The organism is Clostridium sp. AF19-22AC (assembly GCF_003479085.1).
GTDB lineage: Bacteria > Bacillota > Clostridia > Lachnospirales > Lachnospiraceae > Faecalicatena_A > Faecalicatena_A orotica.
Genome location: NZ_QUGN01000012.1, coordinates 1 through 57,671 on the forward strand (window position 1 = coordinate 1; position 57,671 = coordinate 57,671).

51 protein-coding genes, 1 tRNA gene and 2 riboswitches (1 of these 54 running past the window's edge) are annotated in these 57,671 nt (G+C 46.7%); of the genes, 5 read left to right on the top strand and 47 right to left on the bottom strand.

The annotated features are described in order from the left end of the window. Positions 1-48 precede the first annotated feature (48 nt). Positions 49-1,209, bottom strand: a complete 1,161-nt coding sequence (locus DWX43_RS14355; protein WP_118620768.1) for an ArsA family ATPase — start codon at positions 1,207-1,209, stop codon at positions 49-51. A gap of 91 nt (positions 1,210-1,300) precedes the next feature. Beyond that, positions 1,301-1,786, bottom strand: a complete 486-nt coding sequence (locus tag DWX43_RS14360) for a MarR family transcriptional regulator (protein ID WP_147356306.1) — start codon at positions 1,784-1,786, stop codon at positions 1,301-1,303. A 245-nt stretch (positions 1,787-2,031) separates the two neighbouring features. Here DWX43_RS14360 and DWX43_RS14365 point away from each other — a divergent pair. Next, a tRNA-Gly gene (locus DWX43_RS14365) sits at positions 2,032-2,102 on the top strand. Between the two features lie 11 nt (positions 2,103-2,113). On the opposite strand, the gene DWX43_RS14370 is transcribed toward DWX43_RS14365, so the two are convergent. The 31 genes from DWX43_RS14370 to DWX43_RS14520 form a co-directional block, all read right to left on the bottom strand. Next, positions 2,114-3,295: a C45 family peptidase gene (locus tag DWX43_RS14370; RefSeq protein WP_118620769.1), complete on the bottom strand. Its 1,182-nt coding sequence runs from the start codon at positions 3,293-3,295 to the stop codon at positions 2,114-2,116. Beyond that, entirely contained in the window at positions 3,283-4,164 is an 882-nt protein-coding gene (locus DWX43_RS14375) for an AraC family transcriptional regulator (RefSeq protein WP_118620770.1), read from the bottom strand. Before DWX43_RS14375 ends, DWX43_RS14370 begins: the two co-directional genes overlap by 13 nt. Positions 4,165-4,591: 427 nt before the next feature. Then, complete coding sequence (locus tag DWX43_RS26990) at positions 4,592-5,047, bottom strand: hypothetical protein (RefSeq protein ID WP_182440708.1); 456 nt, start codon at positions 5,045-5,047, stop codon at positions 4,592-4,594. A gap of 84 nt (positions 5,048-5,131) precedes the next feature. Next, positions 5,132-5,617, bottom strand: a complete 486-nt coding sequence (locus DWX43_RS14390) for a bifunctional precorrin-2 dehydrogenase/sirohydrochlorin ferrochelatase (protein WP_118620773.1) — start codon at positions 5,615-5,617, stop codon at positions 5,132-5,134. 59 nt (positions 5,618-5,676) lie between these two features. Further along, complete coding sequence (locus tag DWX43_RS14395; RefSeq protein WP_118620774.1) at positions 5,677-6,312, bottom strand: precorrin-8X methylmutase; 636 nt, start codon at positions 6,310-6,312, stop codon at positions 5,677-5,679. Between the two features lie 58 nt (positions 6,313-6,370). Then, entirely contained in the window at positions 6,371-7,369 is a 999-nt protein-coding gene (locus DWX43_RS27630) for a bifunctional adenosylcobinamide kinase/adenosylcobinamide-phosphate guanylyltransferase (protein WP_118620775.1), read from the bottom strand. Between the two features lie 17 nt (positions 7,370-7,386). Then, positions 7,387-9,021 (bottom strand): peptide ABC transporter substrate-binding protein, encoded by a 1,635-nt coding sequence (locus tag DWX43_RS14405; RefSeq protein WP_118620776.1) that lies wholly within the window; start codon positions 9,019-9,021, stop codon positions 7,387-7,389. A 10-nt stretch (positions 9,022-9,031) separates the two neighbouring features. After that, positions 9,032-10,858 (bottom strand): ABC transporter ATP-binding protein, encoded by a 1,827-nt coding sequence (locus DWX43_RS14410; protein ID WP_118620777.1) that lies wholly within the window; start codon positions 10,856-10,858, stop codon positions 9,032-9,034. Positions 10,859-10,865: 7 nt separating this feature from the next. Beyond that, a complete protein-coding gene (locus tag DWX43_RS14415; protein ID WP_242996127.1) occupies positions 10,866-11,684 on the bottom strand; it encodes an ABC transporter permease in 819 nt (272 codons plus the stop codon). Beyond that, the gene (locus tag DWX43_RS14420) at positions 11,681-12,601 is read right to left on the bottom strand and encodes an ABC transporter permease (RefSeq protein WP_109732162.1); all 921 of its coding nucleotides are present in this window, start codon (positions 12,599-12,601) and stop codon (positions 11,681-11,683) included. The genes DWX43_RS14415 and DWX43_RS14420 overlap by 4 nt, the downstream gene beginning before the upstream one ends. A gap of 37 nt (positions 12,602-12,638) precedes the next feature. Next, the gene (gene cobA / locus DWX43_RS14425; protein ID WP_118620778.1) at positions 12,639-14,195 is read right to left on the bottom strand and encodes a uroporphyrinogen-III C-methyltransferase; all 1,557 of its coding nucleotides are present in this window, start codon (positions 14,193-14,195) and stop codon (positions 12,639-12,641) included. Next, positions 14,192-15,082 carry a hydroxymethylbilane synthase gene (gene hemC / locus DWX43_RS14430; protein WP_330582257.1) on the bottom strand — a complete coding sequence of 297 codons (891 nt, stop codon included), beginning with the start codon at positions 15,080-15,082 and terminating at the stop codon, positions 14,192-14,194. The genes cobA and hemC overlap by 4 nt, the downstream gene beginning before the upstream one ends. Before the next feature lie 2 nt (positions 15,083-15,084). Continuing rightward, the gene (locus DWX43_RS14435) at positions 15,085-16,593 is read right to left on the bottom strand and encodes a cobyric acid synthase (protein ID WP_118620779.1); all 1,509 of its coding nucleotides are present in this window, start codon (positions 16,591-16,593) and stop codon (positions 15,085-15,087) included. Positions 16,594-16,610: 17 nt separating this feature from the next. Then, the gene (locus DWX43_RS14440) at positions 16,611-17,669 is read right to left on the bottom strand and encodes a histidinol-phosphate transaminase (protein WP_118620872.1); all 1,059 of its coding nucleotides are present in this window, start codon (positions 17,667-17,669) and stop codon (positions 16,611-16,613) included. A 57-nt stretch (positions 17,670-17,726) separates the two neighbouring features. Then, positions 17,727-18,686: an adenosylcobinamide-phosphate synthase CbiB gene (gene cbiB, locus DWX43_RS14445; RefSeq protein WP_118620780.1), complete on the bottom strand. Its 960-nt coding sequence runs from the start codon at positions 18,684-18,686 to the stop codon at positions 17,727-17,729. After that, a complete protein-coding gene (locus DWX43_RS14450; protein ID WP_109732157.1) occupies positions 18,683-19,291 on the bottom strand; it encodes a histidine phosphatase family protein in 609 nt (202 codons plus the stop codon). The genes cbiB and DWX43_RS14450 overlap by 4 nt, the downstream gene beginning before the upstream one ends. Then, on the bottom strand, positions 19,288-20,049 hold the full coding sequence (locus DWX43_RS14455; RefSeq protein ID WP_118620781.1) for an adenosylcobinamide-GDP ribazoletransferase: 762 nt from the start codon (positions 20,047-20,049) through the stop codon (positions 19,288-19,290). Before DWX43_RS14455 ends, DWX43_RS14450 begins: the two co-directional genes overlap by 4 nt. Positions 20,050-20,072: 23 nt before the next feature. After that, on the bottom strand, positions 20,073-21,110 hold the full coding sequence (gene cobT / locus DWX43_RS14460) for a nicotinate-nucleotide--dimethylbenzimidazole phosphoribosyltransferase (protein ID WP_347559305.1): 1,038 nt from the start codon (positions 21,108-21,110) through the stop codon (positions 20,073-20,075). Positions 21,111-21,177: 67 nt separating this feature from the next. Beyond that, the gene (locus tag DWX43_RS14465) at positions 21,178-22,563 is read right to left on the bottom strand and encodes a cobyrinate a,c-diamide synthase (RefSeq protein WP_118620782.1); all 1,386 of its coding nucleotides are present in this window, start codon (positions 22,561-22,563) and stop codon (positions 21,178-21,180) included. Positions 22,564-22,565: 2 nt separating this feature from the next. Continuing rightward, a complete protein-coding gene (cbiT, locus tag DWX43_RS14470) occupies positions 22,566-23,777 on the bottom strand; it encodes a precorrin-6Y C5,15-methyltransferase (decarboxylating) subunit CbiT (RefSeq protein ID WP_118620783.1) in 1,212 nt (403 codons plus the stop codon). Further along, positions 23,770-24,501, bottom strand: a complete 732-nt coding sequence (gene cobJ / locus DWX43_RS14475) for a precorrin-3B C(17)-methyltransferase (RefSeq protein WP_118620784.1) — start codon at positions 24,499-24,501, stop codon at positions 23,770-23,772. The genes cbiT and cobJ overlap by 8 nt, the downstream gene beginning before the upstream one ends. Further along, complete coding sequence (gene cobM, locus DWX43_RS14480) at positions 24,494-25,267, bottom strand: precorrin-4 C(11)-methyltransferase (protein ID WP_109732152.1); 774 nt, start codon at positions 25,265-25,267, stop codon at positions 24,494-24,496. Before cobM ends, cobJ begins: the two co-directional genes overlap by 8 nt. Then, entirely contained in the window at positions 25,264-26,019 is a 756-nt protein-coding gene (locus DWX43_RS14485) for a precorrin-2 C(20)-methyltransferase (RefSeq protein WP_118620785.1), read from the bottom strand. Before DWX43_RS14485 ends, cobM begins: the two co-directional genes overlap by 4 nt. Positions 26,020-26,057: 38 nt before the next feature. Further along, positions 26,058-27,236, bottom strand: a complete 1,179-nt coding sequence (cbiD, locus tag DWX43_RS14490; protein ID WP_118620786.1) for a cobalt-precorrin-5B (C(1))-methyltransferase CbiD — start codon at positions 27,234-27,236, stop codon at positions 26,058-26,060. A gap of 12 nt (positions 27,237-27,248) precedes the next feature. Next, the gene (locus tag DWX43_RS27365) at positions 27,249-28,034 is read right to left on the bottom strand and encodes a sirohydrochlorin cobaltochelatase (RefSeq protein WP_243099317.1); all 786 of its coding nucleotides are present in this window, start codon (positions 28,032-28,034) and stop codon (positions 27,249-27,251) included. A 30-nt stretch (positions 28,035-28,064) separates the two neighbouring features. Further along, positions 28,065-28,919, bottom strand: a complete 855-nt coding sequence (locus DWX43_RS27370; RefSeq protein ID WP_243099318.1) for an ATP-binding cassette domain-containing protein — start codon at positions 28,917-28,919, stop codon at positions 28,065-28,067. Next, entirely contained in the window at positions 28,916-29,689 is a 774-nt protein-coding gene (gene cbiQ, locus DWX43_RS14500) for a cobalt ECF transporter T component CbiQ (protein WP_118620787.1), read from the bottom strand. The genes DWX43_RS27370 and cbiQ overlap by 4 nt, the downstream gene beginning before the upstream one ends. A gap of 37 nt (positions 29,690-29,726) precedes the next feature. Further along, the gene (locus DWX43_RS14505) at positions 29,727-30,041 is read right to left on the bottom strand and encodes an energy-coupling factor ABC transporter substrate-binding protein (RefSeq protein ID WP_118620788.1); all 315 of its coding nucleotides are present in this window, start codon (positions 30,039-30,041) and stop codon (positions 29,727-29,729) included. A 1-nt stretch (position 30,042) separates the two neighbouring features. Further along, entirely contained in the window at positions 30,043-30,792 is a 750-nt protein-coding gene (locus tag DWX43_RS14510; RefSeq protein WP_118620789.1) for an energy-coupling factor ABC transporter permease, read from the bottom strand. 100 nt (positions 30,793-30,892) lie between these two features. Next, positions 30,893-31,081: riboswitch (cobalamin riboswitch) on the bottom strand. Positions 31,082-31,444: 363 nt separating this feature from the next. Beyond that, complete coding sequence (locus DWX43_RS14515) at positions 31,445-33,688, bottom strand: ASKHA domain-containing protein (RefSeq protein ID WP_118620790.1); 2,244 nt, start codon at positions 33,686-33,688, stop codon at positions 31,445-31,447. Positions 33,689-33,846: 158 nt separating this feature from the next. Next, a riboswitch (cobalamin riboswitch) is annotated at positions 33,847-34,022 on the bottom strand. A 6-nt stretch (positions 34,023-34,028) separates the two neighbouring features. Then, complete coding sequence (locus DWX43_RS14520; RefSeq protein ID WP_109732144.1) at positions 34,029-34,670, bottom strand: corrinoid protein; 642 nt, start codon at positions 34,668-34,670, stop codon at positions 34,029-34,031. A 208-nt stretch (positions 34,671-34,878) separates the two neighbouring features. Between DWX43_RS14520 and DWX43_RS14525 the strand changes: the two genes are divergently transcribed. Next, positions 34,879-36,129: a PocR ligand-binding domain-containing protein gene (locus DWX43_RS14525; RefSeq protein WP_243099319.1), complete on the top strand. Its 1,251-nt coding sequence runs from the start codon at positions 34,879-34,881 to the stop codon at positions 36,127-36,129. Between the two features lie 28 nt (positions 36,130-36,157). Here the strand turns inward: DWX43_RS14525 and cobK are convergent, their stop codons facing one another. After that, positions 36,158-36,985: a precorrin-6A reductase gene (gene cobK, locus DWX43_RS14530; RefSeq protein ID WP_118620791.1), complete on the bottom strand. Its 828-nt coding sequence runs from the start codon at positions 36,983-36,985 to the stop codon at positions 36,158-36,160. 27 nt (positions 36,986-37,012) lie between these two features. Next, the gene (locus tag DWX43_RS14535; RefSeq protein WP_118620792.1) at positions 37,013-38,161 is read right to left on the bottom strand and encodes a cobalamin biosynthesis protein; all 1,149 of its coding nucleotides are present in this window, start codon (positions 38,159-38,161) and stop codon (positions 37,013-37,015) included. A 135-nt stretch (positions 38,162-38,296) separates the two neighbouring features. On the opposite strand from DWX43_RS14535, the gene DWX43_RS14540 reads away from it, so the two are divergent. Continuing rightward, a complete protein-coding gene (locus DWX43_RS14540) occupies positions 38,297-39,436 on the top strand; it encodes a GGDEF domain-containing protein (protein ID WP_118620793.1) in 1,140 nt (379 codons plus the stop codon). A gap of 26 nt (positions 39,437-39,462) precedes the next feature. Here DWX43_RS14540 and DWX43_RS14545 read toward each other — a convergent pair whose 3' ends face one another. The 10 genes from DWX43_RS14545 to DWX43_RS14590 form a co-directional block, all read right to left on the bottom strand. Further along, positions 39,463-39,951 carry a superoxide dismutase family protein gene (locus tag DWX43_RS14545; protein ID WP_109732140.1) on the bottom strand — a complete coding sequence of 163 codons (489 nt, stop codon included), beginning with the start codon at positions 39,949-39,951 and terminating at the stop codon, positions 39,463-39,465. Between the two features lie 88 nt (positions 39,952-40,039). Then, complete coding sequence (locus tag DWX43_RS14550) at positions 40,040-41,170, bottom strand: glycosyl hydrolase family 18 protein (RefSeq protein WP_182440709.1); 1,131 nt, start codon at positions 41,168-41,170, stop codon at positions 40,040-40,042. 44 nt (positions 41,171-41,214) lie between these two features. Further along, positions 41,215-45,102, bottom strand: coding sequence for a PAS domain-containing protein (locus DWX43_RS14555; protein ID WP_330582258.1), 3,888 nt, complete (start codon positions 45,100-45,102; stop codon positions 41,215-41,217). Positions 45,103-45,104: 2 nt separating this feature from the next. Further along, positions 45,105-45,470: an Hpt domain-containing protein gene (locus DWX43_RS14560; protein ID WP_118620794.1), complete on the bottom strand. Its 366-nt coding sequence runs from the start codon at positions 45,468-45,470 to the stop codon at positions 45,105-45,107. 3 nt (positions 45,471-45,473) lie between these two features. Next, positions 45,474-49,058 carry a response regulator gene (locus DWX43_RS14565; protein ID WP_118620795.1) on the bottom strand — a complete coding sequence of 1,195 codons (3,585 nt, stop codon included), beginning with the start codon at positions 49,056-49,058 and terminating at the stop codon, positions 45,474-45,476. A 27-nt stretch (positions 49,059-49,085) separates the two neighbouring features. Beyond that, positions 49,086-50,804: an EAL domain-containing response regulator gene (locus DWX43_RS14570; protein WP_118620796.1), complete on the bottom strand. Its 1,719-nt coding sequence runs from the start codon at positions 50,802-50,804 to the stop codon at positions 49,086-49,088. 200 nt (positions 50,805-51,004) lie between these two features. Beyond that, on the bottom strand, positions 51,005-51,679 hold the full coding sequence (locus tag DWX43_RS14575) for a hypothetical protein (RefSeq protein ID WP_118620797.1): 675 nt from the start codon (positions 51,677-51,679) through the stop codon (positions 51,005-51,007). Between the two features lie 31 nt (positions 51,680-51,710). After that, a complete protein-coding gene (locus DWX43_RS14580; RefSeq protein ID WP_118620798.1) occupies positions 51,711-52,415 on the bottom strand; it encodes a DUF5058 family protein in 705 nt (234 codons plus the stop codon). A gap of 33 nt (positions 52,416-52,448) precedes the next feature. After that, positions 52,449-53,639 (bottom strand): M20 family metallopeptidase, encoded by a 1,191-nt coding sequence (locus DWX43_RS14585; RefSeq protein WP_118620799.1) that lies wholly within the window; start codon positions 53,637-53,639, stop codon positions 52,449-52,451. A gap of 49 nt (positions 53,640-53,688) precedes the next feature. Next, on the bottom strand, positions 53,689-54,693 hold the full coding sequence (locus DWX43_RS14590; protein WP_118620800.1) for an asparaginase: 1,005 nt from the start codon (positions 54,691-54,693) through the stop codon (positions 53,689-53,691). A 195-nt stretch (positions 54,694-54,888) separates the two neighbouring features. Here DWX43_RS14590 and DWX43_RS14595 point away from each other — a divergent pair, with 195 nt between their 5' ends. Next, a complete protein-coding gene (locus DWX43_RS14595) occupies positions 54,889-55,734 on the top strand; it encodes a LysR family transcriptional regulator (protein WP_279220795.1) in 846 nt (281 codons plus the stop codon). A 153-nt stretch (positions 55,735-55,887) separates the two neighbouring features. Beyond that, the gene (locus tag DWX43_RS26995; RefSeq protein ID WP_182440710.1) at positions 55,888-56,031 is read left to right on the top strand and encodes a hypothetical protein; all 144 of its coding nucleotides are present in this window, start codon (positions 55,888-55,890) and stop codon (positions 56,029-56,031) included. A gap of 280 nt (positions 56,032-56,311) precedes the next feature. Here DWX43_RS26995 and dltD read toward each other — a convergent pair whose 3' ends face one another. Together dltD and dltC are read right to left on the bottom strand one after the other, a co-directional pair. Next, on the bottom strand, positions 56,312-57,457 hold the full coding sequence (gene dltD / locus DWX43_RS14610) for a D-alanyl-lipoteichoic acid biosynthesis protein DltD (protein WP_118620802.1): 1,146 nt from the start codon (positions 57,455-57,457) through the stop codon (positions 56,312-56,314). A 1-nt stretch (position 57,458) separates the two neighbouring features. Further along, a protein-coding gene (gene dltC / locus DWX43_RS14615) for a D-alanine--poly(phosphoribitol) ligase subunit DltC (protein WP_118620803.1) crosses the window boundary here: on the bottom strand, positions 57,459-57,671 show its 3' portion. The gene runs 24 nt beyond the window's last position; the window shows 213 of its 237 coding nt (coding positions 25-237); the start codon falls outside the window, past its right edge; it ends in the stop codon at positions 57,459-57,461.

Below are 57,671 nucleotides of genomic sequence, written 5' to 3' on the forward strand. Positions count from 1 at the left end.
TCTTTTACGCAAGTTTTAGGAATGTGTTTCGCAATTACCTAAAAATCATTATTTGAGTTCAAACTGCATGTTTAAATATTCTTTTTCCAGTTTTGCAGAAGTAATTTCGTAAGTCCTTATCGAATCCGGTAACGGGATATTACGTTTAAAATTACCCAGCTTTATTACAACGTCCGATTCCGACTGATACACATCCAGTTCATCCTTCTCCACATACGGAATAGGAACCCGGAGAAGATATCCCTGTTCATTTTCGCGGAATTCTTCTCTGGGACCATCCATCCTTGAAGCAAATACATCTTCCGTAAGCACATCCCGGCAAATTCGCCCTACTGCGTCCAGCCCCTTAAGTTCTTCATCGTACCACCGTATATACCAGATTGGCAGCCCTGTAAAACATTCTTCAAGCTGGATTACATATCTTCCCTGAATTTCCAGCCATTTTTCAAAAAACTTATTATCAATATCTTTGGGGAGAATTCTGTTAATATAAATTCCATCCACATTAAAATTATAAAGATTCATGTACATATAATTACGCTTCGTCTCTTCTACAGCCATCTTTTCAGGTACAGCCACCAGCCGTATACTCGTAATCTCCCTGTCCTTCAATAGCTCCTGCAATTCTACAAGCTTCAGATACATCCTCTCAATATCGTTAATCGCTTCCCTGTTTGGCAGTTCAACTTTCAATAATTTCTTAGACACTGGCGCCAGAACCCTGATTGCAACCTTTCCGACCGGAAGAAATTTCTCCACATACCATGATAAAAGCTCTGGAAACTTCAATAAAGAAAGTGTCTCCCCGGTCGGTGCACAGTCTACAATAATCCGCCCGTAGATTCCTTCCTTGTAAACCTCTGCGATTTTCAAAAGCGAAACCAGTTCTTCCATGCCCGGAATCATTCCAAAATCATCCATTCCCACATCACTGTCCAGAGAAATCATCTTCCGCAGACTCTCTGACATCTCGTGAAAATCATGTTCCAACACGTATTCGGGATCGATCTCATACACATCCAGATTCGGAATAATCTCAACCGGCTCCCTGCCAAGTTCCTTCTCGAACAGATCCCCCAGATTGTGTGCCATATCGGTGCTTACGAGTAACGTTTTTACACCCTCATTTGCGCTTTTCACAGCATGTGCTGCCGCGGTACTTGTTTTACCAACTCCACCCTTACCCGTAAAAATATAAATCCTGCTCATTCTCATTCCTCCATTTTTATTCATCAGATGAATATTTCGATGTTCGAAGTATTTGCTTTAAATTTTGCCACTGCCATTCGGCAGCAGCAAGTCATTCAATTATTATTTTTCTCACCTTAGGCTTTTCCTGCTTCTTACTATGTTCCTCTTTTAGAATTTCCATAAAACGGTTCAACATACGAAAAAATATATTCAATTCCTCCTCAGTGAACCCTTCCATCACTTTCTGACCATAGTACATGAACTCCTTTAACAGAAGCTGAATCTGCTGTGTCCCACACTCTCCAAGCCGAATCGTAACAATTCTCTTGTCCTCCTCGCTCCTCTGCCTGACCACCAGCTTCCTCTTCTCCATCCTGCTGACAATCCCCGTCGCCGTGTTAAGTGGTACATTGATATACTCCGCAATCCGCGTCATATTCACTTCCTTCTCTACGTACAAAAGCCACAAGACAAATATTTCATTCTTAGAGCAGTCCATCAACAGATTCTGCCAGATCTCCGGGGCCAGAAACTCCTTCACCTGATCCACATACCGGAAAATACAATCCTCAAATCTCTCATCATCATAATTCATACCATTCACCACTTATTTCATCCTTCGAAGTAATTTAATTCTACACCCGAAGTATTAATTAGTCAAGCGAATTGGGGACGTAATCTTTTTTAATTATACTACGTCCCTAATTGAGTTTTACCCTGTACCTTTTTGCAAACTGCCCTGTACCTTTTTGAACATGTTCTTCATAATCATCAAATTTTGAAAAAGTCCTACAAAAAACACTTGATTTTATTAGAGAGAAGCTTTATAATAAATTTCATGCAGATATAGTTCATTGGTAGAATGCCAGCTTCCCAAGCTGGAGAGGCGGGTTCGATTCCCGTTATCTGCTTTTTTTAGTTCTCATAAACGCTGAGATGGGAAATCACAGAAAGAGCCGATAGCCGCGTTATTTGTCTGCGTGTTATCGGCTCTGGTTTTATTTTGTTTCTTGCCCTTGCTGACAGAACCATTCTCCATCGATAAACTTTTAAAGTTATGTTTTCCCTGTACAATATCATGTAATCTGCTGTCTGTAAGAAATTTCTTTTTTCGCGGGTCGCCCTCTGCCCGATATATCATTAGACGTTTTAAGTCAAAAACTGAACTCCAGACCGTTTCAAAATCTGGTTCATCATCATATTGACACATGAAACCATATTTCCCTTTCAAAAGCTGTTCTGTTGCCTCAATGAGATTTCCTTTTATGTGGGTAGAGAAACTATTTATGACGGTATGATACCGTTTATTAGAATGATAGTCGCTTCCGTTTGCTGCGTCATACGATTTTAATTCATCGGAAATAAAGCTATTAACAGTACATACTATTTTGCCATTCTCCAAATTTTCAGCTTTCCTTATTTTCTTTGCCGAAGGGGTGCATTCAACAACCATCATTTTCCCACTCTTATCGGCAATGAGAATATTGCAGTTAGAAGCTATTGGCAATTCCATGAGCAAAGAAAGCGCATTTTCTGTATTACCCGCTTTTTCCAGCAGATACCTGACAATGAAGCAGGAAGTAAATCCCGCCTGTATCTTCTTCAGACAGGTCATAACAAAAGTCATTGCTATAACTAAACCATGCTCATTTATTCCCTCTTCTCCGTTAATGAAAGAAGAGGTCGTTATGTTAAATCTGTTTCCGTTTGAAGGGGAATATATTTCACTTTTACTTCCCTTTTTCAAGTATGGCGGCAAATCGTTGTTTCGTCCATAGATAATATTCCCATCCTTAGAGTAGGCGAAAGCGGTACACCCTCTGATTTCAATCGGGATATTATCTTCCAGATTATACATACAACAGCCCATACATAGCAGCCATGAAGCTAAGATATAATAGTCAATACCTATGGTATCACTGATACCACGGATTTCTTCACAGACCTCTGGGAAAATTTTTCTCAATATCTGTTCGCTCTTTTTTCCATATACAAGCTGAAACTCATCAAGGTGAAGCGGAAATCTCACATTGCTTTTTTGAAATATTTTTCCCCGCTTAACACCCATTTGATAATGGTCACCTTTTAATCTTAAATGATACATATTTCGTCCTCCTTGTCCCTTCTTACAGCAATCCATACTTCAGAATGTCCGTTCTCAGGCGCTTTTTCACAAGCAGGATATACTTCTATATCTGGCAGTCCGGCGTAATCAAATCCCGAAAATGGCAGCCATTCCGTATAAAATCTGCTAAAAATACTCTGTACATTCTCTTTGAAGCAACCGTTGTTTTCAAAGACAGCCCATGTGGCCGCCGGAATTTCAAACTCAAACATATCAGGCGGTGCGGGTTTGTCTGTAACGACAGCGATATAGTAAAATATCCTTTTTGGATTTTCATATACACTTACACCTAATATCCTTTCGGAAAATTGATTGGATAAGTTGCATATCTCTGAAAACAGATTTCCACACAAAACAGACTTCCAAAATTCTGGTATAGTCTTATAATTATCTTCCATATCTGTAGATAATGGAATACGAACCCCTACCATGCGCATGGAATTCTTCTCTGTTAGATGATACGCCATAGCATTTTCTCCCGTAACCTGAACAGAAAAACGAATTGCCGGATATGCGTTCAGTGTACTTCCCATATTTCGGGCAGCAGTCGGAGTAATGTTGTGAACAGTTTGAAAGGCCCGATTAAATGAAGTCGGGGATGTGTATCCATATTTCAAAGCAATATCAATCACTTTTTTATCCGTTCTCTGTAATTCAAACCCTGCCTGCGTCATTCTCCTGCGCCGGATATATTCTGATAAGGAAATCCCAGACACATATGAGAATAAACGTTGAAAGTAAAAAGTGGAACAACAGGCAATCCGCGCAGCTTCATCATATGAAATTTGGCCATCCAGATTATTTTCTATATAGTCTATGGCGCCACTTAACTTTTTCAGCCATTCCATTTGTAACCCTCCTTTAAACAATCATACATTTATCGCACCCATTTTTTCCTCTCTTTTAATGCACTCTTTTGTAAACTTACTAATAGTGTAAGGGAATAAAAAATTAGTTGCAAATAAAAAACCGGCGAAAGTAACTAGCAGCTCAGATTTATTAATCTGAAATACAAATGTAAAAAGAGTGTAACGCCCCTGTTAACTTAACAGACTTTACACTCTTTGTTTATAGTATATGTAGTTGTTAGCTATAATACTTGCTATAAATGCTCCATTCTCTCCAAACAATTTGATAAATCTTGTTTGGTAACCATGTTGGATCTAATATGATCTAACTTAGTATCCAGCAATTTACTGATTGCTAATAAATCATCATTTATTAATGACATATGCATCACTCCCTAATCTCCACAGCTCTTACAATTATCATCCCCTATGAAACCTTCTCCTTCACTTTGGCAAGTTCTCTCTCAAATATTGCTAATTTTGCCCGGATGTCTTCCGCATCTCTGGTCCTCATATCGATGTATACTTTTCTAACCTCTTCCTTTAACTCCGCGTAATGGGCATTGGATTTCTCCTGTACTCTGTCAACTTCTACCAGCACATTATTCTCTAACTCATGCAGACGCTCATCCAGATAATCTTTTGTTACCATCTTCGACCGGATATCTATAACATCCGCTTTCAGACCTGTAACGTCAGTTTTTAGACCTGAGATATCTGTTTTCATGTTTCCCACATCGGTTTTTAGACCTGAGATATCCGTTTTCATATTCCCTACATCGGTTTTTAGACCTGAGATATCTGTTTTCATATCCACGATGTCGTCCCTTATTGGCTGAAGCAGCTGCCCTATCGCCTTCAGATCTTCGTTTGTTAATGGCATATATATTCACCTCGCTTTTATATGATATAGAAATCATATCATATAAATAAATATGGCGTCTATATACTGAAAACATAATATCGGTTACATCATGTCTCCCCGTCCCATCACATCTTCCAGTTTCCGGCGTACCTGCCTTACTTTCCCCGGGTCTTGTCCCCCCGAATTAATTCCGATTACGACTTCATCCCTGACGATGACGGACGGAAAATAGAAATCGCACTTCGAGCGGTCATCTGCTATACTTATAAGGATCTTCCGGCCTGTTGCATACTCTCTTTTTTTGCAGTCTTCTGCAACCTGGTTGTTGACCTTACTGCTGTCCGCAGCTGAAAGGACCATGTCCGCCTCTGCAATATCGGCCTCCTGATAGGTACGGCAGATATGCCTGATCTTCCCCGCAGCCTCCAGCTTTTTCAGCTGATCCGTTATTTCTGGTGAGATCACGGTAATATCCGATGCAAACTGCAGAAGTGTTTTGATTCTCCTGGTCGCGATTGTTCCGCCGCCTACTACAATAATCTTCATTTGTGATATATCTACAAACATGGGAAAATATGCCTTTGCCATATGATATCCTCTCCTATTTTTTGCACTTTGCAGTTTAAAAATATGCGTTATTCCCTGCATCAGTCCATCATATACAGCAGTGCATTGCAGATGCATGCCGCAATATTACTTCCGCCTTTTCTTCCACGCGCTGTGATTGACGGTATGTCTTTCAGCGCCATAATGAGTTCCTTGGATTGTACCACGTTTACAAAGCCTACGGGAACCGCAATGATCAGTTCCGGTTTTAATCTGCCTTCCTGTATCAGTTCATACAGCCTGACCAGTGCTGTAGGTGCATTTCCTATGGCAAAGATCAGTTTCTTGTTCAGTCCTGCCGCCTTGTCCATACTTGCAGTGGCCCGGGTAGTGCCCTGTTCTTTTGCAATCTTTGCAACGTCCTCATCGGACATGAAGCAAAAGACCTCGCCGCCATATTTTGCAAGTTTTTTCTTGTTAATCCCGGCTTTTCCCATTTGTGTATCTGTAACAATGCAGGCCCCGTTTCTTAAAGCATCAATTGCATGCTCCACGACGCCTTCCGTGAATACAAGATTCTGTGCGTAATCAAAGTCTGCGCTCGTATGAATGCACCGTTTTACAATCGGCTCCGTCCCGGGTACAAGCAGTGTATCCCCCAGTTCCTCCGTAATGATTTCAAAACTTCTTGCCTCTATTTCAGCAGGCAGTACTTTTTCCAGTTCTATCTGATGCATGATTACAATTCCCCTTTCAATCTAGTACTTTCAATCTCGTACTTTCAATCTAGCACTTTCAATCTAGTACTTTCAATGTCGTACCTATCCCGCACACTACTCTGTCAACTCTTTCTGCAAGTGCCGCAAGCTCTGTACAGATTCGCCCGGCCTGCTCGCGGTACTCTCGTTCGAATGCATCCACAGGTACCAGTCCATACCCTATTTCTGTGCTGACAACAACAAGGTCCGGATTTTTGCCGGCAATGGAAGATGCCAAATTCTTCAAGTCTTTCCCTGCTGCCATCATACGCCGGATGTAGCTTTCAAAATGCCAGATGCCCTGGCAGGTATAAATATCCTCGAAAGGGCATGAGGCCCCGTCAATCCATGAATGGTCCGCTGCCAAAAACTCTTTCTTCGCATATGCCAGTTTACCCTGATATGCTCCACCGATCACCAGTTTCATGTGCGGTTCTCCTTCCCATTTCCCGTCCTTTTTTGTTTTACATAGCTGAAGCACACCTTTTAGTTTCACCGGAATACCATACACCACTTCTGCCACACCGTCTGCCATGCGGGCAAGTTCTGTATTGATCTCTCCCATGAATCGTTTGTACATCTGCATCTCTTCTGAGTCTGAAGAACATTCCGAGCACACTTCATTCGTCACAACAACAAGATGACGGCATTTCCGGTTTAATGCCCTCACACCCCGGATAACAGCCCTGACAGTATTCTTTTTGGCCCCATCCGGCTGGTACATCTCGTTTGCAGCCAAATTGGAGATGCACTCCAAAAGAACACAGCGGGAGGAAGCTTCTTCCCACTCTGTACACACTCCCATACCATGCTCCGCCTTTTCTTCAAGTCCGGTATAACATTCTACAGTTTCAAAGCCTTTATCCTGACGCATCACACGGTGGCGGAGGATTTTTCTTTTCGTCTCTTCCCCGTATGGGAGCATCGTCGCCACATAAAACAGGCTCTCCCCGGATTCACGGGCAAGACTGCACACAATATCCTCAGCAAATGCCGACTTGCCGCTCCCGCTGCCCCCTGTCACTAGGTAAAACATATCTTACGCCTCCTGTTTTATTCTTCCAGTTCCGCGTACCGGTACTCCAGGGCACCCGTAGCCGGAATCTGCGTGATTCCCTTGATCTCAGGACGGATCAGGTTACAGCTTTTCATCGAATAAAGCGGGATAATATAAAACTCTTCTCCTACTGCCAGTTGTTCTGCCTGATGCATTAATTCTGCCCGCTTTACAGGATCTTTTTCTGTGTCAGACTGTTCTACGAGTGCATCATATTTCTCATCGCGGATACCGCTGCAATTATAAGTCCCATTGCTGAGCAGCATGGATAAATACGTATACGGGTCCGCAAAGTCAGCGGTCCAGTTCATGCGGCACAGATCGAAGTTTCCGGCTTTTCTCTCGGTATAATTGACCTGAAGCTCCTGGGCATTTAGTTCGATATCTATATTCAGGTTCTTCTTTAACTGTTCCTGAAGTACTTGCGCAGTATCGGAATCCATCTCAAGGGAAGGATAATTATAAGTCAATTTTGGAAATCCCTTTCCGTCCGGGTATCCGGCCTCGGCAAGCAGTTTCTTTGCCTCTTCCAGATTCTCCTCAAACGGCGGTTCGGCCCCGTCCACAAAATATCCGCCGGACTGCTTGTCCTTCATATATTTTGCAATGAAGTTTACAGTAGGCTCTGTATCCGCTCCTACCATACTGCACAATTCTTCCCTGTTGATTCCAAGGTTGATGGCCTTTCTTACCCTCACATCATCCAGCGGTTTTACATTCAGGTTCGGATAAATATATCTTGTTGCGATTGTATCTGTTATCACAAGGTCATCTTTTCCTTCATACAGTTCCATTACGGAAGACTGAAGGGCCGGTGCGACATCGACCTCGCCTGTTTCATAGGCACTGGCCATCGACTGCTGGTCATCAAAGAAACGATAAGTGATTTTATCGAGTTTTACCTTGTCTGCATTCCAGTACTTCTCATTTTTCTTCAAAACGAAATACTGCTCCGGAACATACTCATCCAGATAAAACGGTCCGTTTGCAACGCTTGTCTTTGGATCTTTGTCCCATCCACTGCCTACTTCATCCGCATACTTGATACATGACGGAGTATAGACCGGAAGTCTTAACAGATCCAGAAAGTATACACACGGCTTTTCCAGTGTAAATTCCAGTGTATTGTCATCTACTGCCTTCACTCCCAGACTGTCCGCGTCAGCCTCCCCGTTATAGATTGCCTCTGCATTCTTGATCGGATACAAATAATTTGCATAACCATTGCCGCTCTTCGGATCCAGTGAACGCACCATCGTATTGATAAAATCGTCTGCTGTCACTGGTGTCCCGTCGGACCACTCGGCATCTTTCCTAAGATGGAAGGTCCACACCGTAGAATCATCATTCACCTCATAGGATTCGGCCGCCCGGTACTCAATCTCACCGGCCTCATTATAAGTCAGGAGTTCATCCAGCGCAGAGACAGAATAAGCCAGATAAGTCAGTGCGATCATTCCTGCCGGATCCAGTCCCCCGGTTTCACTGTTCGTCGCCACAACAATCTCTTTCTCGTTTTCCTTTTTATCCGCAGTCCCATCCCCGCCATTTTTATCTTGTTTTCCACATCCTGACAGGACAAAAGTCCCGCACAGGGCTACTGACAGAATCATACAAATTATCTTTTTCATTTTCGTCTCCTTAAATTTGTGATGTCATCTTCAAGCCGCTTCTTCTTTTTCCCGCATGTTCCTCCGAATATAGAAAACATGCAATCTCTCTTTCTCCATACTGATATTTCTGTGGCTTACCCGCAAAACATAAATCACTGGCATATCCACACCTTGGGGCAAAGGGGCATCCCCTCCCCAAAGGGATTTCCATCTTTTTTTCTTCGGTGTGCAGGATTCCTTTCTTTCTCCTTGCCTTAAAGGGATCAGGCACGAGGACCGCCGACAGCAGCGCCTTTGTATACGGATGCCAGGGGTCCTCGTAAATATCCTTCGTATTCCCCGCTTCGACAAGACTCCCTGCATACATGACCCCCATTCTCCGGCTGATCCGCTTAACCACATTCAAATCATGGGAAATGAAGAAATAGGAGAGCTTCTTTTTCTCCTGAATCTCTTCCAGAAGACAGAGAATCTGCTCCTGAATCGACACATCCAGGGCAGATACCGGTTCATCGCAGACCAGAAGCTCCGGTTCCAGAATCAGTGCCCTTGCGATCCCGATTCGCTGGCGCTGGCCGCCCGAAAATACCCTTGGGAACTTCTTCGCATCTTCTTCTTTTAATCCTACCAGATGCAGCATTTCCTTTACCTTTCGGACGCGCTCCCCACGGGAATCCGATGTGTTTAACAAAAGGGGCTCCTCCAGAATATCCTGCACACACATGCGTGGATTCAAAGAGGCATAAGGGTCCTGAAAAATCATTTGTACCGGGTATTTCAGTTTTGTCTTATCACCCATGTAAGATATTTTTCCTGCCGTCGGCTCCAGCATCTGCGTGACCATTCCCGCCAGCGTAGATTTTCCGCAGCCGCTTTCTCCCACCAGTCCATACGTTTCCCCTCTGCCAATCTGTAGAGATACATCATGAACCGCTTCTGTCTTTTCAGATTTGTGCAGTCTGCCTGCATCAAAATAGTCCTTACTCACATGTTCTACTTTCAGAAGAATGGATGCAGCATGCTGCTCCTTCGGAAGTTTCAAAAGGCCTGTTGCCTGGGAGAGAAGTTTTTGTGTATACGGATGCTTCGGCTCGTAAAAAATGTCTTCCACAGTCCCCTCTTCTACCAGCCTCCCCTCCTGCATCACGAGTACACGCCTGCAAAGCGATGCGACCGCGCCTAAATCATGGCTGACAAAGAGGAGGGCCGTCCCTGTTTCCACAGATATTTTCTTTAAAAGCTCCAGAATCTGTCCCTGCACCGTCACATCCAGCGCCGTCGTAGGCTCGTCAGCAATGAGCAGTTTGGGTTCACACGCAAGTGCAATGGCAATCACCACCCTCTGCCGCATCCCGCCGGAAAGTTCAAAGGGATACTGCCCCATGCGCCGGGTGCTGTTCCTGATTCCCACCATGTCCAACAGTTCCACGGCTCTCTCTTTCGCCTCGGCATGGCTGACTTTCCTATGTGCACGGATAGTCTCCGTGATCTGCCTTCCTATTTTCACCGTCGGATTCAGATAGGTCAGCGGGTCCTGAAAGACCATCGCAATCTGGTTTCCGCGGACAGTCTCCATTTTTCTCTCGTATTCTTTTCTCTGCCTCCCACAGCCTTTCGGGCCGGGAGGTGTGATATCCTCGCCTTCCAGCATCATACTGCCGCATGTAATTTCCGCCTTCTTAGGAAGAAGCCCGAGTATAGCATGCATACCCGTACTTTTTCCGGAGCCGGACTCTCCGACTACCCCTACGATTTCTCCGGGGCCCACTTCAAAAGACACGTGGCTTACTGCCTCCTGTCCTTCATACCTGTCATGAAATTGTACGCTCAAATCCTGTACACTCAACAGCTTCATTTCTATACTATCCTTCCTCAATCTGCCTGACAGACTGTTCCAGCCCGGCTCCGATAAAATTCATGGAGAGAATCAGAATACAAAGTACCAATATCGGGAAAAGCATCTGTGACGGATATACCTGCATCTGGCTTCTGGCATCCTGTATCAGTGTCCCCAGACTTGCCACCGGCGCTGAGATCCCTACACCCACAAAACTTAAAAATGCCTCCGTAAATATGGCTTTCGGAATCATAAATGTAAGATTCACAATCACAGGTCCCGCGGCATTGGGAAGAAGGTGCCTAAGCAGGATTCTTCCCGCACCTGCCCCCGCCAGACGGGCCGCAGTGCAAAATTCCCTTGTCTTAAGGCGCTGTACTTCCCCACGCACGATCCGGGCCAGATCAATCCAGCCGGAAATACAGATTCCAAGCAGGATGCTTCCCACATTTGCCCCCATCACAAGGGTAATCAGTATGACATACAAAAGGGACGGAATGGCATCAATCACATCTGCCGCACGCATCAGCACCAGATCCGTTTTTCCCCCCGCCAGACCTGCAATACTGCCGAAAAAAATTCCAGCCACACCGCAGATCATTGCACTTCCGATCCCGACCGCCAGACTGATCCTCGTCCCGTACCAGACACGGACAAAGATATCCCGTCCAAACTTATCTGTGCCAAAGGGATGCGCCAGGGACATAGCTGTATTTTGTATCTCTGCATTCTGCCCGGTGTGGGAATAAGGGGAAAATGCAGGCACAAATACTGCCAGAAGTGTAAGCAAAAGCAGCAGCAGGATTCCGCTTAAAAACAGTTTGTTTCTGTATTTTACCCTCATCGGTATGCCCTCCTCACTCTGGGGTCCAGGCATGCGCAGAGCAGGTCCGTAAGAAGATTAATCACGATAACCGTGACTCCCATGAAAATTGTCAGCCCCAGAATCAGAGTGTAATCTCTGTTCGCAATGGAATTGACAAATTCCCGTCCCAGTCCCGGTATCGTAAACACGCTCTCCACAACAAAACTTCCTGTCATCAAAAAGGCCGCCGCCGGACCAATGTAATTGAGGACCGGTATCCACGCATTTTTCAGTATATGTGTCACGGCGGTACGCCTCCATTTCAGCCCCTTTGCCTTCGCCAGCACCACATAATCCCGGCTCATTTCCTCCCGGAACGTATTCTGCATCAGCCTTGCAATTACCGAAGCCGGGTACACAGCCAGTGAGATTACGGGAAGAACATAGTTTGCAGCCGATTTAAGCCCCGCGATAGGCAGAAGTTTTAATTTCACCCCGAAGCACAGCATCAGCAGGAGCGCAATAACAAAGTTTGGAATCCCCGTTCCCAGTATGGTTCCAAAGAAAATACCGCCCTTTACCGCACGGTTCTTCGTGGAAGCCTGCCAGATTCCCAGACACGTTCCCACAACAACCGCCGCCAGTATTGCAAGTGCACCGAGGGAAGCCGTGGCGGGCCATGCCCGGCCGATGACCTCACTCACAGAGACCCCCGGCTTTTTAAAGGAAACGCCCAGATCCCCTTTCAGCAGGTTACCCAGATAGGTCTGGTACTGGCGGACCGGTGGATCATTCAGACCATATTCCTCTTCCATAGACTCAAGCACGCTCTCCGTTACATTCCCTGTCTGGAAGGGGCTGCCCGGCATCATGCGGGTCAGGAAAAAAGCGGCTGTTACGAGCACAAAAAGCGAAAGAATACCAGTCAGGATTCTTTTACACGTATATCTCAGCATCTGCTTCTCCTCCTTTCCCCTTGCGGGCCCCGCCATTTTAGAACATAGAGCTAATCAGCTCCACCATACTGTCAATGGAAGCCTTCTTCGAAATCCGAATCTGCATCCCGTATTTTTCTGCTTCTGCGGCAGTCTGTTCCCCGATGCAGACCGCCTGTATCTTTTTGTAATCGAGTGCACCGACTGCGTTCACGAAGCCTTTCACCGTAGATGCACTGGTAAATGTGACTGCATCGATCTCACCATCTTCAAACAGCTTTTGTATCTTTTCCCTGACCTGCCCATGAGTCTCATAAACTGTTTCATATAATGGGATATCCACGGCTTTGATGCCTGTCTCCTCAAGCGGCGGGAGCAGTTCTTCCGACCCGGCTGCCGCACGCACGATGGTGACTCTGCTTCCGGCTTTTGCCGTTTCTGCCAGCTGGGTGCCCAGGCTTGCAGCACAGTATACGTTTGGTACTAAATCAGCAAACAGCCCGTACAAGGCAAGTTCTTTCTCCGTGGCAGACCCGATCGCCGCGATCTTCACATCTGCGGGGCATCGAAACAGCTTTCTTAAGTCCATTTTAAGCTCAGCCATCTGTTCAAAGAAGACTCTGACACCTATGGGGCTTGTAAAGACGAGCCATTCCTCCTCTGCTAAATGCCCGAACGCCTTCATTTCACGTTCCAGTACCGGATTTGGTGAGATTGTTTTTGTATCAATTGCAGGCAGTTCGATGACCTGGGCGCCCAAAGAACGCAGTTTATCGGAGAGCCTGGAACCGTTCTGCCTCGGACGTGTAACAAGAATCTGCCTCCCCCCAAGAAGCCGGTCCTCCGCCCAGTGGAAGGTATCTGCCAGTGCACAGACTTCACCGACTACGATGATCGCCGGTGTGCCGATTGCCGCTTTCTCTGCATCCTCTGCAAGATGTTCTACCGTAGAAACCACACGTCTCTGCGCAGAAAGTGTTCCCTTTTCCAGAACCGCAGCCGGTGTCTGAGTGTCCATTCCTGCGTCCGTCAGTCCTTTCAGGATCGTTCTCATGGAAGAAATCCCCATTAAAAAGACGAGCGTTCCCTTGAGGTTTACAAGAGACGGATAATCGATTCTGCTCGTTCCGTCTTTTCGTGGATGCCCCGTTATCACATGGAAGGATGATGTAAAATCCCGGTGGGTAACCGGAATCCCCGCATAGGCCGGAACTGCTGCTGCCGAAGTGATTCCGGGGACGATTTCAAATGGGATCCCGTGTTCTTTAAGCAGTTCCAGTTCCTCGCCGCCCCTCCCAAATATGAAGGGGTCACCGCCCTTTAAGCGGAGCACCTTTTTCCCTTTTTTTGCTTCCTTTAGCAGAATCTGGTTGATCTCCTCCTGCGGCACCATATGGTGACCCGAACGTTTTCCCACATGGATCATCTCTTTCTTCGGGGAGATCAGACTCAGGATCTGGGCGCTGATCAGGGCATCATAAACAATCACATCTGCCAGTTCCATCAGTTCTTTTGTCCTGACCGTTAAAAGTCCTGCATCTCCCGGGCCTGCCCCGGCAAGCCATACCTTGCCGCAAAGTTCTGCCCCGGGTACTTTTTCTATCTTCTCTTTCATGATTTACTCCTTTGTCTCATGTCCTCTGCCAGACCGGCACCAAGCTGTCTGGCTCTGGCAGTCTCCCCCGTTCTTGTTTCCACCCAGTATGTATCGTCTTCTTCCTGATAATACAGACCCGTAAGCCGGATTTCCGTCCCCACTGCACTGGCATGCGCTGCAACCGGTGATGTGCAGCCCCCGTCCAGTGCCGATACAAACTCGCGTTCTGCAAGAGCCTCGGCTTCGCTTTTGCTGCTAAAGAAAGGTTCCAGATAGGAATGGTCCTCCCCGCGTCTTCCCTGCACAGCCAGTATCCCCTGTCCTGCAGCCGGAATGACCTCATCAGTTTCAAATATCCTGCCCATTACGGACTCCATCTGTAAACGTCTCAGCCCTGCCGCAGCAAGCACCGTACCATCAAAGTTTTCCTGCTCCAGTTTACGAAGCCTCGTCTGGACGTTGCCACGGATTCCCTGAAAGGAACAGGATGGGAACAGCTTCTTTAGCTGCAGTGACCTTCTCCGGCTGGAAGTCCCGATGATCCCGCCTTCCGGAATTTCCGTCCGCCCCGGCTTATAAATCAGGACATCTCTGGGATCTTCCCTTTTGCTGTAACCGATCAATGGAAGTTCTTTTGGCACCTCCATCGGCATATCCTTCAGGCTGTGTACAGAAATATCAATCCTGCCCTCCATAAGTGCCCTGTCCAGTTCCTTGACAAACAGTCCTTTTCCCCCGATCAGTTCCAGACTCTTATCCAGGATCTTGTCTCCTGTCGTCTTCATGGTCACAAGTTCCACTTTTATTCCAGGGTTATATTTTTCAATCGCATTCTTTACCAGTTCTGCCTGTATGACGGCAAGCCTGCTTTCCCGGCTTCCGATCCGGATGATAGGCTGCACCATATTTATTCTCCCCCTTCGAGTATGCGGTAGACTGCATCCATATCCAGACTCTCCCGGATGATGTCCGCAAGTTTATCGTACTGCTGGTTTTTATATTCTTCAAGATCGACGGCCCTGATATCCTCATGGTCCAGTCCCTTCTGCTTCAGCAGTGCACGGACCAGGCCTCCGGCAGCCTCCGGTTTATCAAATACACCGTGGACGTAGCAGCCATATACATTGCCGTGGGCGGCTCCATCCATCTTCTGGGATTCTTCCGTGACATCGTTTCTCAACATCAGGATCGGAGACCCGCCTGTCAGTTCTGTGGCTCCCATATGGATCTCATACCCCTCGATCTGGACACCGCTTAAACAATCCAGCATCCCGCCGGGGCTTAGGAAGGTCCCCTGCACGCGCGTCCTTGTCTTTTCCCGCTCAAAAACCGTTTTCGCCGGCAGGAGTCCCATCCCCTGTACGGTTCCTTTCTGTTCCACCCCTTCGGGATCGGTAATCTCTTCCCCGAGCATCTGGTAACCCCCACAGATCCCAAAGACTAACTTTCCCTGTCCGCTGTGTCGTATGACCTTGGCTTCCAGACCGTTCTGGCGCATCCAGAGCAGGTCGCCGATGGTATTCTTACTTCCCGGAATGAGCACTGCATCCGGATTTCCAAACTCTCCGGGTGCAGAAACATAACGCACGGAAACTCCTTCCATACATTCCAGCGCCATGAAATCCGTAAAGTTTGAAATCCGCGGAAGGCGTATGACAGCAATATCCACCAGTCCTGCCGTTTCTTTTCTGTCGAACCGTTCCGTGAGGCTGTCCTCATCGTCAATGTCCAGATAGAAATAGGGCACCACGCCCCGGACCGGTATCCCGGTTTTCTCTTCCAGCATCTGAAGTCCCGGTGCAAGTATATTCTTATCTCCACGGAATTTATTGATGATCGTTCCCTTGATTCTGTTTCTTTCCTGTTCCTCCAGAAGCATGACCGTGCCTACCAGCTGTGCAAAAACCCCGCCCCGGTCGATATCTCCGACCAGAAGGACCGGTGCATCCACAAGCTCTGCTAATCCCATATTGACGATATCCTCGTCCTTTAAGTTGATTTCCGCCGGGCTTCCCGCCCCCTCAATCACAATAATATCATACGACTTCTCCAGCTCATGGTATGCGTCCAGAACAGCCGGCACGAATTTCTTCTTGGAGCGGTAATACTCCGAGGCTGACATCACCCCGGTCACTTCTCCGTTAACGATGACCTGGGACCCTGTATCATTGGTAGGCTTCAGCAGGATCGGGTTCATCAGTACAGAAGGTTCGATCCCGGCTGCCTCTGCCTGCATGACCTGGGCTCGTCCCATTTCCAGTCCCTCTTTTGTAATAAAAGAGTTCAGGGCCATATTCTGTGATTTAAACGGGGCCGTCCTGTATCCGTCCTGGGCAAATACCCTGCACAGGCCTCCCACGAGGATGCTCTTTCCCGCATTGGACATGGTCCCCTGTATCATAATGCATTTTGACATATCGGTTCTCCTTCTTTTTATTCTGCAGTCCTGCAGTCTTTTGAATAGATTTCTTCCAGTGCCGATAGCAGCTGCCTGTTCTCACTGCTGCTTTTCACCGCAATGCGGTAATAGCCTTTTTTCAGTCCTTCGTAATTGCTGCAGTCCCGGATCAGTATGTACTGCTCTTTTAAAAGCTCAAATAAATCATATTTACTTTTTAACAGCATATAATTTGCTGAGGACGGAAAATACCTGACTCCTATTCTTCCCAATTCTTTTTCCATCATTTTCCGTTCCTCACTTACAAAGCACCTGGTCATCTCTACCCGCTCCGGCTCCGTAAGGGCGGCAAGTCCCGCCTCCTGCGCGGTCACGGAGACACTCCACGGCTGCCTGACAGCACAGAGTTTCTCTAAAAGGCCCCGGTCCGAACTGATGCCGTACCCAAGCCGCAGGCCGGGCATTGCATGCATCTTTGTAAACGCCCGCATCAGAAATACTTCCTTTGTTTCCAATGCTTCCTTCGCCGACAGGATGCCTGTCTGGTCCTCCTGAAACTCATAAAAACATTCATCTAAAACGAGCCTGATATGCCGTTCTTGACATCTTTGAATGATTTCCTGCAGAAGTTCCCTGTCCACGGTCTGCCCTGTCGGATTGTCCGGGCTGCATAAGAAAACCATGTCCGTATCTTCCGTCAATTGATCCAGATACTCCTCTGTCAGCCTAAAATTTTCTTCTTCCTTTAGATAATGGTACACGATCTTACAGCCTGCTGCCTTTAAGGCCTGAGCGTACTCGGAAAAAGACGGGGCCGTCAGCACCGCTTTTCTCGGACGCTCTGCAAAGACGATGGAAAAGATCAGGTCCGCCGCACCGTTTCCAAAGACAAGCAGCTCTCCGTCGATGTCTTCTTTTTCTGCCAGTGCCTTCCTCAGTCTGCTTAAACGGCTGTCCGGATACACACCGATCCATTCAGAACTTAAGGCAGCCGCCTCTTTCACCTTCCGGCTCGGCCCGAACGGATTGATATTGGCAGAAAAATCAATCATGCCCTCATATGTATAAATATCACCGCCATGCATGTAATCCATAAAATCCTCCCGCATCTAAATCTCCAAAGTCAAACAGCTGTTCCAAAAAAGGAACCATTACAAGATGAACACCAGTTTTACCATCCCGAACAGCAGGAATGTCAGTACTGCCGTCCCATACATCAGCCTGTCCGCCCTCGGAATATCTTCCGCCTCAACGGGCCGGATGTCATCACCAATGTAATCTTTTTTATACAGCTTCCCGAAATACCACGCATCCCCGGCGAGCCGGATCTGAAGTGCCCCCGCACAGACCGCCTCTGTCTGCGCCGAATTCGGGCTGGCATGTTTTCTCCGGTCCCGCAGATAGATGCGCCACGCGCCGCGTGCGTCCATCTTCAGCACCCACGCTGCCGCAATCATCAGAAAAGCGGACAGACGGGCCGGGATATAATTGAGCACATCGTCCATCTTTGCCGCGCATCGTCCCAGATACAGATACTTTTCATCCTTATAGCCGATCATGGAGTCCATTGTATTGACTGCCTTGTAAAAGAATCCTAAGGGGGCGCCTCCGATCATCATAAACAGAAGCGGCGCCGTCACCCCGTCTGAAGTATTTTCCGCAACAGTCTCTACGGCCGCCTTCACGACACCGGCCTCATCCAGACACTGTGTATCCCTTCCCACGATCATGGAAACAGCCTTTCTGGCTCTGGGAAGGTCTCCTTTTTTGACTTCTGCATATACCTTCATGCTCTCCTGCTTCAGTCCCTTCGCCGCCAAAAGCTGCCAGCACCAGAAGCTTTCCAGCAGGAATCGAAGTACCGGGTGTACACGTCCCGCTGCATACAGGAAAAGACACGGAACCACTACAGAAACGAGCACGACGAGGATCCACAAGAGCCCCCCGGCCACAAACTGTGCATTCTTTTGATCTTTACAGATTCTCCGGAATTGTTTTTCCAAAAATGCAATCAGTGCACCAATCAGCCGGATCGGATGATACAGCCATACCGGGTCTCCAAATAGAAAATCTAATATAAATCCTGTCCCACAGGCTAACAATGCCATCATAACCGTTCTATCTCCCTGAATTCTTTTTGTCCTCTGCCCCATGCCGCCTCATCCAGAGAAATCACATACCCGCCGCCGTTTTCGGCCTGCCAGTCATAAAACTCACTGTCTCCCCGGTCAAACCGGGACAGCACGGCCATAATCGTTCCCCCGTGGACGACCATAGCCGCCGTCTCACAGCCTTTTTCGACCAGCTCTGCCGCCATTTCCTCGAATCCTTCCACGCACCGGGCCTTGAACGCTTCGTGGCTCTCCCCTTCCGGGAAAGGTATCGTCCCGCGGGAATCCAGCCATTCCTGATAGACGGGAAGGTCTTTGAGTTCCTCGTAGTTCTTCCCCTCGAACAGCCCGAAGTCACATTCCCGCATCTTTTCACAGAGCAGCGGCTCTTCTCCCGGAAAGAGCAGATTTGCGGTCTGGATACAGCGTTTCATCGGACTGGCAATCACACAATCAAGCTTTCCCAATGCCTGAATGAGGTTTCGTTTCTCTTCTGCCATCCTGATAAGCCCTTCCCCTTCGAGCAGGGGCTCGTCTGTCCGGCCTACATATCTTCGTTCCAGATTTCCCGGCGTCTGGAAGTGCCGTATCATAACTACCTTCATAACAGCCTCCCCGCCAGTACAATTCCGGTCAGCACTGCCAGTTCACAGAGCTGGAGGAAATACCCCGCCAGATCCCCTGTCACTCCGCCAAACTGCCTGTTGCACAGCAGCCTGTAATATAGAAAGACCAATGCTGCTACCACAAGGGAAACAAGTCCGAGAACCCAGTTCAGCCACAGGACCAGCCCTGAGAAAACAAAAAGGTAGATCATCATCGTAATCCTGACGTTCTTCCTCTTGGCCCCGTCCTGAAAAGTCTTAGCAAGCCCGGAGTTTCTGGCGGCCTGAAAGGTTACGATGGAGAATCCGCTGAAAGAGCGGGACAGAACATACCCGCACCCGATCACGGGCAGCATGTCCAGTGTCACCTCGCTCCACACAGCCACGCTCCACAGAAAGTAACAGCCCAGTCCTAAGATTGCGAAGGCACCGGAATTTGAGTCTTTCAGGATTGCAAGTTTTTTCTCCCGGTCCCCGTAGGAACTGACAGCATCCATCGTATCCATAAAACCGTCCAGATGAATCCCGCCCGTGACCAACACAGGCAGCAGCGTCATTGCCGCCGCGAAGAACAGTTTCCCGGCACCGCTTTTCAAAAGCAGACTGCCCAGAAGGACTTCCAGTATGCCAATCACTGCACCAATGACAGGAAAAAAACACATCGCATACTTCATATTCTTTTCATTCCATTCCACTCTCGGCATCGGTATTTTCGAATACATCGACATCGCCACAGCACATGATTCAAGCAGATACATGATATTCCCTCCTCGTCCCCCGGTTACTTCAAAACTTCATACTTTTCAATCTTTGTCTCTTCAAAGGTGCTCATCCTGCGGTAAACTGAAAGTCCCATCTCCAGAAGTGGAAAGACTGCTACGGCACCGCTGCCCTCACCCAGACACATATCACAGGTCAGAAACGGGGATATACCCAGCGCATCCAGAAGCATCTGGCCGGCCGGCTCTTTGGATACATGGGAAGGCATCATGTAATCTCCCGCAGCCGGAACCATGCGAAGGGCAGTCAGGGCAGATACCGCTGAAATAAAACCGTCGATCACGACTGGTACATGATACAGTGCACCGCCTAAGAATACCCCGGCCAGTCCCGCGATATCCAGTCCGCCTACCTTTGCCAGCACATCCAGAGCGTCATCTGGATCCGGCTTATGAAGACTGATCCCCCGCTTGATTGCACCAATCTTCTTTTCCAGCCCTTCACTGCTTAAGCCTGCCCCTTTTCCGGTAACTTCCTCGACTGGCCGGTTCAGGAGTACAGCGGCCACGGCGCTGCTTGACGTGGTATTTCCAATGCCCATCTCACCGGTTGCGAGAATATCATATCCCTGCGCCTTCAGGTCACCGGCCATGCGGATTCCGACCAGTATTGCGTTCCATGCTTCTTCCCTTGTCATCGCAGGTTCCTTTGCCAGATTCTTTGTTCCATAAGCAATCTTTTGAGATGTCTTTGTCACGGACGGCACATCCACCGCCATCCCGATATCGACCGGGAACAGATCGGCTCCCGCGATTTCGCTCATGATTGCAACACTGGCTGCTTTCTTTGTAAAGTTATCAGCCACAATCGCCGTAACCTCCTGCCCTGTCTGTGTCACACCCTCTTCCACGACGCCGTTATCCGCACACATGATAATCAGGCCCTTTTTCTCCAGATCATACTCTGCTGTCCGCTTCATTCCCGCCATGCGGATCACGGCATCCTCCAATTTCCCCAGACTGAACAGAGGCTTTGCCACGGACATCCATCTTCTCTTCGCAGCCTCGACACTTGCCTGATCGGCGGGCTCAATCATCATTTTCAATTCCTCCGGAGTGATCTTTTCCGGAATTTCTGTCACCTGTGCCATCGCTTTTCATACCTTCCTATTCTGATTGAAATTTTCTGCAGTTTTCGATAAACCGTTCTGCAAAAACGGGATTGGAGTAGAAATGAATATGGGGATATCCTGCAAACAGGCTGCCCTCCATATGGATACACTCCCAGAAACGTTTTTTGTCCGGCTTCACCGCCAGACAGTCTGTACCGTTGTCGGTACTGTCCCAGTAATGGAATTCATGTCCTCTCAGCCGCTCTCCCTTTTTGAAATAGATTCCGTCTTTCTGTGCCTGAAGGTCAATATAACCAAATCGGACCAGCCTGTCTTTTTTTACCGCCCGACCTTCTATGACACCGGCCACAGAACGAAAGACTCCGTCTTTTCCTTCCATTTCCTCATGCAGATACATAAATCCGCCGCATTCTGCCAGACACGGCATTCCCTCTTCGACTGCTTCTCTGACTGCCGTACACATCTCACCGTTTGCAGAAAGTGTTTCTGTATAAAGCTCCGGGTAACCGCCTCCGATGATCATTCCCTGCAGCCCTTCCGGCAGCCGGCTGTCATGGAGCGGACTAAAGGGAATCAGTTCGCAGCCCGCATTTTTTAACAGTTCCAGATTATCCTTATAATAGAAACAGAATGCTTCATCACGGGCGATGCCTATCCGGGCTTTTTTACCCGTCTGAACTTCCCTTGCCTGCCCCGCTGCTTCTGTATCTGCATTACCTTCGTTTCTTCCGATTTCCAGCAGCTGCTCCAGATCCACCGTGCCACTTAAGATTTCTCCTGCCCGCATAAGGCGTTCACGGATTCCAAGAACCTCCTTAGGTGTGACCAGTCCGAGATGTCTGCTTTCCAGCCCAAACACTTCATCCTCAGGCACATAACCGACGACCGGGATCTGATATCCCTTTTCCTTGAGTCCGGCCTCAATCATGGCCTTCATCTTCGGATACAGCATTCCGGAAATGCGGTTCAATAAGATCCCCTGAATGTGGCTTTCCTCACGAAACTGGAGCATTCCCAGAATCATGGGCAGAACCGAAAGTGCCATCCCCCTGCAGGGCACTACCAGGACCACCGGAATACCGAGTGTACCGGCCACATGGAAAGAACTGGCCTGGTCCGAGTCCAGGGCCATCCCGTCATAATATCCCATCACTCCCTCGATTACGGTCACTTCTGCACCGCGGGTATGTTCCAGAAAAAGCGGTTTTAGCACTTCTGGTTCGCAGAAGAAAAGATCCAGATTTTCTGACTCAATTCCAAGCACCTCCCTGTGGAACATGGGATCGATATAATCCGGCCCGCATTTACATGCGGCAGTCTTCATGCCCCTCTGTAAAAAAGCCGCCATCAGAGCACAGGAGATCACGGTCTTGCCGCTTCCGCTGGATGCCGCTGCGATCATAAACTGAGATCCTTTCATTGCTATGCCTTCCCTTCCGTAATGATATATACCGGATTCAAACCGGTCATCATATGATATGCGCCAAGTTTTCTCGATCTGGATGCCGCAATCTGCACGATCTCAGGTTCCTTCAGAATGCCTTCCTCCACAGCCTCGATCGCTTCCTTCACTGTTTCCAGAGAGATCGCATTCAGGACAATCCGTACCTCCGGGTTCTTACGCTTCACCGTCTTCAGAATGTCCTTCAGGTTTCCCGAACTCCCTCCAATGAACACATGGGTAGGTGCTTCCAGATTCAGAAGTGCCTCCGGGGCCGTGCCTTCCACGACCGTCACCCAGTCCATCCTGAACTTCTTTTTATTTTCCTCGATCAGAAGCGCCCCTTCCGGATTCTTCTCAATGGCATAGACCCGGATCGTCCCTGACTGCATCGCGGCCTCCACCGCAACCGAACCAGTCCCGGCGCCGATATCGTAAACCACTGCATCCTCATGGAGCTGGAGCTTTGCCATACTAACCGCGCGCACCTCGGATTTTGTCATAGGTACTTTGCCGCGTATGAATTCCTCATCCTCCACATGGCAGAAGGTCCGCCTGCACGGATGTGCATTGAGAATGAGTGCCACATCCAGCCCGGAACAGTCCTCCGGGGAAAGACTGCTTCCCTTTTTATGTATGATACATTCATCCTCATAGGATAGCCGTCTCCCGATCCAGCAGTCCACATCCTCCAGACCGTAGTAACGAAGTTTTTCACACAGTGCAGCCCCGCAGGTTTCACCGCCCAGCAGAAGAAAGGTTTTCTCATTGTGTGCCACTGCGTGAATGTAATTCTGTATTCTGCCGTGGGCGCTTACAAGGACGGCATCTTCCCATGAAGTATGGAGCCGGGACGCGAGATAAACGACGGAAGAGATTCCCGGCACGCGTATGACCTCATATCCTTCCAATTCGGCTTCCAGCTTTTTTGCCCCGCTGTAGAAACCGGGGTCTCCGGACAGCGCCACCGCGATCTTTTTATATTCTCTGTGTACCTCAATATATCCGCGGATCTCATCCGGCAGATAGGCATGAAACACCGGTTTTCCCAAGCCTTTCAGGGCCTCCGTCATCCTTCTGGCACCGATCACACAGCCACAGTCACCAAGTAGCCTAAGAGCCTCCCCGGTGAGGGAATCCTGTGCACCCATGCCAATGCCAATCAGGTAAATTGTCTGGTCTTTCTTACACATTCCGATATCCTCTCGGTGTTACCATTTTCCCATTAATTTCTGTCGTCTGTTCGTTTCCGATGAATACAGTCGTAAACATATCCACCTCCATGTCTTTCAGGCGGCTAAGTGTCATGATCTGTGATTCTTCGCCATCCCGGCCGATGTTGCGCACCGTTCCGCAGACTGTGTCCCCGGATTTATATTCCAGCATCATCTCACAGGCTTTTTTCAGATAGTCCTTCCTTTTCCTGCTGGATGGATTGTACAGGCAGATGACAAAATCAGCCATTGCCGCCGCCTTCACCCGCTTTTCGATCTTCTCCCAGGGGGTGAGAAGGTCGCTTAAGCTGATCACCGCAAAATCATGCATCAACGGGGCGCCCAGCACGGCCGCGCCACCGTTTGCCGCAGTAATTCCGGGGACGATTTCGACCTCAATTTCAGGATACTCCTTCCCGACCTCAAGCATCAGCCCTGCCATCCCGTATATTCCGGCATCCCCACTGCAGATCATGGCCACATCCTGCCCTTTTTGAGCCTCCTCAAAAGCCATCTGGCAGCGCTTCACTTCCTGCGTCATGGGCGTTGTCAGAAACACCTTGTCCGGGTATTCTTCTTTTACCAGATCCACATAGACCGTGTAACCCACGATGATCCCGCACTGCTTTACGGCGGCTTTTGCCTCCATCGTCATCTGCATGTCCGCACCCGGACCCAAACCTACAACATAAATCTTACCCATTGTCTTTTCCTCCCTCTGATGCCTGACGAAATTCTGTGGTAAACGACGGGTCATACAGTCTGGACCGGTCATACTCCCCGTCCAGCACCTTTCCGACAACAATCAGGGCAGTCTTCGTGATGTTTTCCTTTTCTGCTGTTTTCGCAAGGCTGTCTACCGTACACCTTAGTACTTTCTCGTCCGGCCAGGTTGCCTTATAGACAATCGCCGCCGGCGTATCTTTCGCATATCCGCCTGCCATCAGTTCCTCCTGAAGCTTCTTCAGCATTCCCGTGCTTAAGAAAATGACCATTGTCGCCTGATGAGCCGCGAAGCTGCGGATGGATTCCCGTTCCGGCACGGGCGTCCTCCCAGCCATTCTTGTGATGACCACGGACTGTGACACATCTGGGAGAGTGTATTCTGCCTTAAGCGCTGACGCCGCGCCGCAGAAAGAACTGACTCCCGGACAGTATTCATAAGAAATTCCTTCTGCATCCAGTGCATCCATCTGCTCACGGATTGCCCCGTACAGGCAGGGATCCCCGGTGTGGAGGCGGACGACGCTCCTGCCTTCCCTCTCCCCTTTTATCATTACTTCCAGAACCTCTTCCAAGGTCATTTTCGCACTGTTATAAACCTCACAGCCTTCCTTTTTCACCTTCAGAAGGCCCGGATTTACGAGCGAACCTGCATATACAATGATATCCGCTTCCTGAAGATAGCGGTACCCCCTGACCGTGATCAGATCTTCAGCTCCAGAGCCTGCCCCTACAAATAAAATCATCTCTTTTCCCCCTTATCTTTAATGATCACGAGCGAATAGTACCCGGCATCATCCGGTATTTCTTCCACCTGCCTGTAAATATGTTCCTGGCTCATCCCGCAGTTTTCCACCATTTCCGCTTCCAGTCCCTTTTCCCTGACTACCTGCTTCACATACGGCATTTTCTTTCCTGCCTTCATCAGTACTTTGGTCCCTTTCAGATCAAGGCTTTCCTCGACTCCGTAGGAGGCAGGGATAATATGCAGTTCCTCGCGGTTCTCCGCCAGTCCCATGTCCATCCTTGCCGCTGCCGCGCAGAAAGACGGGATTCCGGGGATCAGTGCAGTCTTCATTCCACGTTTCTTTAACCGCTTATGTACATACAGACATGTAGAATATACGGTCGGGTCTCCCAGTGTAATAAAAGCGACATCCTTCCCGGCTCTGAGCAAATCTTCCGTCACTGAAGCACACCTGTCATGGATCTCCTTTAATACCTCTTTTTCCTTCATCATCGGCATAGGCAGAAAGAGTCTGGCTTTGTATTCCATCTCTGGAACTGCGGGCAGTACAATCTGCCATGCCACACATTTTTCCAGCAGAAGGGGGAACCGGCTTACCGTTCCCGCCTCCTCATATACAGGTTCCCGGAAGTCCGGGGAAGACACTGCCAGCGCAATGACCTCACATTCCTGTATCGCTTTCACTGCTTTTAAAGTAAGAAGTTCCGGGTCTCCGGGCCCTACTCCTACTCCGTAAAATATACCATCCATCTTGTGTTCTCTCCTTTATGTATCTGTTGGGTAACTGATCACGGTTTAAGCCGCTGTATCTGTTCCAGTAATTCCCGGGTGCCAGATGTACTTCCTAAAATCCCTTCCTCCATAGAAAATACGACCGCCCCGATCTTCAATTTCTCTCCTGCACGGTGCTTTAAGTGGTACTCAGCCTTCTCAAGGATACTCCGCATAACAACATCCAGCATTCCTTCCTGCTTCAGAAGGTCCACGGCCTCCGTCGTCGTCAGGCTTCCCATCAGCCTGCCTGTTATTTCCTGTGATGCCCCATGCAGGGCGGCATGTGCCGCGAATACCTCCATCCGGCAGTCTGCCTGTCTGGAATGGGTATTCATCACTCCTGCCGCCAGCTTTACAAGCTTCCCGATATGTCCGATGAGGAGAATCCCTTTCATTCCAAGACTGACCGCATAATCGATGGTATCCCCGATATAATTACTGCACTTCACAGACAATTCCCCATTAAACTTCAGCGTCTGTGTCAGGAAGTCACTGCCATAGTTGCCGGGTACGACGTAACACCAGTCATAACCGTTTTCTTTGAGCATCTTCATCTCCAGATGAATCGTAGCTGTCAGCGCCTGCTCACTCATTGGTTCCACGATTCCGCTCGTTCCGAGAACTGAGATGCCTCCTTCAATCCCGAGACGGGGATTAAAGGTTTTCCGGGCAAGTTCTTTCCCTTTTGGGATGGAGACCACAATTTCGAGCCCGTCTGTGCTGCCAGACTCCTCTCTCTGGGAATCCACCGCCTGAAGGATCATTCTGCGGGGAACTTTATTTATTGCTGCATCCCCGATCTTCTGCTCCAGTCCCTTCTTTGTCACCCGGCCGACTCCCTCGCCGCCGTCCAGATGCAGCTCTGTCCCCGGGCATCTGCTGACTTTTGTATAGATAAGGATACCGTCCGTCACATCCGGGTCATCCCCGCTGTCCTTACGGACCGCACAACTGACCGCATCCTGACCGATTTGTATATCCTCCACATCCAGATAGAGCAAAACACCCTTGGGAGTCAGAAGGGAAACCTGCCAGATCGTCTCTCCCGTAAGCAGCATATGTGCCGCTGCCTTCGCCGCGGCAGCCGCACAACTGCCGGTCGTATAACCTGAGCGGAGCTGTTTCTGGTTTTTCCAGATCAACGCCCCCTGTTTTTCTTCCGACTGGTACCTGTTCAGATCTTTTTCTGTCATAAGGATGCTCCTTTACATAACTGCTTCGATGTGTTCTATATAAATATTGCGGATACCCCTCATCTCTCCTAATCCTTTGATGACCGCCTTCACCTCATAGCCGGCTTCTTCAAGCTCCGTTTTCCATGAATCTTCTTCTCCCGCCATGTCATTCTTCGCATGATCTCCTGCCACGAGCATGAACGGCATCAGCATGACCTTCTTTGCACCGGATATTTCCAGTTTTGTCATCACATTTTTTAAATCCGGAAACCCTTCCACGGTTCCCACCAGAACCTGACTGTAGCCTAAGGAATGAAACGTGTACTCCAGCGTCGGATATGCTGAATTTGCATGGTGGTCCGTCCCGTGCCCCATGAATACAAGAACCTCGCCGTCTTCCAGATCTACTTCTGACATCACTGCATGGATTGCCTTCTTATAATCATCCACACTGGTGAGCAGGGGTTTTCCGACACGGATCTTCCGGAACTTATCTGTGTATTCCATCACATCACACATCATCCTGTCATTTTCAATCCCGTTAATGATATGTGTCGGCTGCACGATCACATTCTCAATGCCCTCGGCCGCCATCTGCTCCATTGCCTCTTTCACCGTATTAAAATGCAGATTCTCTGTCTTTTTCAGCTTCTTCAGAATCATCTGGCTTGTAAATGCACGGTACACCCGGTAATCTGGGAATGTCTCTGCAATCTGCTGTTCGATCTTGTCTATGTTCTTTTCCAGAGTATCCATATGACTGCTTCCAAAGCTTACAGCCAGTATCGCTTTCTTCGTCTCTGCCGTTCTCTCCATATCCGTCTCCTTTTATGCAGGTTCACTGCTTTAAACTCCATGTTCTATATATTGTTCTAACTGTCCCATGCTGACAGGCGGCCGGAGGTTCTCCTTGAGAACCCCCTTTTTTACCAGTTTGTCAAATAATTTCAAAACAGCAGGTTCTTCCTGATTCGTCATCTCAAGAGCCTCCTGGTCCGTACATACCGTGACCGGATCCGCCTGAAGCAGAACTTTCCCTTCGTGCATCAGGACAATCTCATCCGCCCATGACAGGGCATAATCAATATCATGGGTAGCCATTAGTATCGTGATTCCTTCATCTGCCAGCCTGTCCACTATCTGGTTCACCATCTTCGTATGTTTCGCATCCAGAGCAGCCGCCGGTTCATCCAGAATAATCACATCGGGATGCATAACAAGGATGTCAGCGATCGAAACCTGCTTCTTTTGTCCCCCGCTCAGGGCATGTGCCGGACGGTCACAAAAAGGCGTAATCTCCAGATATTCAATCACCTGCTCGATATCCTTTCTCACTTCATCCTCCGGCAGCCCCAGATTCAGAGGTCCAAAAGAGATTTCCTGATAAACACTCGCCGAAAACAACTGGTTATCCGGGTCCTGAAAGACGATCCCTACCTTGCTCCTTAAGTCAAGCAGCCCCTTTTTGGAATAGTCAACAGGTTTCCCATTAAACAGAATCGTTCCACTGTCCGGCCTGTAGATGCCATTACAGCATAAGAACAGTGTGGATTTACCGCATCCATTTGCACCCATGAAGGCGACTTTCTGCCCTCTCTTAATCCGGAGACTGACACCGTTTAATGAATGCGGTCCATCCTCCTCGTAGGCATAGTGAACATCTTTTACTTCTATTATAATATCCTCTGTACCTATACTCATACCAGTTTCCTCCATATCGTAAGACCGAGCAGCAGAAGCTCAAAGAGCAGGATTCCCACCGCCTCCTTTTTCTTCACAGGATGCTGTACACTAAGCACCTTTATTTTTCCGTTATAGCATCTGGACTCCATCGCATCATACAAAAAATTGGACCGTCTGAGAGCTCTGATAAAGAGTCCTGCACCCATATGCCCGAAAGACTTCACAGATGTTTTCAGATTTTTATTGCCCAGTCTGGACTTCTGTGAAACCATGATAGCGGAAGCTGTTTCCATCAGCACGAAGATGAACCTGTAGATCAGCATCATTAGTTCAATCATCATCTCCGGACAGTGCATTTTGGCTAATACATCGAGAATATCTGTCATTGTTGTATTTAAGGATAAAAAGTACAGACAGGATACACTTGCCATAGCAGTTGCTATCAGCTGAATAGCGAATGCCAGAGATGCTTTGCTTCCTGTGATAAAAAAGGTGCCCACTGGCACTGCATATGCATCCAGTGGGACCTTAGAAAAGTTTACGATAATCGCAAGAGTACTCAATATAAGAAATGTAAATGGTACAGCCAGCAGACGTATGTATCGTCCAAATGAAATCCCGCCCTTTTTTACCGTCAGGAACCCATTTACAAAAAAGGCAATTCCCGCAATTAAAAGAGAGCGGCTGATGATGCAGAATAAAAGTGTCATAACAGAAAATATGAATTTCTCTCCTGCATTCACAAGCCTAAGCTTCGAACGATAACAAAGCTTATCCACTACAATCATATCTTGCTCCTCTCCGGCGCTGTTTCGTTATTTTCCTTTACTCTTCGCTTTTCTGCCATTTCCTGCGCTCGACAAAGCGCCCCATTATGAATGCGATCACACCGACACCAATTCCTGTCTGGAGGCAGAAGATAAGGCTCTCCACTTCTCCTGGAATCTCACCGCCAATAATCTTCTCCAGAACCGGGGTAAACCAGGGAGTATATTCACCGCCCTGCAGTTCTTCCACTACAACGCTTCCCGCATCGTCAGAGCCGCCGAACTCGGCTCCTTTTAAAGCAAACAGGGGAACAAAAGCGATCAGTGCCGCTATAATTAATAAAATGATAACTGTTTTTGCATTCTTACTCATCTTATTTCGCCTCCTTCATAAATCCGATTGCCTTTAGTTCCGGTTTTGCATAGGACTCAAGCGCCATTACGATGATAACGGTAAGGATCCCTTCGATGACTGCCAGCGGAACCTGTGTCGGTGCAAATACACCGAGGAATTTGACTGCCGAGGCAGCAACACCGCCAGACTCTGAAGGATAAGCGAGAGCAAGCTGGATACTTGTTACACAATATGTAAACAGGTCACCTAAGCACGCAGCCAGAAATACAGTAACCTTTCTATTTACTTTAAATTTCATGCACAGTTTATAGATTCCGAATGACAGAAGGGGTCCTGCAATTGCCATTGAGAATGTATTGGCTCCCAGTGTTGTCAGTCCGCCGTGTGCCAGCAGGATTGCCTGGAATAAGAGTACGATAATTCCAAGTATACTGACAGCCGCAGGCCCGAAAAGGATCGCCCCCAGCCCGGTTCCCGTCATATGGGAACAGCTTCCTGTAACGGAAGGGATCTTCAGGGATGAAATCACGAAAATAAACGCCCCTGCCATTGCGATCAGTGTGATGGATTTGCGGTTCTCTTTCATTCTTTTTTTCAGGGAAATAAATCCGGCTGCTAAGAACGGGACACAAATAACGCCCCATGCAATACAGTATCCTGCAGGAAGGTATCCTTCCATAATGTGCATTGCATTTACTGCCGGTGTGACTGCAAACATCACGGCGAACGCGATGGATGCTTTGAGTAAGATTTTTTCTTTTTTTGTCATGTCTTCCTCTCTCCTTTTTTTGTGAATTTGCTGAAAATAGCCCAGGTCCATCACAAAATCGTAAGAGATTCGTAAGGACAACTGGTCATCTCCCCGTAACCATCCAGATCCTTTTAAAAGCGGGTGTTCTGACTTAAGTATCATCACGATATTCCGCCTTCCCATGAGAATCCCCACAGTGACCTTATGGAATACCGCTCCTCTAATACAGCAACGGGTATTGTGCAGGATTCCAACCTGCTTCCCCTGCCGTTTTAAAAAACGGCTTACTTTTAAACTGTCTGCCAGATCTGAACTATGCTTATTGAGCCTCCGGCCCGAATAAGATTTATAAATTGAACAAGAGCTGTTCAACCCGATTAAGCCCTGCCTGATTATACATACAGGATTCAATCTTAAAAATTTTATCACACTTCATGGAAATATGCAATCCGTGACCGGGCCGTAAAACGGCCTCTATTGCAAAAATATCTACGCATATATTATTGTAAACGGCTGTCCCCCCTATGTATTGTAATTTTTTAAGGATACTTAGTAGGAATTATAGAAATCCGGGCAACTGCGACCGAGGGATTATAAACTAATAAAGATTACCATAAAAAAGATGGCCCCGCGTGCTGCCGGCCATCCTTTTTATGTTCTAAAAGGAATGTTAGTCCTCTTCAAAAAACATGTAATCCATATAAAATTCATTAAAGTCTTTATCATTGGACAATCTGATTTCTTCCGAGACGCTTCTGATCTTTTCTATCACTTCATCTGCATCCGGTTCCAGTAATTTTGCAATCGCCCCCTTCAGGCAGCTGTTGCCCACGGCCTCGATCTTTCCCTCACACTCTTTCGGGAGGAGTCCGATGCCGACCGCCTTTTTGATGTCCAGCTGATACCCGAAACCGCCTGCTATATAGACAGTTTCAATTTCGTCATAAGGGATTCCATATCTCAGGATTAACGTCTCCAGCCCCGCCCGTACAGCAGACTTGGCAAGCTGGATCTCCCTTACATCCTTCTGGTAAAAACCGATGGTTCTCCCCTGTGCATCTTCACCCAGATAGAATCCATCCTCAAAATACTCCTCGTCCAGAAGTCCGGTCTCATCGATCAGTTCTTCTTTCAAAAGCCCGTATGTGATCTCCACAACCCCCGTGCCGCAGATTCCTGATATAGGCTTGTCCTGTATTGTCTCTGTCACGGCCTTCCCGTCATGGATTTCAACTTTACAGACAGCACCGGGGATGCTGCCCGTACCGCATGTAATATTGCCGCCCTCGAATGCAGGCCCTGCCGCCGTTGACGCCACATAGATCTTATCTTTATTGCCGACTGCCATCTCTCCGTTCGTTCCCAGGTCAATCAGCACGGACACTTTTTCCCTGTTCTGGAAATTAAGGGCGTACATTCCCGCTGTAATATCCCCGCCCACATAGGTTGAAATTCCCGGATAGATGTTTACTTCAAAACTACCGTCAAAATCATTTGCTGACTTCCCGCAAAGTGCTTTTACATCTGTCGTAATTTGTTCCAGATTGACCGGAGTAAAGGGAAAGACACCGAGCGTCTCACATGAATATCCCATAAGCAGGTGGACCATCGTAGTATTGGCCCCGATTACCATTCGTTCCGGAAGGATCTTCCCGTTTTCTGTAAGATCTTTTATTCCGGACATCAGGTCTTCCTGAATGCTTTCCTTCAGTTCGTTTCCCTTACCATTCGTGGATGCCTCGATCCTGCTGATTACGTCTGCACCATATGCGCGCTGACGGTTCATGGCCGTATAAGTCTTCACTGCGCGTTTACTCGTAAGATTGACCAGCTGCATGGCAATCGTTGTCGTACCGATATCCGTGGCAATCCCGAATCTGCCCCCTTCGTAATCTCCAGCGTTTCCGTCCTCTGCCTGCAAGGTTTTCCCGCGCCCTGCCTCTTCTCCGAAATCCGTAAGGACTGCAAATCCTTCCTCCTGTCCACAGTCAAGTGTAATCGTACAGTCCCCGGATGCATAGGCACGGCAGGCAAGACGGAACCCCGCCCGGATCTCATCCTCATCGAAAAACCGGCTGTCCTCCGCTGACGGCTTTACTTCCCCTTCCAATACCCTGATCCGGCATTTTCCACAGGTACCACGTCCGGCACATACAGCACTCAGGAATATATTATGCTCCTTGAGCACTTCCATGAGCGTCTGGTCCTTTTTCCCGGTAATTGTTACAACGGCCTCTTCGGAACCGCCGCCGCTGCCGCCTGCCGATGAAACCTTCATCGTGAAGTCCGGGATATGCCTCAGCTTACACGTTAAATTCGGACATTTGCTGCAGTCATGTTCAATCTTGAAATTGTCAGAATTTTCATCCAAAAGGTAAATCTGGCAGGTCGTCTTTACCGGGTCATACATGAAGCTTTCCTTGATATGTATCCCTGCCAGTGCTTCCCCGTCTGTTACTTCCAGAGCTTTTTTCTGCGCCGCCATAGGGATATCCTGCGGAGCCTCCATCCGCCGTATAACACCGCGCTTTCTCTCCCTGCACAGCCTTATAATGGTATCTGAAAGCAGGTGGTCCATCTGGAATAGATAATCGTCCGCCATAGCATCGGCCAGCATCCCGCCCAGATAATTGCCTTGTGCAAACAGCTCGGTTGCCCACCGGCTGATTTCGCCGCCTACCGATGTAATGCTAAACAAGGCCTCCTGACTCTCTCCTTCATACTCCGCCAGATGGAATTCCTCCACACTGCCAAACGCAAGCAGAGCCGCCGGCTCTATTTTTTTATATGCTTCGGGCAGCATTTCCTCATATTCTTCCAGGACCTCATCATAGATCTCACTGTCCTCATAACAGTCTATTAAATTCAAAACACTTTCTTTACATATCTTGATGTCAAAATCTTTAATTATCATCCTGCCGCCCTCTCTATAGTTAACACAATTATAATAGTTTCCGATAACTGTCCATAGTTCCGGGCAGCTACAATTTCTATATATAAAGAAAAACTCCCATAAAAGAGTTTCTGCTGATTTTCCTGATTCAATTATAACCAGCGGCCATCTCCTACCCACGATCGGCTGCTGACAATGACAAGTATCCTGGCTCACGGTTCATCCTTGGAATGCCTTCTCATCCTTTGAAAGGACAATGGCTGTTATTCTTCGTCACCGCTTACAGTAGGGGCAAGCCTGCACCGGATTCACACCGGTTTCCTTGATTTTTACAATCGTTTTTCTATGTTCTGATTCGAAATTACTTCCTGTCCATAACTGCTTTCTTTGCTACTTCTGCTGCCGTTGCTGCATCCGGTGTATAGAAATCTGCACCGATCTGCTGTGCAAAACTGTCGTTTACCGGAGCTCCGCCGACCATTACGATAAACTTGCTGCGAAGTCCTTTTTCATTCAACTGGTCTATACAGTCCTGCATCTTCGGCATAGTTGTTGTAAGAAGCGCTGACATACAGATCACGTCTGCTCCGACTTCTTCTGCTTTATCAATAAATACGGATGTCTCAACATCAACTCCAAGATCGTAGATTTCGAATCCAGCCCCTTTGAGCATCATCACTACGAGGTTCTTGCCAATATCATGTAAATCTCCCTGAACTGTTCCGATAACTGCTTTACCTACAGGCTCATTCCCAACTTCAACAAGCTTTGGCTCAAGAACAGATAATCCTGCATTCATAGCTCTCGCCGCAACCAGAACCTCAGGTACGAACACCTCGTTGTTCTTAAACTTTGCCCCGATAATCATCATTCCAGATAACAGACCTTCGTTCAAAATTTCCTTTGGATCAACACCTTCATCTAAAGCCTGCTGTACTAATGCTTTTACATTTTTTGCTCTTCCTTTTTGAAGAAATTCTGACATTTCCTGAATAATAGACATAACTTCATTCCCTCCAACTTATCTTTTTGCCGTCTGGCTGTTTCTGTATTTCATTCTATCTATTTTCCTACTATTGTTCTGGTAATTATTTTAGAATCTTTGTACAAATATTTTCTTTTTATTTTTTGCAGGCTTTATCCCATTTTCGTTTATAATGTGATAAACTAAATAGGAGCTACTTACAGAACCAAAGATTAATGGAGGGATAATGTTGAAACCTTTATTGTACTCTATCGTTCCGGAGGAAACCCTGAAGGCCATGACTGATACTTTTTACGCCTGCATGCAGCTGCCGATCCAGGTCATTGACGAGCATGGAGAGTTTATTGCCGAGAGCGGACAGATGGCAAATTTCTGCCGCTGCTTTCAGGATTATCTTCCCAGCGGCGACTCTTGTGAGAAGATGCATATTTCCGCAAGTAAGAAAGCCATAACACTTGGTGAACCTTATATATTCGCCTGTCACGCCGAACTGAACCATATCGTTTTCCCGCTGATCAGCAAGAAAACGTTTCTTGGCTCTATTCTCGTAGGGCCCTTTTTAATGGACCCGGCGGACTCGATACTGATATCTGATATTGCAAAGAAGTATCATATTCCGACTACAGAAGCACTGGAGCTGTACGATGAGACTGCCAGCATCCCGCTGGCCACACCCGCCAAGGTGAATCATATCAGCCGGCTTCTCTACTACATGTTTGCCAACCTGATCAACGACAGTAAGGAAGAACTGAAGCAAAATAACCAGAAGCTTTTCCAACAGTCCCGGATTAATGAGTCCATCCAGCGTTACAAGGAAGAAAATATCAGTACCAATTCCTATCCCTATGAAAAGGAAAAGGAATTAATCAGTAAAGTAAAGCTGGGTGATGTCAAGCAGGCCAATGCCATTCTGAATGAACTGCTGGGATATGTACTTTTCTCCGAAGGAAACAGCCTGGAAATCGTGAAAGCCAGAGCAATCGAACTCTGCTCCCTGCTTTCCCGTGCTGCGATTGAAGGTGGTGCCCAGACGGACAACATACTGAAGCTTAATAATCATTTCCTGAAAAACATACAGCTTGTCGATACGATGGAAACACTCTGCTATAAGCTGCAGGAGATTGTAGAATCATTTACGGAAAGCCTTTTTAATTATATTCCGTCCCAGAACAGTGAGTTGATCAAGAAAGCCATGATCTACATATCCAAGCATTTCAACGAACCACTCACCCTGGAGGATGTTGCCATGCATGTACATCTGCACCCGTCCTACTTCTCGACCATGTTCAAACAGTCAACCGGTTCCTCATTCAAGGAATATCTGAATATGGTCCGGATTGAGGAAAGCAAGAGGCTGCTATCCAATACAGACTTCTCTATCATTGATATTGCAGTTGCGATCGGATTCGAAGACCAGAGTTACTTTTCAAAGGTATTTAAAAAATATACCGGGCTGACACCCAAGCAGTTCCGGTAATATACGTATCGCACAGGGCATGCCCGCATCAGCAGGACATGCCCTTTTTTCTAATTTTCTGCCTGATATAAAGCAATGTTTCAGCAGGGCTTGTACCACACTCTTCAGGACGGGTAACCACGACCAGCCGGGCCCCCGTTTCTTTTGCCGCTTCCGCCTTTTCCTGAAAACCGCCTGCTTTCCCAGATTCTTTTGTCACGAAATATCTGGCCCCCGTATAGCGGAGCATCGCTATGTTTAGTTCCTTGCTGAACGGTCCCTGCATGGCAATCAGACTGCGGCCTTTGAAACCAAGTGCCGTACTTTCTTCTACAGCCTCTCTGGTCGACAGTACCCGCGCAATACACCGCTCCTGATAATCATCAATTTCAGTGTACAGCTTCAGTTCCTTGCTCCCTGTTGCTATCAGAACCTTCCCCTCTTTCCCTTTTAAATATTCCACGGCGTCTGAAACGGATTTTTTGAATATAACATGGTCTGTTTCTAATGCCTCTATGTCCTGTTTCTCCCTTAGACACCGTATATATTCCGTCCGGTTTGCTTTACAGGCGTTTTGTATATTCTCCGTCACCACCCTTGCAAAGGGGTGTGTTGCATCAACCGCCAGATCAATCTTATGTACATCCAGAAAATGGCGGATGGCAACCTCATCCATCCGTCCGGCCGCTGTCTCTATGTTATCTCCGGTGCCGGTACATTCACGGCCATATTCCGTAGCCGTACTGACATAGACATAAACCGGAAGTTCCCGCAGTGACTCTGCGAGCTGACGTCCCTCCGTTGTCCCAGAAAATAGAAGTATCCTGATTTCTGCTGTCTCCGGGCTGATCCCTAAATGCTGTTTTGTTTCCTCCATGATTTTATCCTCTTTTCGCCTCTCAGTTTAAAAAGAAAGGTTTCTTTTTTTTCTAACAAGTGCAAATGTGGAACCCTCTGAACAGATTTTCGGCTGTATCAGTTCCCCATCCCTGCAGTGCAGAATTGCGGCCCGCTCACAGACATTGTCCACGCCGGTTGTCTGCTCCACAAATGCAGAATGGCTGCTGACTGTTTCGATCTGTTTTAATTCTTCCGCCGAAAAGGTCCTGAAAGGGACTCCCCATGCATCTGCAAGCTCCAGAATCCCGGCTTCATCACACTTGAGGTCAATACTTGCAAAACCTTCTATCTGTTCTGGCAGAATGCGGTTCTCTTTCAGGACAGCCTGAAGCCCTGCCTCCAACTGCTCCCGCTTCGTCCCCCTGCGGCAGCCCAGACCCACAATCATTCCAGCCCCTGTATGCAGTGTGAGGATATTCCCCCTATGCGGCAGGATCTTTTCATTCCGGTCTGTCACAGCCACACCGAAAGGAAACCTTTCCAGTTCCCCCGGTGACGTACATACGCTTAATTCAGCAGGCACTTTCCCTGAAACTGGCAGCGCACTGTAAAAGCCGACTTTCCCGCCCTCCAGAATCTCTGCCGAAATTTCTTTTGCCAGCCTCCTGTCTTCAATCTGCATCCCGTTTTTTTCGGCAAATACATCTATGGCGAACTTTTCCTGTACATCTGTTGCCGTTGTGATAACAGGCACGGCACCTGTCCATACAGATACCATTTTCGCAATCTCCACCGCACCGCCGACATGTCCAGATAAAAGTGGGATTACGAACGAGCCCTTCTCATCCATCACAATAACCGGTGAATCGGTAAACTTGTCTTTCACCCAGGGAGCGATATAACGGACTGCAATCCCAGAGGCTCCAATAAAAAGAAACGCTGCTTTTCCCCACTTTGCCCCTATCCAGGCATTCACATCCTCCGGCAGCGCCTGTATGCCGTCCTCTCCCCCGGCAAACCTTCTGACACTGAAGCCTGTGCATTCCATTCCGTTTTCTGTGAATCTTCGCTTTAATTCTGCATTCAATATACTGCCTGACTTTGTAAAACTAATGATCATCATCTCTATTTTCTTCATGGCTGTATTGTAAGTAATCACGCGGTGAAAGTCAAGATACCTGACTGATGTACCGATGGAAATTTTCAAAATCACCGAAAATGCTGCTGTTCACAGGCAGCCTGTAAACAGTAATACGGTAACAGTTGTACTAACAGGAAAAAAACGGTATAATAATTTTATATTTATTTTTGTATGACAAATCACAAATCCACGAGGGGGAATATTTAAGTGTGGCAGCGTTTTATGACTAATGTAAAGAATATGCTCAGGTTGGAAAAAGAATATTTCAAAGATGCAGAATTAGAAATCGCAGAAAAGAACCTTGGACTGCTGAGAATATCAAGTATGATCAATGTTGTTCTGCTGCTGTTCTTTTATATACTCACGCCTTTTATCGTAAAGGGCTGGACAATTACACTGCAGCATTTATTATTTCTCCCGGCTGCCCTGTTGTTTTTTATTTTATCCAGCCTGCTTATGAAGTCGTATTTAAAAAGCAGCCGTACTATTACCGGATTATGCCAGCTGTATGTCGTCGTAGTTTTTGTTTTTGTTATCCTGATTGATGTTTTCCCTTATCCCAGCGCACCGGCTACTTTTATGCCGGTAATATATGTTGCACTGCCTGCACTTTTTATCCTGCCGTTCAGCCATATCTTTTTTCTTATGCTGTGGGCCGAGATCGTTTTTATTGTTTCCGTTAAGGCAGTCAAGATACAGTCAATGGCTGAAAATGACATTTTCAATTCCATCGTTGGTTTTCTGTTCGCGCTGGCTGTCGCCCAGGTCATCCTGAAACTGCGCTCCGAGGACCATGATATCCGTTCCCGGTATAAGCGGCTCAGTATGCTGGATTCTCTGACAGGCATCCTCAATAAAAAAACCTGTGAAGATGCAATACGGAGTTATCTGGATGTCGGAATCCCCCGTACATGTGTCCTGCTTTTCATGGATCTGGATAATTTCAAAGAAGTGAATGACCTTGCCGGACATTCCTGTGGCGACAAACTTCTGGCAGAGACTGGAAGGCTGCTCTTGTCCTCATTTCGTCCGACCGACATCATTGGGCGGGTCGGAGGCGATGAATTTATGGTACTGATTAAAGACTTTTATGATTCTGAGGATACTTTGAAAAAAACATTCACTACCTTTCAGACCGATCTGGTCAAGAGCCTGTCAGGAAATCCTCTGGTAAAAACCTCCTGCAGTATCGGTGCTGTCTGCCTTAAGAAGCAGGTTACAAATTTTGATACACTTTTTAAACTTACTGACCAGGCTCTCTATGATGCAAAGGCTTCCGGAAAGAACCGCTATGTATTACGGACATATTCTAAAACAGAACAAATAAAAAACCCGGAAATCCTGTGATGGCTTTCCGGATTTTTTATTTGTTATTACTTTTCCATCTCCTGCAGCGCCCATTCCCTGATCTCACCACATGCAATCATCTCACCGCTGTTTCCTGATGGCTGGGTATGGAAGTCATCCGGGTCTTTGTGTATAATCACAGTCCTCCCGGTCACATCATCCGGATGGAACCTCCCCGTGTAGACAGCATTCCACGCCGCACCGTAGGTGGATAAAAGCGGCGGGAGGTCCCCTGCATGCTCCGGATGTTCTTTATGTTCTGGATTATAATGTTTTCCTGCATCCGGGAACGCTTCTTTGCCATCTCCCCGGCAGTCCTTCCCCTCGTGAATATGGAATGCGAAAAACTCCCCTGTCTCCTGGCTCTCTTCATCTGGCAGCCCGTATATCTCTGCCATCACGATTGTCCCGCCGTATACATCAAAAAAGTATACCATGCCATGTATTTCCGGATACTGATCTGAACCTTTTACTTCTGCATATGCCTCTGGCATTCCGTTTAATTTTTCGACCATAACATTACCCTCCTTCTGCATAGTATATGTAGAAGGGGTGGGGGATGTGTCTCTTTTTAGAAAGATTATGTATGGATAGTTACTCTGCTTATTTTTCCAATAGAAGCCAGTTCGCCCGAAACGGCCGCATCAGATTCCAGTACCCAACCCCCAGTAATTCATATTCCCTTGCCAGGTTTAACTTCGCCTGAATACTCCGGACGTCCTCAAACCAGACCTCGTGGGAAAAGCCGTCCCGCATATAGGTAAAATACGGACTCTGTGCGATATCCGAGAATTGTATGGATACCCCGTTCTCCGCCGCAATCCTGACGGCCTCCACATTTCCGATCAGCCGTGCTTTGGTGATTCCCCTTTCATATGGAAGTGTCCAGTCATAGGCATAATTGGGAATTCCCATTAGAATCTTTTCCCTAGGAATCTCCGTCAACGCATATTCCACGACTTCACGCACCTTATTCAGCGGAGCGACTGCCATGGGCGGCCCGTATGTATACCCCCATTCATAAGTCATCAAAAATACATGATCTGCATTTGCCCCCAGCAGCGCGTAGTCCATCCCCTCATACAAAAGCCCCGGCTGGTCCGCAGATGTCTTCGGAGCCAGTGCCACAGATACTGTATATCCATTTGCATTCATAACTTCCCGGACCCTGCCGACGAATTCCGCATAATCTATCCTGTTTTCCGGAAGGACATATTCAAAATCAATATCTACTCCGGAGTAACCGCGCTCCTCAACAGTACGAAGCAGGTTATCGATGACCCGCTGCTGGATCTCTAAATTTTCAACAAGAACCTTTACAAGCTGGTTATTAAAGGCCCCGTTTGAAAACGGGGTCAGCACAAGCAGGGGTTCAATTCCTTCCTCCCAGGCGGCCTCGATCATCCAGAGTTCATCCTGCATAGGCGGTACAAGTTCCCCCTCAAATGTAAAACCATAAGAAAAAATCAACAGTTCATTTAAAGCAGGAAATGCCTGCTCCAGTATATATGGCTCAACAAAAGGATATGCATATCCCGTGACATACATATCCCCCCTCATACTCCCCGACTCTTCCGGCTGCAAAATCAGAAGCGCCTGCCCCACAACCAGTTGTTCCTGGTTCACCAGTTGATTGTCAAAGGCGATTTTCCACATAGGCACCCCTGTCTCCTCAGAAACAGAATATAAAGTATCTCCGCTTTTCACTACATATATAATATAAATCACCCCCATATAGTAATATATGAGGGTGATTCCTGCTTTATGATATTAGATTTTCATGACGCATCCCCAAGCACTCTGGTCAGTGTAGCCCTGAGCACCTCTATATCAATCGGTTTTGCAACATGTGCATCCATTCCTGCATCTACAGATGCCTGAATATCTTCTGCAAATGCATTCGCAGTCATTGCAATGATCGGGATATTCAGAGCATCTTCTCTCTTCATCTCACGAATCGACCTCGTGGCCTCATATCCATTCATCTCAGGCATCTGTATGTCCATCAGGACTGCATCGTATGTACCCGGTTTCCCTGCCTTGAAAAGCCCGACTGCCTGTGCCCCGTTTGTTGCCACTACCGATTTCGCCCCATGCATCGCAAGCAGTTCAACCAAAATTTCTGCGTTAATTGCATTGTCCTCTGCAATCAGGAAACGCCGTCCTGCAAACAGACTTTCAATCTCCTCGTCTGTCATACATGCATCACATTTTTCCTTTGACTCCACAGTCTCATCCAGACATTCGCATTCTAATTCTATTTTGAATATAGTTCCTTTATGAATATGACTTTCTACAGAAATGCTGCCGCCCATCAGGTCAATAAGCCCTTTTGTTATACTTAAGCCCAGACCGGTTCCTTCGACCTGTGCGGCATTACTGCTGCGGGTGAATGGTTCAAAAAGGTGTTTCATGAATTCTTCCGACATACCTATACCAGAATCACTGACTGTAAACCGGAAACGAACCTTCTCATCTTCAGCATCCGACGGAATCTCCTCCGTCAGAAACTCTACCTTCCCACCTTCCGGGGTAAACTTAACCGCGTTACTCAAAATATTCAGAAGTATCTGGTTCATACGCAGAGGATCTCCATAAAACTGCTCATGCACGATATGATCACTGCTGACCAGAAAACGGATACCCGATGCCTTTGCCTGAGGCGCAATGATGGCTGTAAGCTGCCCCAGCATTTCCTGCATGGTAATGCGCATTCTCCCCAACGTAATCTGCGAGCGTTCGATCTTGCTCATATCCAGAACATCATTGATCAGACTCAGCAGGTGCTTGGATGAAGTTGATATCTTATTCAGGCAGTCCGCCACCCGGCTGCTGTCATCTATATGTGCAGTTGCAAGCGCCGTCATTCCCATAATTGCATTCATTGGTGTTCGTATATCATGGCTCATGGCCGATAAGAATTCGCTCTTTGCGTGATTCGCCTCTTCTGCAAGGGCAAGTGCTTTCTTAAGCGCCTCTTTAGATTCTCGTTCCGATGTCAGCATGTCAGTCACATCGGCCCGAACCACACATACTGTGCTGTGGTTTTCATCTCCCCACAGGACATTGATCTGCTTATACCTGAGTTCCCCTTCTGACTGATAAGGAAACACAAAATCATATCCTGAAGGTTTCTCTTCTAATCCCTCAATCATGGAACTCAGCCTGAATTCTTCCTGTGCCTCTTTCTGATTCTCTTCTGTTCCGTAGTTGGCAGCAAAATCAGCAATAGCGTCATCATAATGCTCTATCACGTATGGGGGCAGGTTCTCGAGGACAGTCTGCCTGGTATATAGCGTCAGACATTTGCTGATGACATCAATAAATCCCGCCAGTTCAAATGTATAAGCCAGCATATTCAGCATCCCCTGCTGCTCACGCACGGAATCCGTCACATCCGTACGAACCAGACAGATTCTGCCGATCCGCAGGTCTACTGCGGATACCGTGATATTCTTTGTCCGGATATCACCGGACTCATTTATTACGGAAAATACAAACGTATAAGAGCCTTCTTTTTCCAGACGGCGGCACATCTCCTCTGGTTCCAGTCCCTTTTTATATACTTCCCTGTTCTTCGGCACTACTACCTCCCGATACATATACTCAAGCCGTTTCCTGTGGCTTCCAAGATGTTCCGGCATACAATCCACATTCTCGTTGCGGGCCAGCACCGTATATGTATCCGTAATTAAGTTCAGGTCTATCACAAAATCATAGCTCGTTACTGAAAGCTTGTGAAGAATCCTGTCAGATATTGTCTGCTCCGTAATATCCGTAACTGTCAGAATTCCTGTTATATCTCCGGTATCAGGTGTCTCCAGAAGGTTAACCTTGAACTGGGCATAGCGGCCTGTCTCTTCTTTAGGCAGCCGGATAAAACACTTAAGGATCAATTCTGTATCACCTTTCCCATATGCCTCAAGAGCCGGTTCATTTAAATACATGTCTAAAAACTGCTGCCTCTCCCGCTCATCAACAACAAGGGTTGAAACCCCTGTGAAAAACGACGTTCTGTTAACACCAAAGTTCTTAAGCAGATCGGAATCTGTACTGTCAATAATCTCCAGTATGAGATTCTGAGTGATATTACAGTGGCCGATGACAAGCGCATCCGGGTCCGGGGTGCGGTAATGCTGCAGGATCTGTTCCCTGTATTGGGCACGGATTTTCTCCTGTTCTATGAGCTCCTTTGTCATATCATGGTAAACTGCATAAAATCTGCTTTCACCGCCCTCATTCCGAATCAGGGAAAACGTACTTTTTACCCAGACATAATCTGAACTTCCTTTTCTCAAACGGTAAACCGCTTCACATTTTCCGTCCCCGCCGGTTATATAACCATCAATTGTCCTTTCCAGCATCTCCAAATCATCCGGATGAACCCCCGCAAGGGCATCATACTTGTACAATTCCCATGCTTCTTCTGAACTCATTTCTGTCATATCGATAAAGCCGTCTGACAAAAACTCCGTAACCAGACCGCCATCCTTTTTGCAGCGCATAACAGATATACCTCCAGGGAGGTTCTTTACAACTGTCTGGAAATATTGTTCGAGACGTTCTCTCTCTTTTCTATTTTTCACTTCTTCTGTAATATCTTTAACATACTTCAGATAAGCCGGGATTCCATTCCAGTCCGTCTCACGGAAGCGGGTACTGTAAGAACGTTCCGTTCCTGTCACTTTCATTTCATGTTCTTTACCATCCGCCCCATGTGTCTTAAGAGTACAGAATTCACACGGGCTGTCTTTTCCATACAGGGCCTTGTAACACTTCTGTCCTATATAATTCTGTCCCTTACCCGGACCTTCTTCGCGTATATTGACATAAAGAAGGTCATAATTTTTCTTGCCAATAATATAAATACTGTCTGATGTATCATTTACGATACTCTGAAAAAGGCGGGTTTCAGATGACATTCCTGTAAACACCGCATAGAATCTGCTGGATTCAGACAGCGGCCCCATCCGGCGTCCATTTAGATGTATCCAGACCAGGCTCCCATTTCTGTGGAACATGCGGTAGGAAACATCCAGTACCTCACCACTTACAAGTGCTGCTTTTGCAGCATTAAAAACACGTTCTCTGTCCGGCTCATAAATGATGTCAAGGGCATCATCCCTGGTCATTTCATTATACTCTTCTCTCGTATGGCCGGAAAGTGCCATCACCCCATCTGAAAAAAAGACAGGAATGAACCGCTCATTTTCCACCTTGTAGCTGGCGATTCCACCGGGAATGGAATTGATCAGGTGTTCCATCTCCAGCTGCGCTTCTTTGAAATCCGAGATATTATGAAATACACAATGAAGAAGCGGGCAGCCATCTTCCTCCCCGATCCACTTCACCTGAACACGCACCCAGACAATATGGCCGTCCCTGTGCTGCTTACGAAATTCAAATTCAGCAACGGCATGTGTTCTTATAACTTCCCTCGCCTTCGATACTACCATATCCGTATCTTCCCAATAGGTCATATCCGCGGCATCACCCTTGACCAGTTCATGATATTCCGCGACCGTATATCCGCTCAGTTCCGGCACTCCGTCTGAGAAATACACGGTTTCAAAAATATCTGAAACTTTATAGATGGCAACACCACCGGGGATTGCGTTGATGATATCTTCCATCTCTCCCGGAAAGAGAGATTCTCTCTGTATCACACCTATTCCCCCTTTTTCAGTCTCTCCTTCAAACCATCCACCCTTACAAACTCCTTCTGAATCTCCTGATACATCTCCTTGTAGTCCATCCGCGCCTCTTTCAAACGCAGCGGCTCCACGATCCTGCATACAGCTAAAAACAGCGGTTCCAGCCCCATGTTGCCTACAACACCCTTCATGGTGTGCGCGGCCTCAAAAGCAGCCTGCAAGTCTTCTGCCTCGAGTGCCTCTCCCAGCTTCTGCAAATTCTCGTCTTGGAAAAGCATGTCTAAAAACCGGAGATACATATCTTCTTTAAACATAAATCTGGCCATAGTTGTCTGGTAATCTCCGCCGTATTCCTCAAATATTTCCCGAAATCCTGACATTTCTCAGACCTCCTTTCCGCATATAAAATCATATAAAATCTGGTAAAGCCGGTTTGGCTCAATCGGTTTGGCAAGATGGGCATTCATACCAGCTGCCTTACTCTTCTCAATATCATCATCAAATGCATTGGCCGTCATGGCTATGATCGGTATCGTTTCCGCATCCCGGTTACTCAGATGCCTGATATTCGCCGCAGCCGTCAGTCCGTCCATAATAGGCATCCGGATGTCCATCAGAATAACGTCGTAGTAGCCTTCTTCTGATTTACTGAATAATTCCATCGCCCGCAGACCGTTTTCCGCAGTTTCTACCTTGAAATTTTTTCCTTCCAGCAGCATAACTGCCACCTCTGTATTGATCATGTTGTCTTCCACAAGCAGGACACGTCTGCCTGTAAAATCATAATCAACCTCTACTGCCTGCCGTTTGAGTTCTTCTTTCTTCCCAAGCGCCCTTGTAAACGCAGATACGAGCGAAGATTTAAACATCGGCTTGCTCATAAGCAGATTCACGCCCGCCATCTTTGCCTCATGCTCAATAGATATCCAGTCATAGGCCGTCATGATAATGATCGTCACGTCCGGTCCCACGATACCCCGAATCCGCCTTGCCGTCTCAATACCATCCATTTCCGGCATCTTCCAGTCGATCAGTATCATATCAAAATACCGGTCTTCTTTATGAAGCATGAGCACTTTTTCTATTGCCTTACGTCCGCTGTCCACCCACTCGGCTTTGATCCCCATCTCTTCCAGTGTTACAACAGCGCTTTCGCAGACTGCTACATCATCATCCACGACCAGTGTCTTTAAATGTGAAAAATTAAACTGTGGTTTCTTCTGGTTATGCCTCTGTTTTTCTTCCTCAGTAATCCCGAGCTTTACATCTACAGTGAATTCTGTTCCAATTCCTTTGATGGATCTGACCGTAATCCTTCCGTCCATCATATCAACGATGTTCTTTGAAATTGCCAGCCCTAGCCCTGTGCCGCCATACAAAGCTGTCGTCCCCGTCGATTCCTGTGAAAACGGCTCAAAAATATGCGGCAGAAAATCTTCACTCATGCCGACGCCTGTGTCATTTACAATAAACCTGAGTACAGCATCATTCTTTGCCCTTCTCCGCTGAGCTGCTGAAAAGGTAACTTTTCCACCTTCATCAGTGAATTTGATCGCGTTGCTCAGAATATTAATCAGCACCTGCTGGAGCTTCATGGCATCCCCGATATAATAATCATCCAGCACCGGATCGACAATACATTCGTATTCTACGCCTTTGCTGGCGGCCTGTGCATAACAGATTGAATTAATTCCGTTTAAAAAATCCTCTGTCGGTATCTTTTCATTCTTTAACAGCATCTTTCCGCTTTCAATCCTGCTCATATCCAGAATATCATTGATCAGTGACAGCAGGAAACGGGAAGATATCCCGATCTTGGAAATACAGTCAGCCACCTGTTCATCATCCCCGAGAGACTGGACCGCAATTGTACTCATACCGATAATCGCATTCATAGGCGTCCTGATCTCATGGCTCATTCTGGAAAGGAAATCGGATTTAGCTGCATTGGCCTGTTCTGCTGCAACCAGCGCAGCCGCAAGTTCATCTTTCTGTTTCTGCTCTTTATGTACAACATCCGTGACATCCGTCTGGGCAAGGCAGACCTTTCCAAGCTCCCTGTCAATATAAAATATCTGAAAACGTTTTACGCGGAGTCGGCCGTGCCTGTCTTTTACCTCGCTGATAAAAGAGTAGCATTCCTTCTCTGCAAGCTGTTCCCTCATATACTCAAAAGAGAGTTTCTTAAGAGCTTCGTCTTTCGCACTCTCAGGCATATAAGCATCGGCAATTTTTCTAATTTCATCCTGGAAATTTCCCGTGAGGGGAATTGTATTCTCCTTTTCATCAAAAGAAATCAGCCTGTGTGTACCGTGGAATATATCAACTTCTGCGATAATGTCATAATCCAGTTTTGTAATTTTATTCAACAGCTGTTCCTGCAGTTTCTGTTCGGTAATATCAAATGTATAGAAGAAAATAATAAGGTCACCTGTCTCAGGATTCTGGTATGAACGCATATTCGTACTGCTCGAGAACACACTTCCGTCATTCCGTTTTCTTAAAAACTCGAAATGATAGTCTACTTTCCCCTCGGCATAGTCTGATATCACTTTATCCCTGTCCATCTCGGTCAGAATTGTATACGCTGCAGTTTCTTCCACGGCTGATGCCGCAAAGCGGTCAAACGTTTCCCGATAGGTTGCACCTACAGTTGTAACTGCCGAATCAGAGTTACTGAGATAACTTTCCACCCGGTCTTTTGTCACATTGATGCGCCCCTGGATACTGTCACCTGCCGAGGATAATGCCGCAAAATAATGAAGTTCCTTTTCATACACTTCCCTAATCCGGTCCTGAAGCTGCTTTGTGTCCGTCACATCAACAAAAACACAGTAAAAATATTCATCCCCGTCCTCTTCATCCAGAAGCTGTGCCTTGATTGATATCCACCTTACAGAGCCGTCTTTACAGACCAGCCTGTTCTCATTCTGGATTGTGTTTCCATGTTCAAGCTGGGACCTGAGCTTATCCGCCATGATCTCCAGATCATCCGGATATATAACAGCGGACATCCTGTTTCCCATAGCCGCAAACTCTTCTCTTGTATAGCCCAGAAAATCAAACAATCCGTCATTTGCATCAATTACAGAAAAATCTTCATCAAAACGGCACCTGAAGACCGCTCCCGGTATGTTATTATAAATGTGCAGTACTTCATTCTGTGCTCTCTTTTGTGCAGTAATATCTATACATACAGACGTAATTGCCTGTCTGCCATTCTCATCTGCTGTGCGAAGTCCGTTATCATGTACCCAGATATAAGTACCGTCTTTTCGTTTCATCCGGTATTCTACGCTGTATTCACCTTTTAGTCTGATCTGGTCCCCGACTTCTTCATCCACCCTGTTTCTGTCCTCCGGGTGCATGCAGTTACTGATCATACCATCTATGTCCGTGACAAATTCTTCCTCGTTCTCATACCCCAGATAGTCCAGCATACGCCGGTTAATAAAATAAAAAGGAAATTCTGGTTCTATATATCCGCCCATCATACCGCCTGCCAAAGAAGCATCAAGCAGCTCCTGACGCTGTTTCATAACATTTTCCATGACCAGTGTCTGCGGATAATGTTCATCTCCCCTCTGACTGCTGCTCGGTTCCGCTATCTGCATGTTAAGTATAAACCACTTTTGTCCACACTTCTTTAAGATAAAGAAAGGCCGAAGATGCCATTTGTATAATGAATTTTTTAACACTAACTCTGCTGCAAGAGTGTGTATCTCCTCGGTCAGGGGCTGTTCATACAGAACATTCAGTTCCATCTGGAATGGCTCCGGGATTTCACAGATATCTCGTTTCAGATATTCCTGCATCTCCCCGATCCCATCTGCGGACTCGTGAAAACCAGTACCAGTAAATTTCATATTTTCTGCCAGAAAAGAAACTGTTTTTTCCAGACTCCTCTCCTGAAACCATGCTTCGCAGAATGCGTATATCGTCTGCTGTGCATCACTTTGTTTTATCATTCTGAATCCTCTTTCTGCGGACTGTATCTATTCACTCGCCTGTCCTTTATATTTCATCTCTGCCGGAAACTCCTCTGTGTCTGAATGCTCCTGCTTCCCGAGAAGTTCTTTAAACTCCGCACATGGCATTGGTTTTGCAAAATAGTAACCCTGAACATAATCACAGCCAATCTCCTTGAGACGGTTAAACTGCTCTTTTGTTTCCACCCCTTCTGCCACTACACTCAGATGCATCCAGCGCGCAAGTGCAATAATAAACTGCAGGATTCCCTGGCTGTTCGGCTTGGCAGTCTCGCTTTGGATGAATTTCATGTCCAGCTTCAGGATATCAATAGGCATCTCATTCAGCATATTTAGTGAAGAGTAACCGCTTCCGAAATCATCCATTTCTATAATAAACCCAAGTTCACGCAGCTGTCTGACCGTGTCAATAATCTGTGTCGGATTTTCCGTATACGCACTCTCTGTAATTTCCAGATGCAGATGTGATGGGGACAGGTTATACTTCTTAACCGTCCTCATTAAAATTTCTGCCAGATCTGCATTGTAGATATCCGCTCTGGATACATTCACAGATACCGATATCGGGGGAAGCCCTTCCACTTCCCATTCCTTTATGACAGCACAGGTCTTGTCCCATACATACTGGTCCATCTTTGTAATAAATCCATTCTTCTCAAATAAGGGGATAAACTCAGCCGGAGACTGGAATCCCCACTCCGGATGAATCCATCTGACCAGCGCTTCTGCGCCAACCAGCTTTTGATCCTCTATCCTGTACTTGGGCTGAAGATATATCTGGAACTGGTTCTGTGCCAGTGCCGATTCCATGCTGTCTGTAATCATCTGTTCCTTGAGCATACTGTTGCGGAGCGTATCATCATAAGCCGCGATGTATTTGCCATACTGTCCCTTGATACTGCGGGCAGCAAGAAGCGCCCTGTCGCACATCTGCTCTACAGAGATTGTCCTGTCTTCTATATAATAGATTCCCCATTTCATCACGATGTTCCTGACATCCATAAATGCATTGACTTCTTCCGTCGCCGTCCTGAAGAGTTCCTCCGTGAACCCCTCCCGCCGCTCCAGAAGGCATGCAAACTGATCTGAATTCATCCGTCCGCAGATTCCCCTGCTGCCCACGCGCCTCTTATACATATCTGCGATGCCGCACAGCAGCCGGTCCCCTGTCGGCACTCCGAAAACGTCATTAATCAGTTTAAAATTTTCAATATCTGAACAGATAATATCATACTGCTTCTCTGGATTCCGAAGCAGTATGTCCTTAATCTGCTGATAGAAAAACTCCTTACTGTACAGCCCTGTCAGTCTGTCATACTGTATCAGGTTCACCATAGCCGCAGTCTCCCGCAGATTAATGATACTTGCCACGCGGTGCAGGATTATCTGGGGCCGGTAAGGCTTGGCAACAAAGTCAGATGCCCCGTGGGACAATGCCGCAACTTCATCCGATTCACCGTCATTTTGTGTTGTTACAATAACAGGTATTGAGGAATAAGCCGGATCTGCTTTCATGATAGATAGAAAGGTATAGCCGTCCATGACCGGCATAACAATATCCAACAGAATAAGAGAAATGCCCTCTTTATATTGCTTTAAAACATCCAGGGCCTCCTGCCCGTTTTCCGCCTCCAGTACATCGTAATCGGAAGCAAGAATCTCACATAATAAGCCCCTGTTTAGCGGATTGTCTTCCACAACTAAAATTTTTTTCCGTGAAAACATGATTTCACCCCTCTGTCTTTGAGATTTATGTATTATTATTTGGAATAAATGTGCAGTTTAGAAAAAGCTAATATATACCATTTGGTTTTATCATAGTACTTTTAAAAAGGCAATTGTTTTGCCTGCACATCAGCAGGCGGAAATCAAAATGAACGGCCAGGAGACTTTACCTTCTGGCCGTTCGTTTTGCTTCTGTAATTTTATTTTTCAACTTTCTTTTCATCTATTTTGTAGATAATACGTCCCCCTGCAACTGAAAGGAGTACCAGTGCCAGCAGTATAAATGAACTTGGGATCAGCTGGAATTTTATGATAAGGAATCCCAGTATAATCGGTGCAATTGCCAGCTTCGGTGACTTTTTAATCAGGGTAACCCCGAGTGCACCGAATAAGGCGGGCACGATATTATTGAAGGCCGGTGCCAGGGCAGGATTACCCAGTGGTTTCGACAGCGGGGTGAGCAGCAGGACACCTGCGAAAATTACCAGTTCACATGTAATTGTTGATGCGCCGACAGCCAGAGTTGAAAGTACATTGGATTCTTCCGTATATTCTGTCGGATCCAGCCCCGCAGATTCCAGTGCTGCTATCGTAGCCGGAATCTTCATATTAGTAAAGTTCCCTGTAAGCGCCATCATGTACATACCAGATGGGCTGACGATCGGCGCGATACTGAAGAAGTCCCCGATAGATGCCGGAATCATCATTAACATAATTGCCGTGAAGCTTGCCCCCATCGCATGAAACGGAAGCGGTACTTTATAGTAAACTGCAATCGCCGCCGGGAAAAACAGAGTACAGACGAATGCAATAACAAGAGAAATCCGTCCTATTCTGTGAGCCTGATTATCATATGCCGTACTTATATCATTCATAATATTTATCTCCTTTTCTACTAATTTTTAATTATAACAGGCATGCTGCCGCCATTCCGCAAATCATACTGATAGATAAGGAAAAATCCTGCAGCCACCTGAAACCTGTTTTTTTGATAAACCATTCAATAATCAGCGCAAATACAGCACTTGTCAGCATAGCCGCCAACGCGGAGCCCCCCGAAACGACCGGTTCCAGAATAAACTTGGCATAGACACCCAGTAAAACGGCGGATATAAATATTTTATTCCAATTTGAATTCCTGTTCTTTTCCATGCTTTTTGACAACTGCTGTTTGTATTTCTTAAAAAAGAAAAGTGTAAAGGTTATCATAACGCTTGAACCAATAGTCATAGTCCAGACAGAATTCAAAAATGCCTGCATGGTATAGCCACTCTGCCCCAGTGCCACTCCCATAGCATCCGCCCCCATGTTAGCGGCAGCCAGTTCATAGGAAAGCGAACCAATCACGGAAAGGCGGGCCCAGGAAAATGGGAGCCCCATAATAGGTACCAGTGTCAACAGCGCGATGACCGTCGCAATACTGGGAACCACCGTCGTAACAGATGCGGTTTTCACAACACTTTTTATCTGTGAATGGGGAATATTCAGCTGTTTGGCCCTCTTAAGAGCCATCCGGATAAAAACAAAGACCTGAACAATAATGATTGCAAAAAGTATAAAAGTAATAATATAGAAAATAGGGCTGTTTGCCACTTTTAAATATTCTTTCATTGAAAATACCTCCTGAACACGGTTGAATTGCTCTTATTTTTTCATAAGATTTACGATAGTTTCTGCAAGCAGCCCGGAAGCCTGATATAATATTTCATCATCCAGATCATACATGGCATTATGGACGGGATAATAAGAATTTTTGCATGTTTTATTTGTAAGGAACATGAAATATCCTCCCGGGACTTTCTCAAAGAAACAGGCCGCGTCTTCCCCGCCCATGAGCGGCGTGCTGCTGCGGATCAAATCCTGTTTCCACTTCATTGTCTGATAAGTATCTGCTATTGTATCCAAAACCTCCGGGCTATTTACAAGGGATGGGACCCCTTCCTCAATCTGTACGTCACACGACGCCCGAAATGCAGTGCAGACAGCTGATGCAAGTTCCTTAAGACGTTTTGTGATATAGGTCCGGACAAAGGGGTTCTGGGTACGGTAGGTCCCCCTGAGTTCCGCATAATCGGGAATAACATTAAAAGATTCGTTTCCGGCATGCACTCCGGATATTGTTATAACCGCAGGTTCAATCGGGGCAATCTCCCGGCTGACAATCTGTTGAATAGCTGCGATAAGCTGAGACAGCGGAAGGATCGGATCAACACAGTTTTCCGGCATTGCCGCATGCCCTCCTTTGCCATAGATACGGATGATATATGCATCACTGGACGCAGAATACACATGACGCTCATTCTCCACAATTTCAATACTGCCGTTTTTAACATTTTCTTTGTTCATCGTATGCATCGCCAAAAGGACATCGACCTTAGGATTCTCAAGAGCCCCATCCTTAATCATTGCCTTTGCTCCGTCCAGAGTCTCCTCACCCGGCTGAAATAAAATCTTTACCCGTCCGGGAAGCTCATCTTCCATTGCCTTCAATATCTTCGCCGCCCCCAAAGCCGCTGCCGCGTGTGAATCGTGTCCGCATGCATGCATATTGCCGTTCGATGAGGCGAAGTCCAGTCCGGTCTTCTCACTGACCGGAAGTCCATCCATATCTGCCCGGAGACCAACTGTTTTTCCCGTATTGTGTTTTCCAATCAGAGCAACAATTCCGGAACCATCGGCACATTTGCTGTATGAAATCCCCATCCTGTCAAGCTGCCCTGCTATGTACCGGGCCGTCTTCGGCAGGCTCACCCCGAGTTCAGGAAACTGGTGCATGGCACGCCTCCAGTCTGTAATTTCCCCCTGAATCTCCTCTGCATATTCCTGAATATTCATCGTTTTCAATTCCTTTCCTGTTATTTTCACTTATCTTTTTTACCGCTTATTAGAAGAAGGTATGGATATCATTGTTAATCGGAGTATAAAAAATCTCTTTTATCCTTACACCCCCTTCTTCCTCTGCCAGAATCCACATCAGCTTAGTAACTGCCGCCTCCACGGTCATATCGTAAGTCTGCAGCACGTCATATTCCTGCAGCGCCCTGACTCCTACTTCATAAACAGACATATCACTGCCCTCATACATCGCCTGTGTAGCAACCACCACAATACAGCCCTGTTCCTTTAAATGCTCCAATTTGTCAATAAAATTTCTCGGGCTTGCAAAGGGCAGGCCTCCCACACCATAACTTTCTATTAAAACAGCATCGTAATGGAGGGCAATATAATCAAGTATGTCCGGGTTCACTCCCGGTATCAGCTTCAGGACAAACACCCGTGGATTCAGTTTATGGTAAAATCTCACCTTCTCTGCAGGACTCTGTGAAGGCGTGTACTGTATCACATGGCGTCCATTGATAAATGCGGCCGCAGGATAATTGATGCTGTTAAAAGCCTCAAAACTTTTTGATTTTATTTTCTTTGCATGTGTACCCAGAATGGCCTGACCGGAAAATACCACATATACTCCGTACACATTCTCATGACAGGCAAACAGGAAACTATCAAGCAGATTTTTCCACGCATCTGTAACTGCATCGATGATAGGTTTCTGTGAACCGGTCAGAATCACCGGCTTATCTGGATCCTGAATCAAATAAGAAAGAGCTGCCGCGGTATACGCCATCGTATCCGTCCCATGTGTGATAACAAACCCGTCATAGAATGGATAGTTTTTTTCTACCGTTCCTGCAATCAGCAGCCAATGTTCCGGCTGAATATTCGTGCTGTCGATATTCAGCAGGGAATACGTGTCGATTTCACATTCTTCCGGTATTTCTGGAAGCTGGTTCAGCAGTTCCTCCGGAGATATGGAAGGGGAAAGCCCTTTTCCGGAAGATTTTGATGCAATCGTCCCTCCGGTCGCAATAAGAAGAAGCTTCTTTTTCATATGACCTCCTTTACTTTCTCTGTATTTTTGTTTATAATATCATTCATCACTTAGAAAATAAAATTCTATTTGTGCATATTGACATATCAGAATTGATATACATATAATAAAGGGGAATATCATGGACAAATTTCAGGCAATCAGATGTGCACTGACAATTAGAAAATATGGAAAAATATCAAAAGCGCAGATGTTCTGTTTATGGCGCAGCCTAATCTGAGCAGGACACTGGCCGCACTGGAAGAAGAATTGGGATTTGCTCTTTTTTCCAGAAGCAAAAAAGGACTCACTGTCACGAGCCAGGGAGAACGATATCTGACACAGGCCGAGGGCCTTCTTGAGGAGCTTGCAAATCTGGAAAAAGCATGCCGCTGTGAACAGCTTTCGCATGTAACGATAGCAACCATAGAATCTTCCCTGTATATCAACCATATTCTGGATGCGATGCAGCAATATCCTCAACTGCCTATCGAATTCACAGAAAATGATCTGGATGAGGTCATAGAACTGGTTGAAAGTGAGAAAGCAGAATTTGGTCTGATCATCATTCCCTATTCACAGCAGAAAAATTATGAGAAGTATTTCTCCGGACATGGCCTGGCCTATTTCCCAATCTGCAGAACACCCTATTTTCTGCTGACAAACCGCCAGAACCCTTATTTTAGAGAAGGGGAAAAGCCTGATTTAAACAAGCTGAAGCACTGCATTCTAAGCAGCACACAGCACAGTATGAGATTAAAAGATGAATCACTGGGCACCTACCTCCCCAAAGAATGCCGGATTCTTGAACGCAATGTCCGTTCTTCCAATATGGATTTTCTGGATACATTTCCAAATGGTGTCATGATAACCTTCCAGACCCACCAGCGTGTCCTGCGGCGCAACGATCTGATATCAATCCCACTGCGGCAGCTCCCGCTGAGTATGGAATATGCTTATGTCTGTAAGAAACGCAAAAAACTGGAGAAGCCAGTCAAAATGATTCTTGGGGTCCTTTGTGAAGAGGTGAAAAACGAGTTGGAAGGTAACTTCTTAGAATGATCTGAATTATGGATGAAACCTGTTAAATGGGAATGTGTTTCTAATGGTTGCAAATCTATATATTCAAATACTGTTTTAGGTGTTTTTCCGCAATAATGTCCCTGCCACAAGCTGGGATTTGATTATTACTGATTTTACTTGGAGGGTTTTATTATGTACGAAAAATATTTAGAACAGCTTGAGGAAGCCGGAAAAATCTTACCTGTCAGGACGTTTGCCATCGTATGTATTTCACTTTTCAAAAAACAGACTATTGGCTGGATTGATTTTGACAGCCTGCCGACGTGGATGAGCTGATTATGCAGACGGGGCAAAGGAATATATAGACAATTTTCAAAAAATAACAAGGTAACCTTCCCTTTTTAACTGGCGGTGGATGATACAGCTTTTATACCTGTAAACTAAAGATATCCCCTATTAAGAATAAATTTCTTAACAAGGGATGTCTTTTTGTCCAACTTAAAACTGACTGTATATAAAGGCCGGTGCCTGTGAAATGTCTGCATTCAGAAAATGCAGCAGGCACAGACAGGCAATGAGACAGACTGCAAGGCTTCCCCCTGCAAGCTGAAGTATTTTATTCTTTCGTAAATTCTCTATAAAGTGCTTCATTCACCCTCGTCCATCCTTTCCATCCAAGATGCATAACGTCATGCATAAAATACTTTTCGTGTGCGTATGGTGTCATATCAACAAAAGCTACATTTTCATAGGGTTTCACCAGATTGGCAACTTTTTTATAATAATCATCACAGAGCATACCCTGATAGTCATACCAAGCACCGTTGACTGGTATGCTTACTACTATCACCTCAATACCGAGCTCCTTAGCCACATCCAGAAAACAGGTCAGGTCATCATATTCAATGGACTCCGTAAAAGCCTGCTCTTTCTTTTCCACTTCCCCATTCTCAAAAGGCTCCTGCACATAGTCGGTCCAATACTGGTTATGGATTCCAAAGTCATTATTCGTGCAGTATACCTTTCCCTGTTCCTCAGCAAAATTCAGCATTTCAGTGAAGTCCATGTTCTTCAAATCCACTTTAGGCAAATTGTGCTCCATGGAATCTAAATCTTTATAAACTGCATATTTGTCCTTCAGCTCCCAGAATTCCGACATCAGCTTAGAATACATCCCATATATACCTAGCTTATTCTCATAACCTTTTTTATAGTTCTCTACTCTCGCAAGCTGGATAGGACTGTCTTTTAAAAGCTCCAATGTCCTGTCTATGACATACTCCTTATTTTTATCGCTGATACGCTTATTTGCCAGAAAGTTCAAAAAATGTTCTTCTCCGAACCGCTGCGGGAATGCATCGGATGAAATTCCTCCTTTTTCGAACCACTGGGGAGATAAGAAGAGTGCTACTTTCTTAGTTTTCAGACAGTCTTCTATGGATCCCAACTCCATGATATGACTGAGCGACTGGAAATAATCCCCGCCAATTGTAACAATATTCATATCATCACTGTTCAAAAAACTTGAAATATAACTCTGGCAGTCCCCGAGGGAAACTAATTCAGATGACCCAAAGATGGGCAGGGTATTTTCATCAATCACCTGTTTCTGAATGTCATAACTCCAAAACCTTTCATAGCTTCTATAGTTTCTGACTGCCTCTTTGTTCTTGCTAATACTGCTGTCCAAATGCCTGTCAAAGCAAAATACAGCCGCGATGAATAAAAGAATGCCGACTATAAAGGCACATATCTTTCTCATGTTATTTTACACCTTTTCCGATTAATATCTGCTCTATTTTATGGATAGTTGAAAATTCTTCCTTATCATATTCCGTTGGTGACAGTGTAACATGGAATGCATCCTCAATCTCAATCAGCAATTCCGCAATTGCCAGAGAATCCAAAAATCCCTCTTCAAACAAATCCAAATCTAAATCTTCTCTCACTGCCCCATCGTCACAAATCTCTTCCAT

Excerpts from the sequence above, each read along its gene's own strand:
- DWX43_RS14355 (WP_118620768.1), bottom strand. The coding sequence starts at position 1,209 with ATGAGCAGGATTTATATTTTTACGGGTAAGGGTGGAGTTGGTAAAACA.
- DWX43_RS14360 (WP_147356306.1), bottom strand. The coding sequence starts at position 1,786 with ATGAATTATGATGATGAGAGATTTGAGGATTGTATTTTCCGGTATGTG.
- DWX43_RS14370 (WP_118620769.1), bottom strand. The coding sequence starts at position 3,295 with ATGTATCATTTAAGATTAAAAGGTGACCATTATCAAATGGGTGTTAAG.
- DWX43_RS14375 (WP_118620770.1), bottom strand. The coding sequence starts at position 4,164 with ATGGAATGGCTGAAAAAGTTAAGTGGCGCCATAGACTATATAGAAAAT.
- DWX43_RS26990 (WP_182440708.1), bottom strand. The coding sequence starts at position 5,047 with ATGCCATTAACAAACGAAGATCTGAAGGCGATAGGGCAGCTGCTTCAG.
- DWX43_RS14390 (WP_118620773.1), bottom strand. The coding sequence starts at position 5,617 with ATGGCAAAGGCATATTTTCCCATGTTTGTAGATATATCACAAATGAAG.
- DWX43_RS14395 (WP_118620774.1), bottom strand. The coding sequence starts at position 6,312 with ATGCATCAGATAGAACTGGAAAAAGTACTGCCTGCTGAAATAGAGGCA.
- DWX43_RS27630 (WP_118620775.1), bottom strand. The coding sequence starts at position 7,369 with ATGTTTTACCTAGTGACAGGGGGCAGCGGGAGCGGCAAGTCGGCATTT.
- DWX43_RS14405 (WP_118620776.1), bottom strand. The coding sequence starts at position 9,021 with ATGAAAAAGATAATTTGTATGATTCTGTCAGTAGCCCTGTGCGGGACT.
- DWX43_RS14410 (WP_118620777.1), bottom strand. The coding sequence starts at position 10,858 with ATGAAGCTGTTGAGTGTACAGGATTTGAGCGTACAATTTCATGACAGG.
- DWX43_RS14415 (WP_242996127.1), bottom strand. The coding sequence starts at position 11,684 with ATGAGGGTAAAATACAGAAACAAACTGTTTTTAAGCGGAATCCTGCTG.
- DWX43_RS14420 (WP_109732162.1), bottom strand. The coding sequence starts at position 12,601 with ATGCTGAGATATACGTGTAAAAGAATCCTGACTGGTATTCTTTCGCTT.
- cobA (WP_118620778.1), bottom strand. The coding sequence starts at position 14,195 with ATGAAAGAGAAGATAGAAAAAGTACCCGGGGCAGAACTTTGCGGCAAG.
- hemC (WP_330582257.1), bottom strand. The coding sequence starts at position 15,082 with ATGGTGCAGCCTATCATCCGGATCGGAAGCCGGGAAAGCAGGCTTGCC.
- DWX43_RS14435 (WP_118620779.1), bottom strand. The coding sequence starts at position 16,593 with ATGTCAAAATGCATTATGATACAGGGGACCATGTCCAATGCGGGAAAG.
- DWX43_RS14440 (WP_118620872.1), bottom strand. The coding sequence starts at position 17,669 with ATGGATTACATGCATGGCGGTGATATTTATACATATGAGGGCATGATT.
- cbiB (WP_118620780.1), bottom strand. The coding sequence starts at position 18,686 with ATGATGGCATTGTTAGCCTGTGGGACAGGATTTATATTAGATTTTCTA.
- DWX43_RS14450 (WP_109732157.1), bottom strand. The coding sequence starts at position 19,291 with ATGAAGGTAGTTATGATACGGCACTTCCAGACGCCGGGAAATCTGGAA.
- DWX43_RS14455 (WP_118620781.1), bottom strand. The coding sequence starts at position 20,049 with ATGTATCTGCTTGAATCATGTGCTGTGGCGATGTCGATGTATTCGAAA.
- cobT (WP_347559305.1), bottom strand. The coding sequence starts at position 21,110 with ATGATGATTGAGCCCGCCGATCAGGCAAGTGTCGAGGCTGCGAAGAGA.
- DWX43_RS14465 (WP_118620782.1), bottom strand. The coding sequence starts at position 22,563 with ATGAAAGGATCTCAGTTTATGATCGCAGCGGCATCCAGCGGAAGCGGC.
- cbiT (WP_118620783.1), bottom strand. The coding sequence starts at position 23,777 with ATGTGTAAGAAAGACCAGACAATTTACCTGATTGGCATTGGCATGGGT.
- cobJ (WP_118620784.1), bottom strand. The coding sequence starts at position 24,501 with ATGGGTAAGATTTATGTTGTAGGTTTGGGTCCGGGTGCGGACATGCAG.
- cobM (WP_109732152.1), bottom strand. The coding sequence starts at position 25,267 with ATGATTTTATTTGTAGGGGCAGGCTCTGGAGCTGAAGATCTGATCACG.
- DWX43_RS14485 (WP_118620785.1), bottom strand. The coding sequence starts at position 26,019 with ATGGATGGTATATTTTACGGAGTAGGAGTAGGGCCCGGAGACCCGGAA.
- cbiD (WP_118620786.1), bottom strand. The coding sequence starts at position 27,236 with ATGACAGAAAAAGATCTGAACAGGTACCAGTCGGAAGAAAAACAGGGG.
- DWX43_RS27365 (WP_243099317.1), bottom strand. The coding sequence starts at position 28,034 with ATGGAGAGAACGGCAGAGACGAAGAAAGCGATACTGGCTGTAAGCTTT.
- DWX43_RS27370 (WP_243099318.1), bottom strand. The coding sequence starts at position 28,919 with ATGAGTATAGGTACAGAGGATATTATAATAGAAGTAAAAGATGTTCAC.
- cbiQ (WP_118620787.1), bottom strand. The coding sequence starts at position 29,689 with ATGATTGTAGTGGATAAGCTTTGTTATCGTTCGAAGCTTAGGCTTGTG.
- DWX43_RS14505 (WP_118620788.1), bottom strand. The coding sequence starts at position 30,041 with ATGAGTAAGAATGCAAAAACAGTTATCATTTTATTAATTATAGCGGCA.
- DWX43_RS14510 (WP_118620789.1), bottom strand. The coding sequence starts at position 30,792 with ATGACAAAAAAAGAAAAAATCTTACTCAAAGCATCCATCGCGTTCGCC.
- DWX43_RS14515 (WP_118620790.1), bottom strand. The coding sequence starts at position 33,688 with ATGATAATTAAAGATTTTGACATCAAGATATGTAAAGAAAGTGTTTTG.
- DWX43_RS14520 (WP_109732144.1), bottom strand. The coding sequence starts at position 34,670 with ATGTCTATTATTCAGGAAATGTCAGAATTTCTTCAAAAAGGAAGAGCA.
- DWX43_RS14525 (WP_243099319.1), top strand. The coding sequence starts at position 34,879 with ATGTTGAAACCTTTATTGTACTCTATCGTTCCGGAGGAAACCCTGAAG.
- cobK (WP_118620791.1), bottom strand. The coding sequence starts at position 36,985 with ATGGAGGAAACAAAACAGCATTTAGGGATCAGCCCGGAGACAGCAGAA.
- DWX43_RS14545 (WP_109732140.1), bottom strand. The coding sequence starts at position 39,951 with ATGGTCGAAAAATTAAACGGAATGCCAGAGGCATATGCAGAAGTAAAA.
- DWX43_RS14550 (WP_182440709.1), bottom strand. The coding sequence starts at position 41,170 with ATGGGGGTGATTTATATTATATATGTAGTGAAAAGCGGAGATACTTTA.
- DWX43_RS14560 (WP_118620794.1), bottom strand. The coding sequence starts at position 45,470 with ATGTCAGGATTTCGGGAAATATTTGAGGAATACGGCGGAGATTACCAG.
- DWX43_RS14565 (WP_118620795.1), bottom strand. The coding sequence starts at position 49,058 with ATGATAAAACAAAGTGATGCACAGCAGACGATATACGCATTCTGCGAA.
- DWX43_RS14570 (WP_118620796.1), bottom strand. The coding sequence starts at position 50,804 with ATGTTTTCACGGAAAAAAATTTTAGTTGTGGAAGACAATCCGCTAAAC.
- DWX43_RS14575 (WP_118620797.1), bottom strand. The coding sequence starts at position 51,679 with ATGAATGATATAAGTACGGCATATGATAATCAGGCTCACAGAATAGGA.
- DWX43_RS14580 (WP_118620798.1), bottom strand. The coding sequence starts at position 52,415 with ATGAAAGAATATTTAAAAGTGGCAAACAGCCCTATTTTCTATATTATT.
- DWX43_RS14585 (WP_118620799.1), bottom strand. The coding sequence starts at position 53,639 with ATGAATATTCAGGAATATGCAGAGGAGATTCAGGGGGAAATTACAGAC.
- DWX43_RS14590 (WP_118620800.1), bottom strand. The coding sequence starts at position 54,693 with ATGAAAAAGAAGCTTCTTCTTATTGCGACCGGAGGGACGATTGCATCA.
- DWX43_RS26995 (WP_182440710.1), top strand. The coding sequence starts at position 55,888 with ATGTACGAAAAATATTTAGAACAGCTTGAGGAAGCCGGAAAAATCTTA.
- dltD (WP_118620802.1), bottom strand. The coding sequence starts at position 57,457 with ATGAGAAAGATATGTGCCTTTATAGTCGGCATTCTTTTATTCATCGCG.